Genomic DNA, 57,671 nt, shown 5'->3' on the forward strand with positions numbered 1-57,671 from the left:
TGTGAAGGTGAGTTGAGAAGCTTGCTGGAGGTATCAGAAGTGCGAATGCTGACATGAGTAACGACAATGCGAGTGAAAAACTCGCACGCCGAAAGACCAAGGTTTCCTGCGCAACGTTAATCGACGCAGGGTTAGTCGGTCCCTAAGGCGAGGCTGAAAAGCGTAGTCGATGGAAAACAGGTTAATATTCCTGTACTTCCAGTTATTGCGATGGAGGGACGGAGAAGGCTAGGCCAGCTTGGCGTTGGTTGTCCAAGTTTAAGGTGGTAGGCTGAGATCTTAGGCAAATCCGGGATTTCAAGGCCGAGAGCTGATGACGAGTGCTCTTTAGAGCGCGAAGTGGTTGATGCCATGCTTCCAAGAAAAGCTCCTAAGCTTCAGATAACTGGGAACCGTACCCCAAACCGACACAGGTGGTTAGGTAGAGAATACCAAGGCGCTTGAGAGAACTCGGGTGAAGGAACTAGGCAAAATGGCACCGTAACTTCGGGAGAAGGTGCGCCGGTGAGGGTGAAGCACTTGCTGCGTAAGCCCACGCCGGTCGAAGATACCAGGCCGCTGCGACTGTTTATTAAAAACACAGCACTCTGCAAACACGAAAGTGGACGTATAGGGTGTGACGCCTGCCCGGTGCCGGAAGGTTAATTGATGGGGTTAGCGCAAGCGAAGCTCTTGATCGAAGCCCCGGTAAACGGCGGCCGTAACTATAACGGTCCTAAGGTAGCGAAATTCCTTGTCGGGTAAGTTCCGACCTGCACGAATGGCGTAACGATGGCGGCGCTGTCTCCACCCGAGACTCAGTGAAATTGAAATCGCTGTGAAGATGCAGTGTATCCGCGGCTAGACGGAAAGACCCCGTGAACCTTTACTATAGCTTTGCACTGGACTTTGAGCTTGCTTGTGTAGGATAGGTGGGAGGCTTTGAAGTGGGGACGCCAGTTCTCATGGAGCCATCCTTGAAATACCACCCTGGCAACCTTGAGGTTCTAACTCAGGTCCGTTATCCGGATCGAGGACAGTGTATGGTGGGTAGTTTGACTGGGGCGGTCTCCTCCCAAAGAGTAACGGAGGAGTACGAAGGTGCGCTCAGACCGGTCGGAAATCGGTCGTAGAGTATAAAGGCAAAAGCGCGCTTGACTGCGAGACACACACGTCGAGCAGGTACGAAAGTAGGTCTTAGTGATCCGGTGGTTCTGTATGGAAGGGCCATCGCTCAACGGATAAAAGGTACTCCGGGGATAACAGGCTGATACCGCCCAAGAGTTCATATCGACGGCGGTGTTTGGCACCTCGATGTCGGCTCATCACATCCTGGGGCTGAAGCCGGTCCCAAGGGTATGGCTGTTCGCCATTTAAAGTGGTACGCGAGCTGGGTTTAGAACGTCGTGAGACAGTTCGGTCCCTATCTGCCGTGGACGTTTGAGATTTGAGAGGGGCTGCTCCTAGTACGAGAGGACCGGAGTGGACGAACCTCTGGTGTTCCGGTTGTCACGCCAGTGGCATTGCCGGGTAGCTATGTTCGGAAGAGATAACCGCTGAAAGCATCTAAGCGGGAAACTTGCCTCAAGATGAGATCTCACTGGAGCCTTGAGCTCCCTGAAGGGCCGTCGAAGACTACGACGTTGATAGGTTGGGTGTGTAAGCGCTGTGAGGCGTTGAGCTAACCAATACTAATTGCCCGTGAGGCTTGACCATATAACACCCAAGCAATTTGCGCTGCGGCCAGATTGTGGTGGTGAAGACGAAAGACCCGAAAGTTCGTAAGACCACAAATTCACATATCCGAATTAGCCAAGAGTGTTCCTAAGACATTCTGGCAACAGAATTTCTTGACGACCATAGAGCATTGGAACCACCTGATCCCATCCCGAACTCAGTAGTGAAACGATGCATCGCCGATGGTAGTGTGGGGCTTCCCCATGTGAGAGTAGGTCATCGTCAAGATTCATTTCGCAAAACCCCTATCTGCGCGAGCAGGTAGGGGTTTTGTCTTTTCCGCTTGCCCAAAAGCCAATGCCGTTCCGACAGGGGGAACGTGTCGGCTGCCTCCGTGATAAGGTTTCTCCTCTGCATCAACCGCTCCCCGAGACCAGCCAATGCCCCAGACCACCTCACTTCACCCAGGCTTCATGATCGTTCAGGGCAACCGCCTGGACGACCTGCGCAATCTGGTGGTGAGCGTGATGCGCCGTTACCCCCTGGCGCCGCTGGAAAACGAAATCGCCCTGGTGCAGAGCAACGGTATCGCCCAATGGCTGAAACTGGCCTTGGCCGAGGACCCACAGGACGACGATCAGGGCGGTTGCGGGATCGCAGCCGCCATCGATGTGCAGCTTCCGGGTAGCTTCATGTGGCAGCTGTACCGTCGCGTGCTGGGGCGCGACGAAATCCCCGAGGTGTCACTGCTGGACAAGGCGCCCCTGACCTGGCGCCTGATGCGCCTGCTCCCGGAAGTGATCGAACGCCCGCACTTCGAGCCCCTGCGCCGCTTCCTTACCGATGACAGCGACCTGCGCAAGCGCTATCAGTTGGCCGAGCGCCTTGCCGACCTGTTCGACCAGTACCAGGTCTACCGTGCCGACTGGCTGAAGGACTGGGCAAGTGGTGCCCATGTGCTCAACACCGCACGGGGTGAGCGCAAGCCGCTGGCCGCCGGCAATCGCTGGCAGGCCGAGCTGTGGCGGATTCTGCTGGAAGACGTGGGCGAGGCGGGCATGGCCCAGAGCCGGGCCGGGGTGCATCAACGTTTCATCGAGCGGATCAACGGCCTGGAACAGGCCCCCGCCGGGCTGCCGGCGCGGCTGATCGTGTTCGGCATTTCGTCGCTGCCTGCCCAGATCCTCGAGGCTTTGGCAGGTCTTGCCCGCTTCAGCCAGGTGTTGCTGTGCGTGCACAACCCCTGCCGCCACCACTGGGGCGATATCGTCGCCGACAAGGACCTGCTGCGACACCAGTACAAGCGTCAGCAACGTAAGCAGGGCATGCCCCTGCAATTGGACGACGATCTGCTGCACCAACATGCACACCCGTTGTTGGCCGCTTGGGGCAAGCAGGGGCGCGACTACATCAACCTGCTCGACAGCTACGACGATCCCGGCAGTTACCAGGGCGTGTTCAGCGACGGACGCATCGACCTGTTCAGTGAAGGTGAACCGAAGACCCTGCTCAACCAGCTGCAGGACGATATCCTCGAGTTGCGCCCCCTGGCCGAGACCCGCGAGCAGTGGCCGGCGGTCGACCCGGCCAAGGACCGCTCCGTACGTTTCCACCTGGCCCACAGTCCGCAGCGCGAAGTGGAAATCCTGCACGATCAGTTGCTGGCCCGCTTCAGTGCCGACCCCACGCTGCGGCCTCGCGACGTCATTGTCATGCTGCCGGCTATCGACACCTACGCACCGCATATCCGTGCCGTATTCGGCCAGCTCGACCGCAACGATCCGCGTTACATCCCGTTCACCCTGACCGACCAGGGCCAGCGTGGCCGCGACCCACTGCTGATCGCCCTGGAGCATCTGCTCAAGCTGCCCGACAGCCGTTTCGCCGTCAGCGAAGTGCTCGACCTGCTGGACGTGCCGGCAGTGCGCGCCCGCTTCGCCATTCAGGAAAGCGACCTTCCAACCCTGCACCGCTGGATCGAAGGCGCCGGTATCCGTTGGGGGTTGAGCGCAGAGCAACGCGCCAGCCTTGGCCTGCCCGAGGGTCTTGAGCAGAACAGTTGGCGCTTCGGCCTGCGGCGCATGCTGTTGGGGTACGCAGTCGGCGTGGGCGAAGGCTGTGACGGTATCGAGCCGTACGATGAGATCGGCGGCCTCGACGCCGCGCTGATCGGCCCGTTGGTGGCGTTGCTCGATGCTCTGGACATTGCCTGCCAGGCGCTCTCACAGCCGGCCACGGCGACGGATTGGGGGGCACGACTGCATGCGTTGCTGCAGATCTTCTTCCTGGCCGAAAACGAGCATGACGAACTGCTCCTGGTACAGCTGCAGGACCTGCGCGACACCTGGCTGGAAACCTGCGACGCGGTCGGCCTGCACGATTTGCTGCCACTGACCGTGGTGCGCGAAGCCTGGCTGTCCGGGCTGGACCAGGGCAAGTTGTCCCAGCGCTTCCTGGCCGGCTCGGTGAACTTCTGCACGCTGATGCCCATGCGCGCCATCCCGTTCAGGGTGGTCTGCCTGCTGGGCATGAACGACGGTGACTACCCACGTGCCCAGCCGCCCCTCGACTTCGACCTGATGGCCAGCGACTACCGACCAGGGGACCGTTCGCGTCGGGAGGATGACCGTTATCTGTTGCTCGAGGCCTTGCTCTCTGCACGTGACCAGCTTTATGTCAGCTGGGTCGGGCACAGCATCCGCGACAACAGCGAGCGACCGTCCTCGGTGCTGATCGGGCAGTTGCGCGATCACCTGGCCGCCGGCTGGCAGCTCGCCGGCGCCAAGACCGGCCAACGCGACGACCCTGGGCAGCAGCTGTTGCATGCCCTGACCCAGGAGCACCCATTGCAGCCGTTCAGCCAGCGCTACTTCCAGAAGGGCAGCCCGTTGTTCAGCTTCGCCCATGAATGGTTGGCGTTGCACCAGGCCGAGGACGAAGCGCAAGTGCCTGTCGCACTGTCGCCCTACACCAGCGATGAGCCGCTCAACCTGGTGCAGCTTCAGGACTTCCTGCGCCATCCGGTCCGGCATTTCTTCAGCCAGCGCCTGAAAGTGTTCTTCGAGGCCCTGGAGGCACCGACCCCGGACGAAGAACCCTTCGTGCTGGACGCTCTGCAACGCTATGGCCTGAGCGAAAGCCTGCTTGGCGCCGCGCTGGCCGATCCGGACAACGCCGAGCGGGCGTTGCAGGCCCAGGCCCGACGTCTCCAGGCCTGCGGGATGTTGCCGCTGGCAGGCTTCGGCGAAGCCTTGCAGGCCGAGTTGATTCAGCCGCTGCCGGACTTGCTGCAACGCCATCGGCAACTGCTGCAGCGCTGGCCAACCCGGGTCGAGGGCGCCATGCCGATCCATTTCGAACAGGGGCCGCTGCGCTTGGAGGGCTGGCTTGGCCAGGTGTACCAGGCCGAGGACCAGAGCCTGTTGAGCATCGCCACCGTGCCTAATACCCTCAGTGCTGGACGCAACAGCCTGAAGTGGCACCGGCTGGTGCCGACCTGGGTGATGCACCTTGCTGCCTGTGCTTCTGGCTACCCGTTGCACAGCGCGCTGGTGGCCAGTGACCTGACCCTGTTGTTGGCCCCGTTGCCTCAGGGCGAGGCGGCAGAGCGCCTGGGCGAACTGCTGGTGGCACGCCAGGCGGGTATGAACGCGCCCTTGCCGGTGGCGGCCAAGACCGCCTTCGCCTGGCTGGCCCAGGAGGACCCGGACAAGGCGACGGCCGCCGCGATCCGCGCCTATGAGGGTGACGGCCAGAACAACTTCGGCGAGCGCAGCGAAAGCCTGGCCCTGGCCCGCCAGTATCGTGACTTCGCCGCGCTGGCCCTCGACGAAACCTTCGAAGGCTGGTGCGAAGCCTTGTATCGCCCCTTGTTCGCAGCGCCCTGGCAGACCCTGGGTAACCCGGAGAACGCCCAATGACCCAAGCCCGCCCCCTGGCGCTGAGTTTCCCCCTGCACGGCAGCCAACTGATCGAAGCCAGCGCCGGCACCGGCAAGACGTTCACCATATCGGCCTTGTACCTGCGTCTGATACTCGGCCATGGCGGCGAGCAGGGTTTCAGCCGCGAGCTGCTGCCACCGCAGATCCTCGTGGTGACCTTCACCGACGCGGCCACCAAGGAGCTGCGCGAGCGCATTCGCGCGCGCCTGGCCGAGGCGGCGCGTTTCTTCCGCGGCGAGCTGGACGGTGCCGACCCGCTGCTGCATCTGCTGCGCGACGATTACCCACAGGAGCAATGGCCACGCTGCGCCAGCCGCCTTGAGATCGCCGTGCAGTGGATGGACGAGGCCGCTGTCTCGACCATCCACGGCTGGTGCCAGCGCATGCTGCGCGAGCACGCCTTCGACAGTGGCAGCCTGTTCACCCAGAGCCTGGAGACCGATCACAGCGAACTGCTGGGCCAGGTCATGCGCGACTACTGGCGGCGCTTCTGCTACGGCATGCGCGGCGAGTCACTGGCCTGGGTGCGTGGCAACTGGGGCAGCCCCGATGCCTTGTTGCCGAGGATCAGACCGCTGTTTGGCCGTGTCCGTGGCCAGGAGGACGAGCAAGACCCGCAGTCGTTGATCGAGGCGACCCTGCGCCAGCGCACCGAGCAATTGGCCCAACTCAAGGCGCCTTGGGGCGCCTGGGCCGACGAGCTGCAGCAGATCTGCCGCGATGCCGTGGCGGCCAAGCAGGCCGACGGGCGCAAGTTGCAGGCACGCTATTTCGAGCCCTGGTTCGACAAGCTGCGGGCCTGGGCCGGTGATGAGCAGGCCATGGAACTGGACCTAGGCACCGGCTTCACCCGTCTGACACCCGCTGGCCTGGCCGAGGCCTGGAAGTCCGGCGAGCCGCCGCAACACCCGGCGCTGCGGGTCATGGAGTCCTTGCGCGAGCAGTTGCAGGGGCTGGCCAGCCCTGACGCACGGTTGCTGGAGCATGCCGCCGCCTGGGTATCGGCGCGCTTCGAGGTGGAGAAACGTCGCCGCGCCGAAATGGGCTTCGACGACATGTTGCTGCGCCTGGAACATGCCCTGGGCAGCGACTCCGGTCAGCGCCTGGCCGCGTTGATCCGTGAGCAGTTCCCGGTCGCGTTGATCGACGAGTTCCAGGACACCGACCCCGTCCAGTACGGGATCTTCGAGCGCATCTACCGCATCACCGAGAACAACCCGGACACCGGCTTGTTCATGATCGGCGACCCCAAGCAGGCGATCTATGCCTTCCGTGGCGCCGACATCTTCACCTACCTGGCCGCGCGCCGTGCCACCGCCGGGCGCCTGCACAGCCTGGACACCAACTACCGCTCCAGCCAGGCCATGGTCGCGGCGGTCAACCGGGTGTTCCTGCAGGCCGAGGAACGCGCCGAGGGCCGTGGCGCCTTCCTGTTCCGTGCCCAGGGCGACAACCCGCTGCCCTTCGTCGAAGTGCGCGCCAAGGGTCGTGGCGAGCAACTGCTGATCGCCGGGCAGCCCAGCGCGGCCCTGCATTGCTGGCAGCTGGAGAGCGACGAGCCGGTGTCCAGCACAACGTATCGCCAGCAACTGGCGGCCAGTTGCGCCAGCCATATCGTCGAGCTGCTCGAAGGTGGTCAGCAAGGCGTCAGCGGTTTCGCCGATGCCGCCGGCAAGCTGCGACCCTGCTTGCCTTCCGATATCGCCATCCTGGTGCGCGACGGTCGCGAGGCCCAGCTGGTCCGCGCCGAGCTGGCGGCTCGCGATGTGCGCAGCGTATACCTGTCGGACAAGGATTCGGTGTTCGCCGCCCAGGAGGCCCATGACCTGCTGGCCTGGCTCAAGGCCTGCGCCGAGCCGGACTCGGAGCGCATGCTCAAGGCCGCTCTGGCCAGCCTGACCCTCGACCTGCCGCTTATCGAACTGGAGCGCCTGAACCAGGATGAGCGGGTCTGGGAAAACTGGGTTATGCGTTTTCGCCGCTACCGCGACATCTGGCAACGCCAGGGCGTGCTGCCGATGCTGCGGCGCCTGCTGCACGACTTCCAGCTGCCGCGGGCGCTGATGGGCCGCAGCGACGGCGAGCGGGTGCTGACCAACCTACTGCACCTGGCTGAACTGCTGCAGCAGGCCGCGGGTGAGCTGGATGGCGAGCAGGCGCTGATCCGTCATCTCACCGAGCACCTGGCCAACGCAGGGCAAGCCGGAGAAGAGCAGATCCTGCGCCTGGAAAGCGACGAGCAACTGGTCAAGGTGGTGACCATCCACAAGTCCAAGGGCCTGGAATACCCCTTGGTGTACCTGCCGTTCATCTGCACCAGCAAGCCGGTGGATGGCCAGCGCCTGCCCCTGGGCTGGCACGACGACCAGGGCGTGGCGCACCTGACCTTGACACCGGACGCCGCGCAGATCGAGCGCGCCGACGATGAACGCCTGGCCGAGGACCTGCGTCTGCTCTACGTCGCCCTGACCCGTGCCCAGCATGCCTGCTGGCTGGGCGTTGCCGACCTCAAGCGCGGCACCCAGCGCAGTTCGCAGTTGCATCGTTCGGCCTTGGGCTACCTGCTGGGTGGCGGCCTGTCGTTGGCGGCTTCCAGCCAGCTGGGCGAATGGCTCGCTACCCTGGCGGCCGGTAATCCGGCCATCACCCATGGTCCGCTGCCTGAGGTTCAGGCCCTGTGCTACCGCACGCCGGACAGCCAGCGCGAGCTGCTGCCGCCGCGCAAGCCTCGTCGGGCCGCTGCGGAACACTGGTGGATCGCCTCGTACAGTGCCTTGCGGGTGGGCGACCAGACCCTGGTCGCCGACAGCTCCCAGGCCCAGCAATTGCTGGACGACGAGGTGCTGGACAGCCAGTCGCTGCGTGAGGTGCCGGCCGAGGCGGGCGATATCCACCGCTTCCCCCGTGGGCCGAATCCGGGCACTTTCCTCCACGGCCTGCTCGAATGGGCGGGGCGCGAAGGGTTCGCCGAGGTCGCCGCCCAAGGGCCGGTGATCGAACGCACCGTGGGCCAGCGCTGCAACCGACGCGACTGGACAGGCTGGATTCCCACGCTGACCCAATGGCTGCAGCAACTGCTGGTCCAGCCCATGCCGTTGCAAGGGGCCACCTTGACCCTCGCAGGCCTCGAGCGCTACCAGGTCGAAATGGAGTTCTGGTTCGCCAGCCATCAGGTCGACGCGGTGCGCCTCGACCATCTGGTGGCGCGCCACACCCACGTTGGAATGACGCGGGCGGCCGCCCAGCCGACCGTGCTCAACGGCATGTTCAAGGGCTTCATCGACCTGGCCTTCGAACTCGACGGGCGCTACTACGTGGCCGACTACAAGTCCAACTGGCTCGGCCCCGACGCCGAGGCCTACGGCGCCCTGGCCATGGAGCAGGCAATCCTCGAGCATCGCTACGACCTGCAGTACGTGCTCTACCTGCTGGCCCTGCATCGCCAGCTGCGCGCGCGCCTGCCCGACTACGACTACGACCTGCATGTCGGCGGTGCCGTGTTCATCTTCCTGCGTGGGGTCACCTCGGCCGGCCATGGGCTGTATCATGCGCGGCCTCCCCGGGCGCTGATCGAACAGCTCGACGCGATGTTCCGGGGTGAGCAAGAACCCGCCCAACAGGACCTGTTTGCCGGAGCCACGCCATGAGCCGCAACCTCGACGACCTGCTGCCCACGCCCTTGCAGGCCGAGCACCTGAGCGCCCTGGCGCCGCTGCGCCACAGCCGGGACCTGCTGGCGCTGCTCTATCGCTGGGTCGAGCGTGGCTGGCTGCGCGCCCTGGACCGGGCCTTCGTGAGTTTCCTCGAGGAGCGGGCGCCGGGCAGCGATCCGCTGGTGCTGCTGGCCGCCGCCCTGGCCAGCCACCAGCTGGGCCATGGCCATGTCTGCCTCGATCTGCAACAGACCCTTGCCGAGCCGGACTTCGCCCTGTCGCTGCCACCGGAAGGCGATGCGCTGGCCGGGCCGTTGCTGCTGCCTTCGCAGCTGCTGGCCAGCCTCGAGCTGGGCACTTGGTTGCAGCGGCTCGCCGAGAGTCCCCTGGTTGCCGCAGGCGATACCGTCGAGCAGCGTGCCAGGCCACTGGTGGTCAGCGGCGAGCGCCTGTACCTGCGCCGCTATTGGACTTACGAGCGGCGCATCGACAATGCCCTGCATGAGCGCCTGGCGCGCCTTCAGCCTCAGCCGGCCGACCTGGCACTACGTCTGTCGCAACTGTTCGAAGGTGGCTCGACCGCAAGCGAGGTGGATTGGCAGAAACTGGCCTGCGCTCTGGCCACCCGTGCCGGCTTCAGTGTCATCACCGGCGGCCCCGGGACCGGCAAGACCACCACCGTGGTACGCCTGCTGGCGCTGTTGCAGGGGCCTGCGGTCGAGCAAGGCCGGCCGCTGCGCATCCGCCTGGCGGCGCCGACCGGCAAGGCCGCGGCGCGCCTCACCGAGTCCATCGGCCAGCAGGTGGAGCGCTTGCAGGTGGATGGCGCGGTGCGGGCGCAGATCCCCACCGAGGTCAGCACCGTGCACCGCTTGCTGGGCAGCCGCCCGGGTTCGCGGCACTTCCGCCATCATGCCGGCAACCCGTTGCCCCTGGATGTGCTGGTGGTCGACGAAGCCTCGATGATCGACCTGGAGATGATGGCCAACCTGCTCGACGCCCTGCCGGCCAATGCGCGGCTGGTGCTGCTGGGCGACAAGGACCAGCTCGCTTCGGTGGAGGCCGGAGCGGTGCTGGGCGACCTGTGCCGAGACGCCGAGGATGGCGGCTACTGGCCGCAGACCCTGGCCTGGCTGGAGCAGGTGGGCGGACAGTCGCTGGCCGACATCGGCCTGAGGTCGGGCGACGGCCAGCGCAACCCGCTGGCCCAGCAGATCGTGATGCTGCGCCACTCGCGGCGTTTTGGCGAAGGCAGCGGCATCGGCCAGTTGGCGCGCCTGGTCAATCGCCAGCAAGCCCTGGAGGCGCGTGCGCTGCTGGCGACCCGACCGGCGGATGTCCATTGCCTGACCCTGGGCGGCGAGCACGACAAACGCTTCGAGCGCCTGCTGCTCGATGGCCTCAACCAAGGCCCCGAGGGGCCACAAGGGTATCGCGGCTACCTGCGAACCATCGGTCGCCTGCGCCCGCCGCCAGGCACGCCAGGCGACGATCCGCGCTGGGAGCGCTGGGCGGCCGAGGTGCTGCAGAGCTTCGAGGCGTTCCAGTTGCTCTGTGCCGTGCGCAAGGGCGCCTGGGGCGTCGAAGGCCTCAACGAGCGGGTCGCCCGGGTGCTGCACAACGCCGGGCTGATCGACAACCAGCAACCCTGGTACGAGGGGCGTCCGGTACTGGTCACCCGCAACGACTATGGCCTCGGGCTGATGAACGGCGATATCGGCATCGCCTTGCGCCTGCCGGACGATCATGGAGAGGCGCTGCTGCGCGTGGCTTTTCCGCGCAACGATGGCAGCGGTGGGGTGCGTTTCGTACTGCCCAGCCGTCTCAGCGAGGTGGAAACGGTGTTCGCCATGACCGTGCACAAGTCCCAGGGCTCGGAGTTCAGCCATACCGCGCTGGTGCTGCCCGACGCGCTGAACCCGGTGCTGACCAAGGAACTGGTGTACACCGGCATCACCCGCGCCAAGCATTGCTTCAGCCTCATCGAGCCGCGGGCAGGGGTGTTCGAGGAGGCGGTGGGGCGCAAGGTCCGGCGGGTCTCGGGGTTGATGCTGGAGCAAGTCTGACTCTGGAGTTTGCCGCTGATATGCTATCGTTGCGGCATTATCCGCAAACATTTTGTGAGATTTCCCCCCATGACAGTGGCTGTCTCGGCCCTGGGACGCGTGAAGGGCTGTGCGCTCTCGTTGCTGATGGCCATGCTGTTGTCGAACGGCGCGCCCGCCTGGGCGGACAATGCCGTATCGCAGGCGCAGGTGAAGCTACGGGCCAAGGCCGTGACCCAGGTCGTGCTGGGCATCCTCAGCTACGCCCGCTGGCCTGCCGACCCCAATCCCTTGCGCCTGTGCCTGGTCGGCCCGACCGAATACGCCGACGACCTGATCAAGGGCAACCTGCAGCAGTCCGGGCAACCCCTGCAGGTGCGCCGCCTGCTCGCCGACGATCCGAGCGTGGCCAGTGCCTGCGACGCCATCTACCTCGGCAAGCTCGACAAACAGCAACGTGAGCGATTGTTCCAGCGGATCAACGGCCACCCGGTGCTGAGCATCAGCGAGGCCGACGATCCGTGCACGGTGGGTAGCCTGTTCTGCCTGCGGGTCGGCGATCAGCAGGTGGCGTTCGACGTCAACCTCGACTCAGTGGCACGCAGTGGCGTGCGCATTCACCCTAGCGTGCTGCAATTGTCGCGACGGCGGGCGGGGCAGCCATGAAACGTTCAGCCAGGCGCTTCAGCCGGCCGACCCTGCGCGCCGTGCTCGGGCGGGGACACCTGAGCGTGGCCTTGCTGGCCGCGGGCCTGGCCGGGGTGCTGGTGACCCTGCTCGGGGTGGCGGCGCTGCGCGTCTATGCCAACCACAACCTGCACCTGATCGCCCGCTCCATCAACTACACCGTCGAGGCCGCCGTGGTCTTCGACGACAGTGCCGCGGCCAACGAGGCCCTGGCGCTGATCGCGTCCACCGAAGAAGTGGCCGACGCCAAGGTGTACGACAACGATGGCGACCTGCTCGCCCACTGGCAACGCGACGAGCAGGGGGTAATGGCGCAGTTGCAGTCCCAGGTGGCGCGCAGCCTGCTGGAGGAACCGATCAACATGCCGGTGCAGCACATGGGCCAGCGGGTCGGCCATATCGAGCTGACCGGGCAGGGTGGCAGCCTGGTGCGCTTCCTGCTCAGCGGGCTGGTGGGCATTCTGGTGTGCACGGTGCTCAGCGCGGTGCTGGCGCTGTACCTGTCGCGACGCCTGTTCGGCGATATCATCCGCCCCTTGCGTAACCTGGCCAGCGTTGCCCACGCCGCGCGGCGCGAGCGCAGTTTCGACCGGCGGGTGCCGCAGACCCAAATCGCCGAGCTCAACGAGCTGGGCAATGACTTCAATGCCCTGCTCGATGAGCTGGAGGTCTGGCAGAGCCATTTGCAGAGCGAGAACGAAAGCCTCGCCCACCAGGCCAGCCATGACAGCCTCACTGGCCTGCCCAACCGCGCGTTCTTCGAAGGGCGGCTGAGCCGCAGCCTGCGCAATGCCGCACGTACCGAAGACCATCTGGCGCTGTTGTTCCTCGACAGCGACCACTTCAAGCAGATCAACGACAGCCTCGGCCATGCGGTGGGGGACGAAGTGCTGATCAGCGTGGCCAGCCGCGTGCGTGCGCAACTGCGCGAGCATGACCTGGTGGCGCGCCTGGGCGGCGACGAGTTTGCCGTGCTGCTGACCCCGCTGCACTCGCGCGAGGATGCCCAGCGCATCGCCGAGAAGATTGTCGCCAGCATGAAGCTGCCGGTGCAGCTTGAGGATGGCACCAGCCTGACCACCTCGCTGAGCGTCGGTATCGCCTATTACCCGGACGATGGCCGTGACCCGGCCAGTCTGCTCAATGCCGCCGATGCGGCGATGTACCAGGCCAAGCGCAATCGCCGTGGCCATTGGCAAGTGGCGCAGACGGAACGCTGCGCCACTGATGCAAAGAACAGGAGCTGAACCGTGACCAAGCGTTTTTCCGTGCTGCGTTTCCCGTTAATCACCCTGCTGCTGGCGCTACTGGCTCTGGCCGGCTGCCAGAGCGTACCGCCCAAGGGACTGACCCCCGAGCAGGTCGCCGTGCTCAAGCGCGAGGGCTTCGCCCCGACCGACGAGGGTTGGGCGTTCGACCTGTCCGGCAAGGTGCTGTTCGGCAGTGACCTGGACAGCCTCAACAGCGCCAGCGAGTCGATCGTCGAGCGTATCGGCAAGGCGCTGCTGTCGGTGGATATCCAGCGTGTGCGCATCGATGGCCATGCCGACGCCTCGGGCAAGGCCGCCTACAACCAGCAGCTCTCCGAGCGCCGTGCCCAGAGCGTGGCCAAGGCCTTGATCGGCATCGGCATGCAGCCGCAGAACATCCAGACCCGCGGCATGGGCAGCAGCCAGCCGGTGGCGGACAACCGCACCGCGGCAGGGCGCATGGAGAATCGGCGGGTGTCGATCGTGGTGGCGTCGGACTGAGTGCTGCATGCCATCCATTGCGGGGCAAGCCCTCAAGTTCAACCCTGGGCGAATTTCATCTCGCGGGTTTCGCCCATCAGCAACGGCGCATTGGCCTCGGTCACCTCGCGAATGTAATCCCATAGCAGGGTGATCCGCTTGAGCTTGCGCAGATCCTCCCGGCAGTACATCCAGAACTGCCGCGTCACCTCGATCTCCTCCGGTAGCAGCGTCACCAGTCGCGGATCCTGCGCCGCCAGGAAGCACGGCAGGATCGCCAGCCCGCGTCCCTGCAAGGCCGCCGTGTACTGGGCGATCACGCTGGTGCTGCGCAGGTGCGCGTTGGCGTTGGGGATCAGGTTGGCCAGGTACAGCAGCTCCGAGCTGAACGCCAGGTCGTCCACGTAGCTGATGAACGGATGGCGGCCCAGGTCGGCGATCTCGCGGATCGGCTCGTGGTTGTCCAGATAGTCCTGGGTCGCATACAGGCGCAGGCGGTAGTCGCACAGCTTGCAGCACACATAAGGCCCATGTTCCGGACGTTCCAGGGCGATGACGATATCGGCCTCGCGTTTGGACAGGCTGATGAAGTGCGGCAGCGGCAGGATATCCACCGAGATCGCCGGCCAGGCATCGACGAAGTGGCTCAGTTGCGCAGTGACGAAGAAGCTGCCAAAGCCTTCGGTGCAGCCCATGCGCACATGCCCCGACAATGCCACGCCCGAACCCGAGACCTGCTCGCAGGCCATGTGCAGGGTGCTCTCGATCGACTCGGCATAGCCCAGCAGGCGCTGGCCCTCGGCGGTGAGCACGAAGCCGTTGGTCCGTGATTTTTCGAACAGCAAAGTGCCCAGCGCCCCTTCCAGTGAACCGATGCGCCGCGACACCGTGGTGTAGTCCACGGCCAGGCGCTTGGCCGCACTGCTGGCCTTGCGGGTGCGCGCCACCTCAAGAAAGAACTTGAGGTCGTCCCAGTTCAGCGCGCTCAGGGAGGTGAGGTCTTTTTGCATGATGATCCGGTTTTTTTGTGCATTCTTGTTGGATGTTTGCACATCTATACTCGAACTCAGCCCCTGAGCGCCACCCCGTTCGCTGCGGCGTAGGCGTCCTCGTTCCGACAATAATTCCAAGGAGAGCGCAGATGAACGCACCCCAGACGCCCGACCAGACCAAGGTCGAGCAGGTCAAGCTGCTGATCGACGGCCAATGGGTCGAGTCCAAGACCACCGAATGGCGCGACATCGTCAATCCGGCGACCCAGCAAGTGCTGGCGCGGGTGCCGTTCGCCACCGTCGAAGAAGTCAACGCCGCCGTGGCCGCCGCCGAGCGCGCCTTCAAGACCTGGCGCGACACCCCGATCGGCGCGCGCATGCGCATCATGCTCAAGCTGCAGGCGCTGATCCGCGAACACAGCAAGCGCATCGCCGTGACCCTCAGCGCCGAACAGGGCAAGACCCTCGCCGACGCCGAGGGCGATATCTTCCGTGGCCTGGAGGTGGTCGAGCACGCCGCCTCCATCGGCACCCTGCAGATGGGCGAGTTCGCCGAGAACGTCGCCGGCGGTGTCGACACCTACACCCTGCGCCAGCCGATCGGCGTGTGCGCCGGCATCACCCCGTTCAACTTCCCGGCGATGATCCCGCTGTGGATGTTCCCGATGGCCATCGTCTGCGGCAACACCTTCGTGCTCAAGCCGTCCGAGCAGGACCCGCTGTCGACCATGATGCTGGTCGAGCTGGCGCTGGAAGCTGGCATCCCGGCCGGCGTGCTCAACGTGGTGCACGGCGGCAAGCAGGTGGTCGACACGATCTGCACCCACCAGGACATCAAGGCGATCTCGTTCGTTGGCTCGACCGAAGTCGGCACCCACGTCTACAACCTGGGCAGCCAGCACGGCAAGCGCGTGCAGTCGATGATGGGCGCCAAGAACCATGCCGTGGTGCTGCCCGACGCCAACCGCACCCAGACCATCAACGCCCTGGTCGGCGCCGCCTTCGGCGCGGCCGGCCAGCGCTGCATGGCCACCTCCGTGGCGGTGCTGGTGGGCAAGGCCCGCGAATGGCTGCCGGATATCAAGGAAGCGGCGAGCAAGCTCAAGGTCAACGCCGGCAACGAGCCGGGCACCGATGTCGGCCCGGTGGTTTCCAAGCGTGCCAAGGAGCGTGTGCTGGGCCTGATCGAAAGCGGCATCAAGGAAGGCGCCAAGCTCGAACTGGACGGCCGCGATGTGAAGGTGCCGGGCTACGAGCAGGGCAACTTCGTCGGCCCGACCCTGTTCTCCGGGGTGAAGACCGACATGCAGGTCTACACCCAGGAAATCTTCGGCCCGGTGCTGGTGACCCTGGAGGTCGACACCCTCGACGAGGCCATCGCCCTGGTCAACGCCAACCCGTTCGGCAACGGCACCGGCCTGTTCACCCAGAGCGGCGCGGCGGCGCGCAAGTTCCAGAGCGAGATCGATATCGGCCAGGTCGGCATCAACATCCCGATCCCGGTGCCGGTGCCGTTCTTCAGCTTCACCGGTTCCCGTGGCTCCAAGCTCGGCGACCTCGGCCCGTACGGCAAGCAGGTGGTGCAGTTCTACACTCAGACCAAGACCGTCACCGCCCGCTGGTTCGACGACGACAGCGTCAATGACGGTGTGAACACCACCATCAGCCTGCGCTAAGGAGAACGCCATGCGTATCGCTTTCATCGGCCTGGGCAACATGGGCGCGCCCATGGCCCGCAACCTGATCAAGGCCGGGCACCAACTGAACTTGTTCGACCTGAACAAGACCGTGCTGGCCGAACTCGCGGAGCTGGGTGGCCAGGTCAGCACGTCACCCAAGGACGCAGCCGCCAACAGCGAGCTGGTGATCACCATGCTGCCGGCCGCCGCCCATGTGCGCGGCGTGTACCTGGATGAAGAAACCGGCGTGCTGGCTGGCATCCGCCCCGGCACTCCGACCGTGGACTGCAGCACCATCGACCCGCAGACCGCCCGTGAGGTCTCCAAGGCTGCAGCGGCCAAGGGTATCGACATGGGCGATGCGCCGGTTTCCGGTGGTACCGGCGGCGCGGCGGCCGGCACCCTGACCTTCATGGTCGGCGCCAGCGCAGAGCTGTTCGCCACGCTCAAGCCGGTGCTGGAGCAGATGGGCCGCAATATCGTGCACTGCGGCGAGGTCGGTACCGGCCAGATCGCCAAAATCTGCAACAACCTGCTGCTGGGCATCTCGATGATCGGTGTGTCCGAGGCCATGGCCCTGGGCAATGCGCTGGGCATCGACACCAAGGTGTTGGCCGGCATCATCAACAGCTCCACCGGGCGTTGCTGGAGTTCGGATACCTACAACCCATGGCCGGGCATCATCGAGACCGCCCCGGCTTCGCGCGGCTACACCGGCGGCTTCGGTGCCGAGCTGATGCTCAAGGACCTGGGGCTGGCCACCGAGGCCGCGCGCCAGGCGCACCAGCCGGTGATCCTCGGCGCCGTGGCCCAGCAGCTGTACCAGGCCATGAGCCTGCGCGGCGAAGGCGGCAAGGATTTCTCGGCGATCGTCGAGGGGTACCGCAAGAAGGATTGACGAGCGAGTGGACTTGATCGCGGGCCGGGTGGCCCTTCCCCTTGTAACTGCGCACCTTGGGGAAGGGACATCGGGTTCGCGATTTTTTTTGCAAGCTGTGTGAGCGTGGGAGCGGGTCAGGCGAAGACGAAGTACTTGCGCACCGTCTCGACCACTTCCCAGGTCCCCTTCATCCCCGGTTCGATCACGAACACATCACCTGCTTTGAGGTGTTTCGGCTCCTCGCCTTCCGGGGTGACGATGCAATAGCCATCGAGGAAATGGCAGTACTCCCACTTTTCATAGTTGACCTCGAACTTGCCCGGCGTGCAGATCCAGGTGCCCATGATCTTGCTGCCGTCGGCTGACAGGTAGGCATTGAGGTTGACGGTGTGCGGGTCGCCGCCGATGCGCTTCCACTTGGTTGCGTCGACCACCGGGGTCGGGCAGGTTTCGCGCAGGACGGTGATGAAATCGGACATGGCGTGGCTCCAGGCATGTGGGGGAGATGACGCACCACCTTAGGGCCATCACCACGCCTGCAGTTGCCTGGGGTCGACACCCAACTGTCTGTGCGCGCTATGCGGGGTATGGATCTTGCGCAGCAGTGGGCTGAAGCCGACTACGCAGGGCAGCGATCACCTCGGGTACACCCCGCCCGGGTACTGCTGGTGGTGTCGGGCTTTCCCCGAACTCCCGCCAGATGAACAAGGTCAGCTCCGCGCCGTCGGTCTTGGACAGCGGCTGTTCCATTGAGCCGAATTGCTGCAGCGAGCGGTAGCGCTCATCGCGCCAGAACAGCGCTTCGACCCAGTCGTATACCGGGATGAAGTGAAAGTGCAGGGGATGCCCTGGTACATGCCCGAAGCGCCCGATGTACAGCCATTTGGGCGCCAGCTCCTGCTCCATGGCACCTTGCATCCTGCCCATCAGCAGGCCCATGTCTGCCAGGGCTTCGCCTGGCAGCTCCGCGAGGCTGGCGACGCCAGCCCGCGAACCGAGCATCAGGTAGCCGGGCAGGTGCGAGGCCAGGTGATGATTGACGACCCAGTGCGCGCTTTCATGGACGATGTATTCGACCGGAATCTCCATCGCCTCACGCCCACCAGTAACGCACGAAGTGGAAGAACACCGGCGCGGCGAAACACACCGAGTCCATGCGATCGAGCATACCGCCGTGGCCTTCGATCATATGGCCCCAGTCCTTCACGCCGCGGTCGCGCTTGATCGCCGACATCACCAGCCCGCCGAAGAAGCCCATGGCATTGACAGTCAAGGCCATCAGCGCCGCCTGCCAGAAGGTGAACGGGGTGATCCAGCACAGCAGGGCGCCGACCAGGGTGGCCAGCGCCACACCGCCGGCCAGGCCTTCGACGGTCTTCGACGGCGACAGGTTCGGCGCCACCTTGCGCTTGCCGAACAGCTTGCCGCACACGTACTGCAGCACGTCGCTGATCTGCACCACCAGGATCAGCCAGGCGATCAGCAGCAGGTTGCGACCCTCGTAGCCGGGAATGTCCAGGGTCATCAACGCCGGCACCGACGACACGCAGTACACCGCGATCATCAGGCCCCACTGTACCTTGGAGGCGCGCTCGAGGAAGCGCGTGGTGTCGCCGCCGAAGCTGGCCAGGATCGGCAGCAACAGGAACAGGTACACCGGGATGAAGATACTGAACAGCCCGTACCAGTCCATGGCGATCAGCAGGTACTGCACCGGCAGCGCCACATAGAAAGCCGCCACCAGCGCCGGGTAGTCGCTGCGTCGGGTCGGGGTGAGGGTCATGAACTCGCGCAGGGCATAGAACGACACGCCGTAGAACAGCACGATCACGCCGTACTTGCCGAACAGGAAGGCGATGCCGATCACCAGCACCATCACCCACCAGGCGTTGATGCGCGCGTTGAGGTTGTCGATCACTGCGTGCGGCGCGGGGCCGGCGCGCCATTTGAGCAGGCGGCCAACCAGGCTGGCGAGCAGCAGCAGGGCGCCGATGCCGGCGAACAGCGACAGGGTGTTGTGATCCATCTCAGGCTTCCTTCGGGGCCAGGTTCAGCAGGGCTTGTCGGGCCCGCTCGAGAAAGGCGTGCTTGCCCTCGTCCGGCTGCAGGTGCAGCGGCTCGCCGAAGCTCAGGGTGCACAGCAGTGGCAGCGGCAGGGCGCGACCCTTGGGCATGACCCGGTTGAGGTTGGCGATCCACACCGGCACCAGCTCGACCTGCGGGTTGGCCGAGGCCAGGTGGAACAGGCCGCTCTTGAATGCCAGCAACGGGTCGTCGGTCAGGTTGCGTGTGCCCTCCGGGAAGAAAATCAGCGAATCGCCCTGGGCGAAAGCATCGAGTACCGGTTGCAGTGGGTTGCCCTCGCTTGCGCCGTGCTGGCGGTCGATCAGCACGCCGTTGAACACCTGGCGGATCAGGAAGTCGCGGATGCCCGGCTTGCACCAGTAGTCGGCGCCCGCCACGGGGCGGGTGCGGCGGCGCAGCGGCTCGGGCAGCGCGGCCCACAGCAGCACGAAGTCGCCATGGCTGCTGTGGTTGGCGAAGTACAGGCGCTGTACCGGCTGCGGCGTGCAGCCCAGCCACAAGGCGCGGGCGCCGGTGATCAGGCGGGCGGCGGAGGTGATGACGAAGGCGGTCAGGCTGGCGAGCATGGCATTGGTCTTATCCGGTGAAGGGGAGGATTAGCATTAATGCGACCTGCAGGGTCAGGCACAGGGCCTGGCGGCGCAGCAGGGCCAGGGCGGCCCGGCTGCGGGTCGGCCAGTCGCGCGGGTCGCTGGCTGCAGGCTTGAGGCGCAGGTCGAACAGGGCGTGGTCCAGGGCCTGGGTGTCGCCGGGCAGGTCGCTGCTGGCGCCGATGCGGGCGAACAGGTCGGCGTCCAGGGCGACGCGCAGGGCCCAATACTTGTGGGCCAGGCCGAGCAGCAGCAAGAGGCCGCAGAGCAGGTGCGGCAACGGCGCCAATGGTAGGCCCAGCAAAGGAGCCAGGGTGCAGGCCAGGGCCAGCAGGGTCAGGCCATCCGACAGGCGCTCCAGCTGGCGGCCACGGGCGAGCAGGCTGGCGACGAGGAGCAGCCTCATGGCTGGGCCTCCAAGTTATGCAATACCAGGCGATGGGCCGGGTGCAGGACCACACCGGGGCGCGCCTGGCGAATCAGCGCTTCGGCCTGGGAGGCACTGGTACAATGGCCGCTGAGCAGCAGCCAGGCGGCGACGGCGCTGGCGCTGCGCGAGTAGCCCAAGGCGCAGCAGACCAGCACCGGGCCTTGTTGATGATGGTGTTCGATGGCCTTGGCGGCCTTTTGCAGGATTTCCCGGTCTGGGGCAATCAGGTCCAGGGTCGGCAGGCTCTGGTAGTCCTGCGGCGTTTCCAGCGTCGTCATCGCGGGGCAGGGCAGTTCCGCGCTCAGGTCGACAATCGCCGCGAACGCAGATGCTTCAGTGCGCCCCGGCACTCTGCCGAGATACACGCCATCGGCCACCTCATCCGCCTGCGGATGGCGCCAGGTCCAAAGCCGCGAATTGACCCAGGCGCACAGCAGATAGGGCGCCAGCAGCCAGGTGGCGGCCACGGACAGCCGCCCATCGGCGCCTTTCTGGAAACCTGCGGCGCCGAACAGGGCATAGTTCAGCGCCACCAGCAGCAATGACAGCGCCGGCCACAGTAACCACAACCCGCCACCACCCAGTTTCATCGCCAACAGCGTCAGCACGGCCGTCCCCAGGCCATAGCGCAGCGCCAGGCGCCAACGTTTCGGGTCCTGCGCCAGACGTGCCTGTCGCCAGGGCAACGGGCCGCTATGCGGCCACAGCCACAGGCACACAAACCCCGCCAGCGCACCGGTCGGCACATCGATGAAATGATGCTGCCAGGTGGTCAGCACCGACAGGCCGATCAGCCCCATCCAGCCATGCACCACCCAGCGCCAGGCAGGATGCTGCGTATGTCGGGCAAACATCGTCCAGATGATCACCAGCAACGCTATGTGCAACGACGGTGCCTGGTTGTAGGGCTTGTCGAAACCCATCAGCACATCGAACAGCCAGCCGAACAGCCCCGACAGCTCGGGGCGCTCGAAGGTGAAACGCAGCGGCCAGAACAGGAAACTGGCCACGCAGATCAGTTGCGCCGTCAGCAGCGCCAGGGCATGGCGGTCCATCTCCGAACGCGAGCGCGGCAGCAGGAACGACAAACCGTACAGCAGGTCGATCGACCAGTACGGGATGATCGTCCAGGGCCACAGCGGCATCTGCCGTTCCCAGGCGAACACCAGGCTGCCAATGTCCTCGCGGCCAGCGGTGTAGGTATTGGCCATGCCATAGCTGAGAAAGAAGAACGGTCCGAGCAGCAACAGCCACAGGATGCCACGGCGGATCAGCCCGGTTTCACGGGCCATCAGCGCACCCGCTGTGCCAGGCTGACGCTGAAAATGCCCCACTCGTCGATGCGCTGGGTAATCTTGCGAAACCCTGCCGCCTCCACCAACTGGTCCATCTCCGCCTGGCTGCGCCGCCGCATCACCCAGGCCTGGCCGCCACGGTGGCTGGTCAGGGCACGGGCGATCATCTCCAGCTGCGGGTGCCAGGGCTGACCGGTGTAGACCAGGTAGCCACCGTCCTCGACCGCATCGGCGAGTCCCGCCAGCGAGTTGCCGACCAGCTGGTTACTGGGGAACAGTTCGTAGAGGCCTGAGACCACCGCCAGTGTCGGCTGCGGGGTGAGAGCGGCCAGGCTCGGGCGGTCGAAGGCATCGCCCTGGACGAAGCGGGCGATCTCGCCCAGGCCCTTCTCGGTTATCAAGGCATTGCCCTGTTCCACGTTCAGTTCGCTGTAGTCGCGCAGCAGGATCGAGTCGGGCAGTTGTTGCAGGCCTTGCAGCGCCTCGAGGATGTAGCGGCCATGTCCGGCGGCGATATCGACGATATGCACCGGGCGCTGCTGTTCGCGCAGGCGGGCGATGGCCAGGCGCAGCAGTTCCTCGACATTCAGCTTGCGCTGGCGGATGCCACGCCAGCCGATGGCATCCAGGTAGTTGCGGTCGATCAGCTCGCCCAGCCTGCCCTTGCCGGTCGGGGTGTTGCGGTAGACATAGTCGAGGGTCGAGCCCGAGTCGAAACCGGTGTCGAAGCCCAGCTTCACCCCCTCGGAAAGGCCTTTGCCCAAGCGCAGGCCGGCGCGGGTGGCACGCCAGTAGAGGTCGCGTGGTGAATGGCGCGGCAACGGCGCGGCCAGGCTCTCGGCCTCGGCGCAGCTGGCGCCGCTCTTGTCGGCATCGAGCAGCGAGGGCTGCGCTTGAGGTGCGTCGAAACAGTGCGTGACGAAGCGCTCGATCCGCGCCAGGGCATGGGCGCGGTCGCGTTCGCCGAGGGTGTCGTGGAAGAAGCCGGGGAGGATGTGTTTTTCCTTGCGCGTACTGCCCAGGCGGTCGAAGAACTGCTCTTGCGGCTTGCGCTTGACCACCAGGTCGGCGCCGGAGATCAGCAGCTGCGTCGGCACCTGGATCGCCTGGGCATCGGCGACCACGCGGTCGGCGGCGTCGTACAGGCCCAGCAGCATGGTGACGGAGATGGGCCGGCTGATCAGCGGGTCGGCGACATAGGACATGACCCGTTCCGGGTCGTGGGTCAGCAGGCGCGGCTTGACGTAGCTGTTGACGAAGAAGTTGCCGCGCAGGGCCTTCATCAGCTTCAGCCCGGGGCGGGCGAAGGGTACGTAGAGCTTGACCTTGAAGGCCGGCGAGGCAAGCACCAGGCAACGTACCTTTGGCGCATAATCGTGGGCCCAGGTGGCGACCAGTACCGCGCCAACGCTCTGTGCCAGCACCACCATGTCGGCCTCGGCGATGCCGTGCTGTGCCTGGATGTGCTCGATGAAGGTCTGCACGTCGCGCACGCTGGTGGCAAAGCCCGGGCTGTCGCCGCGAGCCCCTGGCGACTGGCCATGGCCACGGGCGTCCCAGGCGAAGAAGTCGTAGCCGGGCATGTCCAGCTCATCGGCCAGGTGGGCCATGCGCCCGCCGTGTTCGTGGCCGCGATGGAACATCACCACGGCCCGGCGCGGTTGGTGTTCGTTGCGCGTGGCGGGCCAGTGGCGATAGTGCAGCTCGACGCCGTCATGGGTGCAGAAGTGCAGTGATTGCGCTTGGCGCATGGCGAATATCCTTGTCCGGCAGCGAGGGGCTCAGCGGGTTTCGGCCAGGCCGTGGCGAACCCGGTTGTAGAGGGTATAGAGCGAGAGCAGCAGGATGACCAGCAGCAGGCCGTTGATCCAGGCCGCGCCCAGCAGACCGAACGCCACGCCGGTACCCAGCACGCCGAAGGCGAAGGCCCGGTCGCTCTTGCCCATCGGCCCGTCGTAGCGGCGCGACGCGCCGGCCAGCGGGCCCATCACGCCGGCGTATTCGCTGATCACCGCGAACACCACCACCAGCACCACCAGTGTCGGCGAAACGCCTGGCAGCAGAGCGAAGGGCAGGTAGAGAGCAGTGTCGGCGATCACATCGCACAGTTCGTTGAGGTAGGCGCCGAGTTTGGACTGCTGGCCAAACTCCCGGGCAAGCATGCCGTCGACTGCGTTCAGTGCCATGCGCAGCAGCATCCACACCGGGATCAGGAGGAACAGCCAGGTGACCTGGGGCAGCCAGGCCAGCAACAGGCCCAGCAGGACGGAAACGACGGCAGCGGTGACCGTCACCTGGTTGGCAGTGACGCCGCGGTCGAACAGGCGCTGGACGGCAGGGCGTAGGAACGCCTGGAAGCGGGGTTTGAGCTGATAGATCGATGGCACGTTGAATTCCCTGTCGTGGCGCGGCATGGACGCGATTGTGGGGAATCAGGCGGGGGGGCGGCAAGGGGCGCGTAGTGGAGTTGTGAGGAGGGCGAGGTAATTGCGGTGGCTTTGCCGGCATTGATCGCGGGGCAAGCCCGCTCCCACACTGTTTCCCGCGAAGGCAGGGTTGTGCAATAGGCAGGACAATCTCTCATGGTACTAGCCTTGACTCATTGATTTAGCTGGTCCCTGTGGGAGCGGCCTTGCGTCGCGAAAGGGCCGCAAAGCGGCCCCAGGTTTTGAGCCGCCTTTGAAATTGCCGGGGCTGCTGCGCAGCCCGAAAGGCTGGGCGATCTCCTACAGATTTGGCGCAACCGTTGTAGGAGCGGGCTTGCCCTGCGAGGGGCCGCCCAGCGCGTTTCGGTACTCGGCTGTAGTTCATTTCCGAAACTTGTTTCACTGCCGCCTGGCACATTGCGAGGGGGCGGCTGAACGTTCTAGTTTCGCAGTCCACCGACCGGAAACGCTGCCCGGCAGATGCCCAACCAGGGCAGCTCGACAAAGCGAGAGAGCCGATGAACCTGCTTGTTGTCCTGCACAAGTCCCGTGAGACCTATTACGGCGTCACCATTCCCGATGTACCTGGCTGTTTTTCCGCAGGCGCCACGGTCCCCCAGGCACTGGAGAACATTCAGGAGGCGCTGGCGCTGCATTATGAAGGGCTGGTGGCCGATGGCGCGCCCCTGCCGCAGGTGCAGGAAATGGATGTGCATGTGGACAACCCAGAGTATGCAGGCGGCCTCTGGGCGTTGGTGGACTTCGACGCAACGCCATACCTGGGGACGGCGGTACGTTTCAGTGCGACGTTGCCCAGGAACCTGTTGCAACGAATCGACGACAGGGTGAAGCAGGACAATCGCTACGCTTCACGCTCCGCATTCCTGGCTTCGGCGGCGCTGCGCGAACTGGCTGAGGTGTACTGAGCCTGCGCGCCCCGATCATATTCAGACACATCCTCATGGTCCTGACTGGCGTTGAAACCTGCCTCATCATGGGTGTCCAGCGGATGTACCAGGGGCATTACCAACACCAGCGGATCAGCGCAGCGCTGTTCAAACGCTGCTTCTTCATCGGCCTGGCGCTACTGGGCACGCACCTGTTGATCAGCGGTTAGCGGAAGAGGCGCTGAGCATATCGATCATCTGGATATCAAAGTCGCGCTCCAGGTAATCCATGCGCTTTTCGAAGAATGCGGCCATGTGCGGCAGTGCCGAATGCACGTCCAGAGCCGCCTTGCTGGCCCAGACCTCGAAGAACACGAACAGGCTCGGGTCTGCCTTGTCGCGCAGCATATGGTATTCGATGCAGCCCGGCTCCTGGCGGCTGGGTTCGACGTAGGGACGGAACAGTTGCTCGAAGGCTTCGGCCTGTTCCGGGCGGGTCTTGGCTTTGAGGATGAAGGCGTACTGCTCGCTCATGGGAGATCTCGGTAAGTGAAGTGAGTGATCAGATTTTAAACCAACAATATGTTTGTCATTCGTGATTTTAAGACAAATGTATTTTGCCCTGGGACAGCTGTTTCCATGCCCGGTGAGTGCCTAACCTGCCGGCAACTTCACTTACAGGGCTGACCCTCCCATGAAAAAGATCCTCCTGCTCAACGGTGGCAAACGCTTCGCCCACTCCGAAGGCCGCCTCAACCAGACCCTGCACGACGCCGCGCTGGCCCACCTGGACCGTGCCGGCTTCGATGTGCGGGAAACCTTCATCGACGGCGGCTACGACGTCCAGGCCGAGGTGGAAAAATTCCTCTGGGCCGACGTGGTGATCTACCAGATGCCCGGTTGGTGGATGGGCGCGCCGTGGACGGTGAAAAAATACATCGACGAGGTGTTCACCGCCGGCCATGGCAGCCTGTACGCCAACGATGGTCGCACCCGCTCCGATGCCTCGCAGAAGTACGGCAGCGGTGGCCTGGTCCAGGGCAAGCAGTACATGCTGTCGTTGACCTGGAACGCGCCGCAGCAGGCGTTCGATGACCCGAGCGACTTCTTCGAAGGCAAGGGCGTGGATGCGGTGTACTTCCCGTTCCATAAGGCCAACCAGTTCCTCGGCATGAGCGGACTGCCGACCTTCCTCGCCGTCGATGTGATGAAGCGGCCGGATGTGCCTGCGGCGCTGGCGGCGTACGAGCAGCACCTGGATGAAGTGTTCGGCAAGGGCCATTGAGTCCGCCCCATCGTGGGGCCGGCTTGCACAGGCTTCGCCCAGCGGTTATCAATCACGGCATACCCCTGCCAAGGTCATTCGTGTGAAAACTCGCTCCGAAGAACTCCAGGTCTTCGTCGCCGTCATCGACAGCGGCTCGATCTCCGCCGCCGCCGAGCAGATCGGCCAGACGCCGTCGGCCGTCAGCCGCACCCTGTCGCGGTTGGAGGGCAAGCTCGGCACGACGTTGGTCAACCGCACCACCCGGCGCATGGACCTGACCGAGGAAGGGCGCTTCTTCCTAGAGCGCGCGCGGCTGATCCTCGAGCAGATGGACGACATGGAAGAGCGCCTGTCGATGAACCGCCAGACCCCGTCCGGGCGCCTGCGCATCAATGCCGCCGCGCCGTTCATGCTGCACGCGATCCTGCCGTGGATCGGCGAGTTCCGCCGGCAATACCCTGGTATCGAGTTGGAGTTGAATACCGACGACCTGATTATCGACCTGCTGGAGCAGAGCACCGACGTGGCCATCCGCATCGGCGAGCTGTCCGATTCCAGCCTGCATGCCCGCTCGCTGGGCTGCAGCCCGGTGCAGGTCCTCGCCAGCCCCGATTACCTGGCGCAGCACGGCATGCCGCACAAGGTCGAGGATCTCGACCAACATTGCCTGCTCGGCTTCAGCACCCTGGAATCGCTCAACCGCTGGCCGTTGCGCCACGCCCAGGGCGACCATTGGGCAATCCGCCCGCAACTGCTTGCCTCCAGTGGCGAAACCCTGCGCCAGCTGGCCATCGCCGGTGAAGGCATTGTCAGCCTGTCGCATTTCATGACCCACGAGGACATCCGCGCCGGCCGCCTGCAGGTGCTGCTCGCAGAGCACAATAACGGCTATCGCCAGCCGATCCACGCGGTCTACTACCGCAACACCCAGTTGGCGTTGCGGATCCAGTGTTTCCTCGATTTCATCCAGAAGAAGCTGGCCGCCTACGCCTGCTGAGTTGCCTGAACGCGACAGTGTCTGCCCATTGGCGGCGCAATCCTGCCATGGTGTTTGCTTAGTCGGGTGGCTTCGGCCTTAATGACTGATCAACAAAAACAACACCAAGGAAGTGCGCATGCGTATCGTCATGTTCCAGCCACTGGCCCTCGGGGCCGCGATCCTGAGCTGCTCCTCCGCCTTTGCCGTGACGCTGGAAGGCGGCGCGGTGGCCGCCCCTGATCAATATGGCGCACAGGTGGCCGCCGATATCCTCAAGAAAGGCGGCAACGCGGTGGATGCTGCCGTCGCCACCGCCTTCACCCTGGCCGTGACCTACCCCGAGGCCGGCAATATCGGCGGCGGTGGTTTCATGACCTTGTTCGTCGACGGCAAGCCCTACTTCCTCGACTACCGCGAGGTGGCGCCCAAGGCCGCGACCAAGACCATGTACCTGGACGACAAGGGCGAGGTGATCGAGAACCTCAGCCTGGTCGGCGTACGCGCCGCCGGTGTGCCGGGCACAGTGATGGGGCTGTGGGAGGCGCACCAGAAGTTCGGCAAGCTCAAGTGGAGCGAGCTGCTGACGCCGGCCATCGGCTACGCGCAGAACGGCTTCAAGATCGCCCAGAAGCAGTACCAGTACCGCGACGACGCCCAGGGCCTGTTCAAGACCGCCACCAACTTCAACGACTACTTCGGCCACATGAAGGTCGGCGAGCTGTTCAAGCAGCCGGAGCTGGCGCACACCCTGGAGCGCATCGCCGACCAGGGCGTGAGCGAGTTCTACCAGGGCAAGACCGCCGACCTGCTGGTGGCGCAGATGCAGGCCGACAAGGGCCTGATCACCAAGGACGACCTCAAGGACTACAAGGCCGTGTGGCGTGACCCGATCGCCATCAACTGGCGCGGCAATGTGGTCTACACCGCGCCGCCGCCAAGCTCCGGTGGTGTCGCCCTGGCCCAGCTGCTGGGCATCAAGGAAGACCGCGCGGCCGACTTCAAGGGCGTCGAGCACAACTCGGCCAAGTACATCCACCTGCTGGCCGAGATCGAGAAACGCGTGTTCGCCGACCGCGCCGACTATCTCGGTGATCCGGCCTTCACCAAGGTCCCGGTCGACCAACTGGTGGCCAAGGACTACCTGGCCAAGCGCGCCGCCCAGGTCAACCCGAACGCGATCTCCGAGACCGACAAGGTCAAGCCGGGGCTGGAACCGCACCAGACCACGCACTTCTCCATCGTCGACAAGCAGGGCAACGCGGTGAGCAACACCTACACCCTCAACCTCGACTATGGCAGTGGCGTGGTGGTCAAGGGCGCGGGCTTCCTGCTCAACGACGAGATGGACGATTTCAGTGCCAAGCCGGGGGCGGCCAATGCCTTTGGCGTGGTCGGCGGCGACGCCAACGCCATCGCGCCGGGCAAGCGCATGCTCTCGTCGATGAGTCCTAGCCTGGTGACCCGCGATGGCAAGGTGGCCCTGGTACTGGGCACGCCGGGCGGTTCGCGGATCTTCACCTCGATCTTCCAGGTGATGAACAACCTGTATGACTACGGCATGCCGCTGGAGAAGGCGGTGGCGGCGCAGCGCGTGCATCACCAGTTGCTGCCCAAGGATACGATCTACTTCGACAGCTACGCGCCGCTCAAGGGGGCAGTGGCCGACGACTTGAAGAAGATGGGCTACGTGCTGGAGGACCAGGGCTGGGAGATGGGCGATATCCAGGCGATCCGGGTCACCGGGGAGAAGCTGGAGACCGCTTCCGATCCGCGTGGGCGTGGGGTGGGGATGATCGTCAAATAAGGCTGGGGTGAAATGATCGCGGGGCAAGCCCGCTCCCACCGGTCGTGGGAGCGGGCTTGCCCCGCGATGCGTTACAGGGTCAGACGCGGAACTGGCTGACCAGTGTCTGCAGGTGACCACCCAGGCGCGCCAGCTCGACGCTGGAGGCGGCGGTCTCGTCGCTGGCCGCGGCGGTCTGCTCCGACACGTCGCGCACGTTGAGGATGCTGCGGCTGATCTCTTCGGCCACGGCGCTCTGCTGCTCGGCGGCGGCGGCGATCTGCTGGTTCATCGACTGGATGTTCGACACCGTGCGGGTGATGCTCTCCAGCGAACCACCGGCCTTGCGCGCCAGCTCGACGCTGCTGTCGGTCAGGCTGCGGCTGCCGTTCATCACTTCGGCGACCTGTTGGGTGCCGTGCTGCAGGCTGGCGATCAGGCCTTCGATCTCTTCGGTGGACTGCTGGGTGCGCTGGGCCAGGCCACGGACCTCGTCGGCCACCACGGCAAAGCCACGACCGGCCTCGCCGGCACGGGCCGCCTCGATGGCGGCGTTGAGCGCCAGCAGGTTGGTCTGCTCGGCCACCGACTTGATCACGTCCATGACGCTGCCAATCTTCTGGCTTTCCTGCTGCAAAAGGGTCATCGCCTCGGTGGAGCGGTGCACTTCGTGGGCCAGGCGTTCGATCTGGCTGATGGCCTCACCGACCACCTTGTCGCCGACCCGGGCTTCGTCATCGGCGTTGGTCGCCGCGTGCGAGGCCTGCTCGGCGTTGCGCGCGACTTCCTGGACAGTGGCGGCCATCTCGTGCATGGCGGTGGCCACCTGGTCGGTCTCGACCTTCTGGCTGTTGGCGCCGGCGCTGGTCTGCTCGGTCACCGCCGACAGTTCCTCGGCGGCGCTGGCGATCTGGGTAACGCCGTCGCGGATGCCGGTGATCAGGTCGCGCAGGGTGGTGCCCATGCGAGCGATGCCCTGCTGCAGGGCGCCCAGCTCGTCACGACGGGTGACACGCAGTTCCTGGGTGAGGTCGCCGCTGGCGATGCGGTTGACCACGTCCATGGTCTCGCGCAGCGGGCGGGTGATCTGACGGGTGATGAGGAATGCGGCGAGTACGCCGACCAGCAGCGCCAGGAGGGTGGCAGTAGTCTGCAGGGTGCGGGCCTGGACGCTTTCGGCGTCACGGCGCTCGATCTGGATCTTGTACAGTTCGTCGCTGCGTTTGACGATGTCGGCGCCCTGCACGGTCATTTCGGCACGGGCCACACCGATGGCTGCGGTGGCGTCGCGGAACTGGCGCACGGCGTCGCGGTAGGCCAGCACGGCGTTTTCGAATTGCTGGATGCGTGAGGCTTCGCCCGGCAGCTGGCGCTTGAGGCTGTCGATTTCATTCAGCGCGTTTTCCAGCTGGCGCAGGGCGGCCTGCTCGGCTTCGCTGGTCAGGTCGGCGATGTAGCTGCGTACGTCAAGGCGCACCTGCACCAGCTGTTGCTTGGCCTTGCTGATCAGCAGGTATTGGGCCAGGCGGCTGGCATCGCTCTCGGCGCTGGACAGCACGGCGGCGCTGATCGCCTCGATGGCGTCATTGGCGCGGGACGCGGTCTGGTTCATCGATTCGCGGGCGGCGAGGGTGGTCTTGTAGCCCTGGCGCATCTTCTCCAGCGAGACCCGGTATTCGCTGATGCTCTGGCCCTGCTCGCGCAGCAGTTTGAGGTTCTCGGGGCTCTTGAAGGTGTTGACCAGGTGCTGCTGCTGGCTGCCGAAGGCATCGAGCTTGGCTTGGACGTTGGCCGCCGAGGCATCGTCGCCGTTGGTCAGCATCCACTGCAGGCGGGCCACGCGCAGGTTGGTCAGGTCACTGTTGAGCTGGGTGATGTCGCTCATCCAGTTGCTGCGGTCGATAAGGCTGCCCAGGCTGTTCCAGCCGGTCAGGGCCAGCAGGCCGGTCAGGACCAGGACCAGGCCGAAGCCCAGGCCGAGTTTGAGGTTGACGCTGATATTAGCGAACCAACTGTTCATGCACGCTCTCCCAGAAAATGATTTCGCTCACTTGATCTCAAAAGCTGGGCGTTGTTGTTGTCAGTTAGCCCGCAGATTTGTGTAGGACTTATCGGCAAAGCGTCGAGAAGCTGAAACGCTTTTTCAGCAAATTTATAACTTGTTGAATACGTTTGTTTTTTGATGTGGTCAATTGCGGGTGCAGACCCAGTGCACACCGACGGGCGTGCACTGTTCTGATGGGGCTATCAAAGGCTACGTGCGCTGAAGGTATCGCACTGATTTACGTCGCCACTGGAAAAACCGGCCTTGAACCATCGCACGCGCTGTTGCGAGGTACCATGGGTGAAGGAGTCGGGCACCACCCGTCCCTGCCCCTGCTGCTGCAGGCGATCGTCACCGATGGCATTGGCGGCGTTCAGTGCCTCTTCCACATCCCCCGGCTCCAGCCAGTTCAGGCGTTTCTGTGCCTGGTAGGCCCAGACCCCGGCCAGGCAGTCGGCTTGCAGTTCCTGGCGCACCAGCAGGCCGTTGTCGCCTTCCATGCGCTGGCCGTTGCGGCGTGCGGCGTCGACCTTGGCCGAGACCCCGAGCAGGGTCTGCACGTGATGGCCGATTTCGTGGGCGATCACGTAGGCCTGGGCGAAATCCCCGGCTGCCTTGAAGCGGGTTTCCATTTCGCGGAAGAAGGTCATGTCCAGGTACACGCGCTGGTCGGCCGGGCAGTAGAACGGCCCGACCGCCGATGAGGCGAAACCGCAGGCGGAATTGACCTGGCCACTGAACAGCACCAGCTTGGGATCGCGGTACTGCTTGCCGGCCTGGGCGAACAGCGCCTTCCAGGTGTCCTCGGTGTCGCCGAGGATCGAGGCGACGAACTCGGCCTGCTCGTCGTTGGCCGGCGGTGCCTTGCTGCCAACGTTGGCCGGGGCGGTCTGCTGCTGCTCCATCTGTCCGGCCAGCTGGCCGAGGATCTGCAACGGGTCCTGCCCGGTGAGCCAGCCGATGCCGACGATCAACAGGATGGCGCCGAGCCCCAGGCCCTTGCCGCCGCCGAAGCGCATGCCGCCGCCCCCTTCGCCGCGGGCATCGACCACGTTGTCGCTGCGTCGGCCTTTTCGCCATTCCATGTAGTGCTCTCCGGTTCGTGAAACAAGAAATCAAAGATTAGTTCAGCGCTGCCCTCGGCGTCGCCTTGGTCGCTTGTGCATAACCAAATGGTTATGGCTAAGACTGCTGAATTCAATATTCATCCCGATTGGCCTGCTGGAAACTGCAACTCCGCCTGCCACGCCCAGGCGTTCGACAATTCCAAGAGAGGAAACCGGCATGCCCGCCCAGGACACCAGCCGCTTCGTGATCCGTGATCGCAACTGGCACCCCAAGGCCTTCACCCCCGACTACAAGACCTCGGTGGCGCGCTCGCCGCGCCAGGCGCTGGTCAGCATCCCACAGTCGATCAGCGAAAGTACCGGCCCGGACTTTTCCCATCTGCGTTTCGGCGAACACGACCATGACTTGCTGCTCAACTTCAACCACGGCGGCTTGCCGATCGGCGAGCGCATCATCGTCGCCGGCCGCGTTGTCGACCAGTACGGCAAGCCGGTGGCCAACACCTTGGTGGAGATGTGGCAGGCCAACGCCGGCGGTCGCTACCGGCACAAGAACGACCGCTACCTGGCGCCGCTGGACCCGAACTTCGGCGGTGTCGGCCGTTGCCTGACCGACCGCGACGGCTACTACAGCTTTCGTACCATCAAGCCCGGTCCATACCCATGGCGCAACGGCCCCAACGACTGGCGCCCGGCACATATCCACTTCTCCATCAGCGGACCGTCGATCGCGACCAAGCTGATCACCCAGTTGTACTTCGAGGGCGATCCGCTGATTCCGCTGTGCCCGATCGTCAAGTCGATCGCCAACCCCGACGCGGTCCAGCGGCTGATCGCCAGGCTCGACATGAGCCACGCCAACCCCATGGATTGCCTGGCCTACCGCTTCGACATTGTCCTGCGCGGCCAGCGCCAGACCCACTTCGAAAACCGCTGAGGAGGCCCGTGATGCCTATCGAACTGCTGCCGGAAACCCCTTCGCAGACCGCCGGCCCCTATGTGCACATCGGCCTGGCCCTGGAAGCCGCAGGCAACCCGACCCGCGACCAGGAAATCTGGAACCGCCTGGCCACCCCCGAGGCGCCGGGCGAACAAATCCTGTTGCTCGGCCAGGTATACGACGGCAACGGCCACCTGGTGCGCGACTCTTTCCTGGAGGTCTGGCAGGCTGATGCCGATGGCCGCTACCAGGATGAGTTCAACCACGAGAACGCCTTCAACAGCTTCGGCCGCACCGCGACCACCTTCGATGCCGGCGAATGGACCCTGCATACGGTCAAGCCGGGTGTGGTGAACAATGCCGCGGGCGTGCCGATGGCGCCGCACATCAACATCAGCCTGTTTGCCCGGGGGATCAACATCCACCTGCATACACGGTTGTACTTCGATGACGAGGGTGAGGCGAACGCCCGGTGCCCGGTGCTCAACCTGATCGAGCAGCCGCAGCGGCGCGAGACGCTGATCGCCAGGCGTTGCGAGGTAGAGGGGAAGACGGCGTATCGTTTCGATATCCGTATCCAGGGGGAAGGGGAGACGGTGTTCTTCGATTTCTGACTGAAGCTTCAGGGGCCGCTTTGCGGCCCATCCGACCGGTCCGACGCCTCGGCAAGGCCGCTCCAGGGAATCGCGTACTCCTGAGCGGCCTTGCCGAGGCGTCGGACCGGTCGGATGGGCTGCAAACCAGCCCCGGCGATCTGAAGGTCAGCGCCTAACCAGCAGGACGCCGCTTTCCATGTGATGGGTATACGGGAACTGGTCGAACAGCGCGCAGCGCTCGATACGGTGGGTATCGTGCAGCTGGGCGATGTTCTGCGCCAGGGTTTCCGGGTTGCACGAGATGTACAGGATGCGCTCGAAGCGACGGGTCAGCTCGCAGGTGTCCGGGTCCATGCCGGCGCGCGGCGGGTCGACGAACACGGTGCCGAAGTCGTAGCTTTTCAGGTCGATGCCTTCCAGGCGGCGGAACGGGCGGACCTCGTTCAGCGCCTGGGTCAGCTCCTCGGCCGACAGGCGCACCAGGCGCACGTTATCCACGCCGTTCTCGTCGAGGTTATGCAGGGCGGCGTTGACCGAGGTCTTGCTGATCTCGGTGGCCAGTACCTGGCGCGCGCGGGTCGCCAGCGGCAGGGTGAAGTTGCCGTTGCCGCAGTACAGCTCCAGCAGGTCGTCCTGGCGCTCGCCCATGGCCTCGAAGGCCCAGCCGAGCATCTTTTGGTTCACCGCGCCGTTGGGCTGGGTGAAGGCGCCTTCGGGCTGACGATAACTGAAGGTGCGTCCGGCGATGTCGAGTTTTTCCACGGCGTAGTCGCGGCCGATCACCACGCGCTTGCCCTTGGAGCGGCCGATCACGCTGACGTTCAGGTCACTGGCCAGTTGCTGCGCGGCAGCCTCCCAGGCTTCGTCCAGAGGGCGGTGATAGCACAGGGTGACCATCGCGTCACCGGCCAGGGTGGTGAGGAACTCGACCTGGAACAGGCGATTGTCGAGTGCCTCGTTGCCCTGCCAGGCGGCCTTCAGACGTGGCATCAGTTCATTGATGCGCTCGCTGGCGATGGGAAAATCGTTGATCAGGATTGCCTTGTGTTTCTCGCCCGGGGCGAACATCGCGTAGTGACGTTGACCGCCCTCGCGCCACAGGCGGAATTCGGCGCGCAGGCGATAGTGCTCGCGCGGTGAGTCGAACAGCGCCGGCTCCGGCGCGCCGAACGGGGCCAGCAGCTCGCGCAGGCGGGCGGCCTTGGCCGCCAGTTGCGCGTCGTATTGTGAAGGATCCAGGACAGCACTCATGCGGGGAACCAGCCCAGCTTGATGACGAACAGGATCGACAGGATTACCAACGCCGGGTTCAAGTCGCGGTGACGGCCGGAGATCAGCTTGATGGCGGTCCAGGCGATGAAGCCGAAGGCGATGCCGTTGGCGATCGAGTAGGTCAGTGGCATGGCCAGGGCGGTCACCACCACCGGCGCGGCTTCGGTGACGTCGTCCCAGTTGATCTCGGCCAGGCCCGAGGCCATCAGTACGGCGACGAACAGCAGGGCCGGCGCGGTGGCGAAGGCCGGCACGCTGCCGGCCAGCGGGGCGAAGAACAGCGCCAGCAGGAACAGCACGGCGACCACGATGGCGGTCAGGCCGGTGCGCCCGCCCGCGCTCACGCCCGCCGCCGACTCGATGTAGCTGGTGGTGGTCGAGGTACCCAGCAGGGACCCGGCCATGGCGGCGGTACTGTCGGCGATCAGGGCGCGGCCCATCTTCGGCATGTGGCCGTCCTTGCCCATCAGGCCGGCGCGCTTGGCCACACCGATCAGGGTGCCGGAGTTGTCGAACAGGTCGACGAACAGGAAGGCGAAGATCACGCTGATCAGGCCAACGTCGAGGGCGCCGGCGATGTCCAGCTGCAGGAAGGTCGGGGCCAGCGACGGCGGCATCGAGACCACGCCGCCGAACGGGGTGACCCCCATCACGATCGAGGCTACGGTCACGGCCAGGATGCCGATCAGCACCGCGCCGCGTACCTTCAGCGACTCGAGGGCGACAATCAGGAAGAAGCCCAGGGTGGCGAGGATCGGTGCCGGTTTGCTGAGATCGCCCAGGCCCACCAGGGTTGCTGGGTTATCGACGACGATACCTGCGTTATGCAGGGCGATCAGCGCCAGGAAAAGGCCGATGCCCGCGGCGATGGCCGAGCGCAGCGGCAGCGGGATGCTGTTCACGATCCACTCGCGGATGCGGAAGATCGACAGCAGGAAGAACAGCACTGCCGAGAGGAATACAGCCCCCAACGCCACCTGCCAGGTGTGGCCCATGTGCAGGACCACGGTGTAGGTGAAGAAGGCGTTCAGGCCCATGCCCGGCGCCAGGGCGATCGGGTAGTTGGCGATGATGCCCATGGTCACCGAGCCGATGGCCGCGGCAAGGCACGTGGCGACGAACACCGCGCCCTTGTCCATGCCGGTCTCGCCGAGGATGCTCGGGTTGACGAACAGAATGTAGGCCATGGCCAGGAAGGTGGTGACGCCCGCGAGAATCTCGGTGCGCACATTGGTGTCGTGTGCTTTTAGTTGAAACAGCCTTTCCAGCATGCCTGCTCCCCGGGCGCCCTCGCGCCGTGAATGTATCGACCCCAACAGCAAAGCACAGACCGTACCGGATACCGTGGTTTTGTGTGGGGCGGAAAAAAGCCGCGCATCATACCAGCAAGGATGGCGGGGGCCTATGGCCATTGGGGAGAGGGCTTTCTGTAGCTTGTGTCGGCCCTTTCGCGGGCAAGCCCGCGAATAGACCGGCACAGGCAACCGATCAGCCGTTATGCATCCGGTCGCGGTGAGTCAACGTCGGGAACAGCTTCATCCACACCCCGGTCACCACCAGCGTGCCCACGCCACCGAGCACCACCGCCGGCACTGTGCCGAACCAGTGCGCGGTAACGCCCGACTCGAACTCGCCGAGCTGGTTCGAGGCACCGATGAACAATCCGTTCACCGCGCTCACCCGGCCACGCATCTCGTCCGGCGTCTCCAACTGCACGAATGCGCTGCGGATGACCATGCTGATCATGTCTGCCGCGCCCAGCACCACTAGCACCGCCAATGAGAACCAGAACGAGGTCGAGAGGCCGAAGGCGATGGTCGCCACGCCAAATATGCCCACTGCGGTGAACATGGTCAGACCCACCTTGCGTTCCACCGGGAAGCGCGCCAGCCACAGCGACATCAGCAATGCCCCGACGGCGGGCGCTGAGCGCAACAGGCCCAGGCCCCAGGCGCCGGTGAGCAGGATGTCCTTGGCGAACACCGGCAGCAGCGCGGTGGCGCCGCCGAGCAGCACGGCGAACAGGTCCAGCGAGATCGCGCCGAGGATATCCGGACGACTGCGGATGAAGCGGATCCCGGCCAGCAGCGAGTCGAGGTTGGCCCTGCCTGGCTGCGGCTGCTGCCGACGGGCATCGAGGCTCAGCGTCAAAAGGCAGGCAATGAGATAGAGGGCTACGGTCGGACCGTACACCCAGGTACTGCCGAGGGCGTAGAGCAGGCCGCCCACCGCCGGGGCGACGATGGTCGCCGCCTGGGTCGCCGAGGCCGAGGCCGCCACCGCGCGGGGGAACAGTCCGGGCGGCACCACGTTGGGCAATAGCGCCTGGGTCGCCGGCATCTCGAACGAGCGGGCGGCACCCAGCAGGAAGGCCAGGACGAAGATCAGTTCACGGCTGACGTTGTCGGTAAAGCTGCCCACGGCCAGCGCCAGGGCGATCAGCGCCTGCAGGGTCTGGCACAGGGCGGCGACCTTGCGTCGGTCATAGCGATCGGCGACATGCCCGGTGTGCAGCATGAACAGTACCCGCGGGGCGAACTCGACCAGCCCGACCAGGCCCAGGTCGAGCACATTGCCGGTGAGCTGGTAGAGGTGCCAGCCGATGGCCACGGTGAGCATCTGGAAGCCGCTGGCGGTGAATACGCGGGCCAGCCAGAAGGCGAGGAAGGGGCGGTGATGGCGCAGCAGTTGCGGGGCGGAATCGGACATCGCTAGGCCTGCGACCTCGGAAATAGAGGGGGCTGCAGCGTAACATCTGTTTGTAACAAATGGTTGCTGAAAGCGGCGTGGATCAACGTTTCACCTACGAAGAAAGAGGGTGAGGCAACCGGTCACGCGGCAATCAACCACACATCCGGATGGGTCATTCGGGACTATGCTTCCATTCAGTCGTTGATCTGGATCAATCGTTCCAGATGCAACGATCTTGGCCCTTGGGCCGGAATCCCCGCGATCGAACAGAACAATTCCAACGCGCCGCACTCGATACCCGTGGGGGCAGTGGGCGACAGGCCATGAGCCCGGTCGCCGGATTACCTGAAGAGGAAGCACCATGTTCGGATTGGAAGCCTTAGAGCTCGCCCGAATCCAGTTTGCCTTTACCGTGTCCTTTCACATCCTGTTCCCGGCCATCACCATTGGCCTGGCGAGCTACCTGGCGGTCCTCGAAGGCCTTTGGCTTAAGACCGGCGACAACACCTACCGTGACCTCTACCACTTCTGGTCGAAGATCTTCGCCGTCAACTTCGGCATGGGCGTGGTCTCGGGATTGGTCATGGCCTATCAGTTCGGCACCAACTGGAGCCAGTTCTCCGACTTTGCCGGCTCCATCACCGGTCCCTTGCTCACCTACGAGGTCTTGACCGCCTTCTTCCTCGAGGCCGGTTTCCTGGGGGTCATGCTGTTCGGCTGGAACCGTGTCGGGCGTGGCCTGCACTTCTTCGCCACGTGCATGGTGGCGCTCGGCACGCTGGTGTCGACGTTCTGGATCCTCGCTTCCAACAGCTGGATGCAGACGCCCCAGGGCTACGAGATCGTCAACGGCCAGGTGATCCCGGTGGACTGGTTCGCGGTGATCTTCAATCCGTCGTTCCCCTACCGGCTGATGCACATGGCCACCGCGGCCTTCGTCGCCACCGCGTTCTTCGTCGGCGCCTCGGCGGCCTGGCACCTGCTGCGCGGGCGCGACAACCCGGCGGTGCGCAAGATGCTGTCGATGGCCATGTGGATGGCGCTGATCGTCGCGCCGGTGCAGGCGGTGATCGGTGACTTCCATGGCTTGAACACCCTCAAGCACCAGCCGGTGAAGATCGCCGCCATCGAAGGCCACTGGGAGAACAAGCCCGGCGAGCCGACCCCGCTGATCCTGTTCGGCATTCCCGACATGCAGGCCGAGACCACCCGCTTCAAGATCGAGATCCCGGCGCTTGGCAGCTTGATCCTCACCCACAGCCTGGACAAGCAGGTCCCGGCGATGAAGGATTTCCCGCCCGAGGACCGGCCCAACTCGACCATCGTGTTCTGGTCGTTCCGGGTCATGGTCGGTCTGGGCATGCTGATGATCTTCGTTGGCCTGTGGAGCCTCTGGCTGCGCAAGCGCGGCACGCTGTACAGCTCGCGTCCGTTCCTCTACCTGACCTTGTGGATGGGCCCGTCTGGCTTGATCGCCATCCTCGCCGGCTGGTTCACCACCGAGGTCGGTCGTCAGCCCTGGGTTGTCTACGGCCTGATGCGTACCGCCGACGGCGTGTCCAACCACAGTTATGCGCAACTCGGCTTCACCCTGGTGATGTTCGTTGTGGTCTATTTCGCCCTGTTCGGCACCGGGCTCGGCTACATGATGCGTCTGGTGCGCAAAGGTCCGCACACCGGCGAGGGCGACACGCAGCCCCCCGGAGGCCCTGGCCAGAAACGCACGCCAGCGCGGCCGCTGTCCGCCGCCGATGACGGCCATGAGGCCGACTCCGCCAGCCTGAGCAAGGGGAACTGAGATGGGTATCGATCTTCCGCTGATCTGGGCCGTGATCATCATCTTCGGCGTCATGATGTACGTGGTGATGGATGGTTTCGACCTGGGCATCGGCATGCTCTTCCCCTTCGTCAAGGACGAGCATGACCGCGATGTGATGATGAACACCGTCGCCCCGGTATGGGACGGCAACGAGACTTGGCTGGTGCTGGGCGGCGCGGCACTGTTCGGCGCTTTCCCGCTGGCCTACTCAGTAGTGCTCGAAGCACTGTACCTGCCGTTGATCCTGATGCTGGTGGGGCTGATCTTCCGGGGCGTGGCCTTTGAGTTCCGCTTCAAGGCCCGGGCCAACAAACGCCACATCTGGGACAAGGCGTTCATCTGGGGTTCGCTGGTGGCGACCTTCTTCCAGGGCGTGGCCCTGGGCGCGTTCATCGAGGGCTTCAAGGTGGTCGACCGCAAGTTCGTCGGCGGCACCCTGGACTGGCTGACGCCGTTCACGCTGTTCAGTGGACTGGGCCTGATCGTCGCCTACTCTCTGCTGGGCTGCACCTGGCTGATCATGAAGACCGAAGGGCCATTGCAGAAGCAGATGCATGACATCGCTCGGCCACTGGCGCTGGTGCTGCTGGCGGTCATCGGTGTGGTCAGCCTGTGGACGCCGATCGCTTACCCGCAGATCGCCGAGCGCTGGTTCAGCATGCCCAACCTGGTCTGGTTCATGCCCGTGCCGATCCTGGTGCTGGTGACGTTCTACGGCCTGCTGCGGGCGGTGGCACGCGATGCCCACTACACGCCGTTCCTGTTGACCCTGGTGCTGATCTTCCTGGGCTACAGCGGACTGGGCATCAGCCTGTGGCCGAACATCATCCCGCCGTCCATCAGCATTTGGGACGCTGCGGCGCCACCGCAGAGCCAGGGCTTCATGCTGGTGGGCACGCTGTTCATCCTGCCGTTCATTCTTGGTTACACCTACTGGAGCTACTACGTGTTCCGCGGCAAGGTGACCCATGAAGATGGCTATCACTAGGAGCGCATCGTGATGAACGTCGAAGAAAAAAAGCCGCTCTGGCAACGCCTGGGTTGGCTGGTGCTGATCTGGGGGCTGAGCGTGGCGGCGCTTGGGGTGGTGGCTTATGGCATGCGCATGTTCATGAGTGCTGCCGGCCTTAGTACCCACTAGGTTGCGAGGGCTGCGTTGCAGCCCGGTCGCGGGGCAAGCCCGCTCCTACAGGACCAGTAGGAGCGGGCTTTTCTCGTTTTCTACTGGATGTTTATTTCCGGGCCTTGAGCACCACGAACTTCGGTGTCGCCGCCACCTGCTCGACCCCTCGGAACAACCGCGCCAGCTTGCTGTGATAGCCCAGGTGGCGGTTGCCGACGATGTACAGCGCCCCACCGACTTCCAGCGCCTCCCGGGCCTGCTGGAACATGCGCCAGGCGAGAAAGTCGCCCACCACCTGCTGCTGGTGGAACGGCGGGTTGCACAGCACCACGTCCAGCGATTGTTTCTCCTGGCCGGCCAGGCCATCCGCGGCCCTGATCGTGACCTCGCGCTCGCCCAGCGCCGCCTGCCAGTTCTCCCGCGCCGACTGCACCGCCATGTACGACTCGTCGACCAGGGTGAATTGCGCATCCGGGTTGGCCAGGGCGCAGGCGATCGCCAGCACGCCATTGCCGCAGCCCAGGTCGGCGATCCGGGCACGGCCCAGGTCGCGTGGCAGGTGCGGCAGGAAGGCGCGGGTGCCGATGTCCAGGCCTTCGCGGCAGAACACATTGGCGTGGTTGACCAACTCAAGGGCCGGGCTGTCCAGGCGGTAGCGGCTGGGGTAGGGCGAGCGTGCGGTCGGACGTTCGCCGACGCTGGCAATCAGCAGACGCGCCTTCTTCTGCGCTAGCGAGGCCTGGACCGGGCCGATGTACTTTTCCATCAGGTCGCCGGCGGCGCGGGGCAGGTGCTTGATCATGGCCCCGGCGATCACCTGGGCGCCGGGCGCCAGTTGGCCCTGCAGGCGGATCAGCTGTTCCTCGAGCAGTGCCAGGGTCTTGGGCACGCGCACCAGCACGCGGTCGAACGGGCCAGGGAAGGTCTCGCTGGCGGGGATGAAAGGCACGCTGTCGAACGGCCTGCCGTTACCCGCCAGATTTTTCTCCAGGGCCAGGTACGCCAGGTGCGAGTCGCCGCTGCTGGTCACCTGCACATGCCCCGCGAGGCTCGCGGCAAGGGCGCCGAAGCTGTCGTTGAGCACCAGCACCCTGCAGCTCGCCTGTGGCACTTGGGCGGCCAGGTGTTCCAGCAGGTACTGGTCGGCGGCGTCGAAGGCCAGCAGCGGGTCATTGGCCTGGGCCGGCTGGCGGATCAGGTCGAGGTCGGCGAAGGGGCTGTTGAACAGGGGCATGACGTGGGGCTCTGCTGCGAATCCTGCCCGGCGCGCTGCGCGCCGGGCTTGCGGCGGGTGATTCTACAGGGCTTTGCGCCTGGGTGGGGGACGGGCTGTCAGAGCAGGCCGCGCAGGGCGGCGATGGCGATGGCGCCGGCCTTGTTGGAGGCGTTGGTCTTGGTGATCACGCTGCGGATATGGAAATTCACGGTACTGGTCGACAGCGAGAGGATCATCGCCACGTCGGCGGCGGTCTTGCCCGCTGCGGACCACTTGAGCACTTCGAGTTCGCGTTCGCTCAGTTGCGGCACCGGGCTGAACTTCTGCAGATGATGTGTGCTGAGCACGGCGTGCAAGGTGTTGCACAGCCACATTACCTGGGCACTCTTCGCGAAGAGTTCCTCGCGGGTGACTACCCCCAGGGGCCTGGAGACACTCAACTGACTCTCGTTGTGCTGCTGGTCATGTACCGACTGACTCCAGCCATGGGTCATGCCAAGCGCGGTGGCGGCTTCGCGCAGTTGTGGCACCTCACAGTAGAGATCGTCGTTCCAGACCAGTGGCAGTGTTGTATGGTGGCATTTTGATACTGTTGGGTCTATCTTGATTAAGTCTTCAGCTTGGTAACGCTCATTCCAGGCACCGGGATAGTTGTTGTAGAGGATCACCTGTGGGCCACGGGCTGCCACATGCAGGTGCAGTGCCAAACCAACGAACTCCATGTTGAGCGCTTGGGCCAGTTTCACCGCTTGACCGAACAGCTCCTTCGGTTCTTGTTCATCCAGCAGTTGCTGGAGCTGCTCGCTTTTCCAATGTGGCATCGATGAAGCTCCCGTCGCTTGGCGCTGGATCCAATATCGGCATTTCACGGAACGAAGTGTAGGAAATCTCCTAAGTCTGCGCTGGTTTTTTTTGCTATAGCTGTTACGCTTTTTTAGCTGATTGCGATCACTCATAAGCGATACCTTACAAACCGACGGTGTTTATCTGGGGCACTTTGCGCGAAACTGTGCGCATCTGATCCATGGAGCCCGTCATGACCGCCAGCGCCGACAAATTCACCCGCCAGACTCTGCTCGACGTCCAGCCCCTGACGCCCAACCTGTTTTCCCTGCGTGTCACTCGCGATGCCGGATTCCGTTTCCGCGCCGGCCAGTTCGCCCGCCTCGGGGTGAGCAAGCCCGATGGCAGCGTGGCCTGGCGTGCCTATTCCATGGTCAGTGCGCCCCATGACGAGTTCCTCGACTTCTTCTCCATCGTGGTGCCGGGCGGTGAATTCACCAGCGAACTGAGCCGCCTGGGTGAAGGCGATACCTTGCTGATCGACCGTCAGGCCTTCGGCTACCTGACCCTCGACCGTTTCGTTGGGGGGCGCGACCTGTGGTTGCTGGCCACCGGCACCGGCATTGCGCCGTTCATGTCGATCCTGCAGGACTTCGAGGCCTGGGAGCGCTTCGACAACATCAAGCTGGTGTACTCGGTGCGCGAGGCGAAGGAGCTGGCGTATGTGGACGAGATCGCCGCGCTGGAGCAGCGCGACTACCTGGCGGAGTTTGCGGGCAAGCTGCAGTTCATCCCGGTGGTGACCCGAGAGCAACACCCGGGCGCGTTGAATGCGCGGATCACCACGCTGATCGAGAACGGTGAGCTGGAAAAGGCGGCGGGGCTGGCGCTGTCGCCGGAGCATTCGCGGGTCATGCTGTGCGGCAACCCGGAAATGATCGACGAGACACGCAAGGTGCTCAAGGCGCGCGACCTGCAGCTGAGCCTGAGCAAGCGACCGGGGCAGGTGGCGGTGGAGAACTACTGGTAAGAATCAACGGCGCCTTAAGGATCGTCGTCACTGGGGCCGCCGCGAAGCGGCCCCAGTCGTTTTGTGCTTCAGGGCTGTCGGTTCTGCGCCTTGAGCAGGTCGCGAATCTCGGTCAGCAGGGTTTCCTCGGCGCTTGGCACCGGCGGTGCGGTCGGGGCCACGGCTTCTTCGCGCTTGAGGCGGTTGATCACCTTCACGCCCATGAAGATGGCGAAGGCGACGATGATGAAGTCGAGAATGGTCTGGATGAATTTGCCATAAGCCAGCACCACTGCGGGCACATCGCCTTCGGCGGCCTTGAGCGTGATGGCCAGGTCGCTGAAGTCCACCCCGCCGATCAGCAGGCCGATGGGGGGCATGATCACGTCGCCGACAAAGGAAGAGACGATCTTGCCGAACGCCGCGCCGATGATGATACCTACCGCCATGTCGACGACATTTCCCTTGACCGCGAAGGCCTTGAATTCACTGAGCATGCCCATGCTGTATTCCTTTGTTACGAATGGAGAGGTAACCGCAGTGTAAGCCACTAAAACGCTTCATGCGTGACGTTCGCAGCTACAGACTGTGTTTAGAGCGAATAGTTTTGTCGCCTGCCGCTGCCTCCGGGACACGTCCGTGTTCGGCTATCATGGCGGTTTTTCCCAGGAGACCCGCCCATGGCCAAGGCCAAGCGCTTGTATGGCTGCACAGAGTGCGGCGCGACCTTCCCCAAATGGGCCGGCCAGTGCGGTGACTGCGGTGCCTGGAACACCCTGGTCGAGACCATGATCGAAAGCGGCGGCGCCGCGGCGCCGAGCGGGCGGGCCGGCTGGACCGGGCAGCAGGCACAGATCAAGACCCTGGCCGAAGTCAGTGTCGAGGAGATTCCGCGCTTCACCACCAGCAGCACCGAACTCGACCGCGTGCTCGGCGGTGGCCTGGTGGACGGATCGGTGGTGTTGATCGGCGGTGATCCGGGGATCGGCAAGTCCACCATCCTCCTGCAGACCCTGTGCAACATCGCCACGCAGATGCCGGCGCTGTATGTCACCGGCGAGGAGTCGCAGCAGCAAGTGGCCATGCGCTCCCGGCGCCTGGGCCTGCCCCAGGACCAGCTCAAGGTCATGACCGAAACCTGCATCGAGACCATCATCGCCACCGCGCGCCAGGAAAAGCCGCGGGTGATGGTCATCGACTCGATCCAGACCATCTTCACCGAGCAGTTGCAGTCGGCCCCGGGCGGCGTCGCCCAGGTGCGCGAGAGTACGGCGTTGCTGGTGCGTTACGCGAAGCAGAGCGGCACGGCGATCTTCCTGGTCGGCCACGTCACCAAGGAAGGCTCGCTGGCCGGGCCCCGGGTGCTTGAGCACATGGTTGATACCGTGCTGTATTTCGAGGGGGAGTCCGATGGTCGCCTGCGCCTGCTGCGGGCAGTGAAGAACCGCTTCGGCGCGGTTAACGAACTGGGCGTGTTCGGCATGACCGACCGCGGCCTCAAGGAAGTCTCCAACCCCTCGGCGATCTTCCTCAACCGCACCCAGGAAGAAGTACCCGGCAGCGTGGTCATGGCCACCTGGGAGGGGACCCGGCCGATGCTGGTGGAGGTCCAGGCGCTGGTCGACGACAGTCACCTGGCCAACCCGCGCCGGGTGACCCTGGGTCTGGACCAGAACCGCCTGGCCATGCTGCTGGCGGTGCTGCACCGGCACGGCGGCATCCCCACCCATGACCAGGATGTATTCCTCAACGTCGTCGGTGGTGTGAAAGTGCTGGAAACCGCCTCCGACCTGGCGTTGCTGGCCGCGGTGATGTCGAGCTTGCGCAACCGTCCGCTGGCCCATGGCTTGCTGGTATTCGGCGAGATCGGCCTGTCGGGCGAGGTGCGGCCGGTGCCCAGTGGCCAGGAGCGCCTGAAGGAGGCGGCCAAGCATGGCTTCAAGCGCGCCATCGTGCCCAAGGGCAACGCGCCAAAGGAGGCACCCGCCGGTTTGCAGGTGATTGCCGTGACCCGTCTGGAACAGGCGCTGGATGCACTCTTCGAGTGATGCCGTTTCTTGCAAGTGATTCTCAATAACCAGTAGCATACCGCCACCTTGCGACCACCCCATGGAGAGCGTGTGGCGGAGTTCGACCTCAAGCGGCTGTTCACAAAGCACGCGAAAAACCTTCAGGGCCTGCTCTCGCGCAAGGTGCGCGACCCGCAGTTGGCGGCCGACCTGGTGCAGGACAGCTTCCTGCGCCTGGCCGAGCAGCAGCGTCACGAGCCCATCGAAAACGCCCAGGCCTACCTGTACCGCACGGCGCACAACCTGATGATCGATCACGTGCGCCAGCAGCAGCGACGCAAGACTGACACGGTGCCCCACGAGGCCTTCGAGGCGATCGTCGAGGACACCCCTGGGCTTGAGGAGCAGGCCGTGCGCGAACAGCACCTGCGCCGCCTGCAGGCGATCCTCGGTGAGCTGCCCGAGCGCACCCGGGAAATCTTTCGCCTGAACCGCCTGGAGGGCATGACCCACGCCGAGGTCGCCCGGCACCTGGGGATCTCCGACAGCTCGGTGCAAAAGCATCTGGCCAAGGCCCTGGCCTATGTGATGCAGTGCCTGCAGGAAACCGAATGACCAACGGTTTACTGACAAATGCCGCTTCAGACGTCAGCCCAGACATAACCAGATCGCGAGAGAACCGTGTGAGCAGCCAGAACGAGCAAGCCATCCGCGAGCAGGCCGCCGAGTGGGTGGTGCTGCAGCAGGCCGGTCCCCTGAGCCCGGCGCAGCAGCACGCCTTGGACCAGTGGTGCGCCAGCGATCCCCGGCACGCCCGTGCCTATGGGTTTGCCCAGGCCACCTGGGCTGACCTTGGGCAATTGGCACGCTTGCCCGCCGTCTCGAGCGCTCGCCCCACGACTCCCCTCCAGGGCAGCCCGATGCGGCGACGGCGACCTCGGTTGCGCCGGGCTGTTGCCAGCGCGGCGGCGTTGTTGCTGGCAGTACTGGCCGTGCAACAGGGGCCGCAGGCATGGCTGGGCTGGCGCGCGGACTACCTCACGGGGATCGGCGAAGTGCGCCGGGTGACCCTGCCCGATGGCAGTCAGGTGGAACTGGACAGCCGCAGCGCCCTCCAACTTGCCTTCGATGAGCGGGAACGGCGCGTGCGTCTGCTGGCCGGTGAAGCCATCTTCACTGCCGCACCGGTCACGGCCCAGGACGCACGCCCGTTCGTGGTCGAATACGCCGGGGCTACCAGCCGCGCCCTCGGCACTCGCTTCGTGGTTGGCGCTGCGGGCGAAGGGGGCTGGGTCGGCATGCTGGAGCACAGTGTTGCGGTCGAGCTGCAGGCGCCGCCGTTGCAAGGGCAGGCCGGCCAGGTGCTGGAGCAGGGCGACAGTCTGCGCTATGACCAGCGCAAGGGGGTGCGGCCCTGGCCGGGTCACGACCTGCGGCGGGCCACGGACTGGCAGCGCGGGGTGCTGGTGTTCGAACGCCAGCCGCTCGCCGAGGTGGTCGCCCGGCTCAATCGCTACCGCGCAGGTCAGCTAGTGGTCGCCAGTGACGCATTGGCTCGGCGTGAGGTCAGCGGCGTATTCCGCCTCGACCAGCTAGGCACCGCCCCGGTGGTGCTCGGTGAAGAGCTCAAGGCCCGGCTGATCGAGCTTCCAGGTGTGGCCGTGCTCTACTGAACCCGGCTTCGGCAAAAAAACTTTCAATTTTATTTACTGACTTCTTCTGCATCGCGCGTCTGACTGTTGAGATTGATTTTCATTACTAGAAAACATCAACCACGGACGAGCAATCGCAGTGAGCACGCCACGACTACAACCCCTGCGCCCTCTGGGCCGCCTCGCCCTGGCCGGCAGCCTGGTCCTGGGCAGCTGTGCATTGCCGATGGGGATCGGCCAGGCACACGCCGCCGATTCGCCAAGCACCGCCAGCCGCAACCTGGTTCGTTTCGATATTCCGGCCCAGTCGCTCGACAGCGCCGTACTGGCCTATGCCGAGCAGTCCGGTGTGCAGGTGTTCTTCGACAGCCGCAAGCTGGCCGGTCTGCGCAGCGAAGGGCTGCACGGCAGCTACCCGGCCGAAGAGGGCCTGCGCCAGCTGCTGCGCGGCACGCCGGTGCGTTACCACTTCAGCGCCGCCGGCCAGGTCGGCCTGGAGCGTCTCGTCCAGGACGGCGAGGCCCTTGAGCTGGGCGCGACCCATATCGATTCGCAGCGTGATGGCGATTGGGTGTACCAGGCCCCGCGATCGGTGAGTGTCATTACCCGTGAGCAGATTGAGCAGCGCGCCCCTCGTCATGCCGCCGACCTGCTCGAACAGACCGCGGGCGTGTACACCGCCGTCAACCAGCGTGACCCCGGACTGTCGGTGAACATCCGCGGCGTGCAGGACTATGGTCGGGTCAACATGAACATCGACGGCATGCGCCAGAACTTCAACGTCAACGGCCACCAGCAGCGCAACGGCGTGATGTTCATCGACCCGGAGTTCATCCAGGGTGTCGAGATCGACAAGGGCACCTCGGCCGGCATGGGCGGTGCCGGGGTGATCGGCGGCATCGCCAGCTTCAACACCGTCGATGCCCGCGACTTGCTCGGTCCGGGCAAGGAACTGGGGGGGCGCCTGCGCGCCGGCCACGGTATCGGCGAGCTGGGCAACGGCACCTACTTCAATGGCAGTGCGCTGTTCGCCGTCGGCAATGAAGCCGGCGATATCCTGCTTGGCCACAGCGAGCGGCATTTCGGCAACTACCGCAGCGGTACGCAGAACGCCGACAACCTGGGCACGCAGATCCGCGGCAAGCTGGAGAACCGCGAGGCTTGGAAGAGCTGGCTGCACGGCGAAGTGGGGGCGATGGACAGCGTGACCCGTTCGCAGCTGTTCAAGCTCGGCCTCAACCTCGCCGACGACCAGCGCCTGCAGTTCAGCTACATCGAGACCGACACCGACAGCAAGGACGCCTGGACCTACAACGACAGCAATGCCAACCGCTATTACTACCGGGTCACCGGCACCAACGACATCAATGCGAAGAATGCCGCACTGGACTACAGCTTCACCCCGGACAACGACCTGATCGACTTCAAGGTCAAGCTGTACTACGTGACCACCCGCCAGGACCGCTGGAACGCCGACAACCTGTCCAGCGCCGCCACCGGCAACCGCGTCGAGGCCTACACCGACCGCTTCCAGACCGACACCTGGGGCCTGCAGCTGCAGAACACCTCGCGCTGGCACCTGGGACAGGCTGACACCCTGAGTTTCAACTACGGCACCGAGCTGTTCCAGGACAGCTTCCGCCCCAGCACCGAGCGCATCGCCGCGGTAAACGAGGTGGAGTCGCTACCCTACGTGCAGGGTGCCAATCCCAAGGGCAAGCGGGTGATGGCCAGCCTGTTCGGCAAGCTCACCTATGAGCATGACGACTGGCTCACCCTGGATGCCGGGCTGCGCTACGACCGTTATCGTCTGAGCGGCAAGACCGGGGTCACCACCTGGATGTACCCCGAAGGCGTCACCGAGGTCGGCCTTACCCGCCAGCAGACCCACATGATCTTTGACGAGGACACCGAGGAGGGGCGCTTTTCGCCGACCTTCGGCATCGCGCTCAAGCCCGGACCGGACTGGCTGCAGGTCTACACCCGCTGGGGCCGTGGCTGGCGGCCGCCAGCGGTGACCGAAGTGTTCATGAGCGGCCGCCCGCATGCCGGCGGCAGTGCCGAGATGGTCTACCCCAACCCGTTCCTCAAGGCCGAGGAGTCGCACAACTGGGAGCTGGGGCTGAACGTCTTCAAGGAGTCGCTGCTGCGCGACGGGGATCGCTTCGGCGCCAAGGTCGCCTACTTCGACACACGCATCGACAACTTCTCGTTCCTCGACACCAACGTCTCGCTGCCCGGCAGCAGCGTGGCGGGTATCGCCCTGGGCCGTTCGGCCTACCAGAACAACCTGGAAACCACGCGCTTTCGTGGGGTGGAGTACAGCCTGGACTACGACGCCGGCGCCTACTACGGCCAGCTCAGCTACACCCACATGATCGGCAGCAACGAGTTCTGTTCCAACCAGTTCTACATGGGGGGCGCACAGCGCCTGGTCAGCGCTGGCACCGTCATGCGCCCGGTGCGGGTGGGCAGCCGCATCATCATGTTGCCGGTGCGGGTCTCACGCGCCGAGGGCGCCAGCGACACCAACAACATCGTCAGCTGCGGCGACATCATGGGCAACGCCTCGTACATGCCCGCCGACCGTGGCGCCCTGACCCTGGGCATGCGCCTGCTCGAGCGCACCCTGGATGTGGGCATGCGGGTGCGCTACAGCGAAGGCAACGGCGAGAACCTCAAAAGCCATACCTACAACCAGATCGACCAGGCCCAGTGGCCGCAGTACACGGTCTACGACCTCTACGCCAGCTACTGGATGACCCCCAGCCTGAACCTGGCCCTGTCGTTGGAGAACGCCACCGACGAGGCCTACTTCGTGGCCATGGGCGACGGCAACAACCTGTCGCTGGCCCGCGGCCGTACCTTGAGCGGCATGCTCGAGTACCGCTTCTGAACCAACCGGGTTTGCCCATTCCGGGCGACGCGAAGGCACGGAACGCGCCTTCGTCATCACTGTGCAACAACGAGGAACCGTCATGACCCTTTCCGTTAACTACGACGCCGCCTTCGCCAGCTCGACCGTCGACGACTACCTGGCCTTCTGGAGTGCCGGCTTCGTCACCGCCGGCCATGGCTACAGCAACACCGGTGGCTTCAGCAACGGCACCTTCGATGGCGACCAGTACGCCACCCACGGTCGCAACAACTCGGACTACGCCTTCATCGCCGACAGCGACAGCGCCAACGGTCTGCACTATGTGTTCGACCCGTCCAAGGCCCCGGGCGACAACCTCAACCACTACCTGTGGGGCTCGCTGGACAACGTCTCCCTGGGCGAAGTGCTCGGTGGCGGCAGCGGCAGCGACTTCAGCCTGGCCAACTACGTGGTCAGCTTCAACGGCCTGGACCTGGATGCCGCGCAGGGCGCCGGGCGTGCCGGCAACGAAGTACAGGGTGTGATCTACGGCCTGATGCAGGGCAACACCTCGGCCCTGGAAGGCGTGCTGGACAACCTGCTGGCCGGTTATGGCGTCTCCACCAACAACACGTTCGCCGAGATTGGTGCGGCCCTGGCCGCCGGCCCGGCTCACGCCGCTGCCGCCGAAGCGGTCGGCGTGCAGGCGCTGCCCGAGGACCTGGCCCTGGCGGCCTGAGCACAGGCATGAAAAAGCGAATGGAAGGTTACCCCGCCATTCGCTGATCTGATGCACTTACCCCGCAGCCCGTGTCTTTGCCGGGCCCAGGCTGCGGCGGTGCGAATTCTGTGGCGACGACAGGGCGAATGCAATCGCCGGTCGGCGCCTTCTACGAGGTTTCCAACCAATGCGAACCGCTCCCACCGCGGCCAACGAAGTGCTGCGGGCGCTCAGGGCCTGCCGTGCCGGGCTTGGCAACGTTGCGCTGTTCACCGCGGTGATCAACGTGCTGATGCTGGCCCCGGCGCTGTACATGCTGCAGGTCTACGACCGGGTCCTGTCGTCGCGCAACGAGATGACCTTGCTGATGCTCAGCCTCATGGTGCTTGGGGTGTTCGCCTTCATGGGTCTGCTGGAGTGGCTGCGCAGCCAGGTGGTGATCCGCCTGGGCACGCGCATGGACATGAACCTCAACCCACGCGTGTTCGAGGCCGCCTACGAGGCCAGCCTGGCCGGGCACCGGGGCGCGGCGGGGCAGATGCTTGCCGACCTGACCGCGCTGCGCCAGTTCGCCACCGGCCAGGCCCTGTTCGCATTTTTCGACGCGCCGTGGTTCCCGGTGTACCTGCTGGTGATGTTTCTGTTCAGCCCATGGCTCGGCCTGATGGCGCTGCTGGGGGCGGTGCTGCTGACGCTGCTGGCCTGGGTCAACGAACGTTTGACCCAGGCGCCGTTCGCCGAGGCCGGCCAGCTGTCGCAGCAGGCCGGCCTGGAGGCCAGCGCCAACCTGCGCAATGCCGAGGTGATCGAGGCCATGGGCATGCTGGCGGCGGTGCGCCAGCGCTGGGCGCGCCTGCACCACGGCTTCCTGGCCCGGCAGAACCTGGGCAGCGAGCGCACCGCGGCAGTCACCGCGCTGACCAAGACCGTGCGCCTGGCTCTGCAGTCGCTGGTACTCGGCTTGGGCGCCTGGCTGGCCATCGAGCAATTGATCACGCCAGGAATGATGATCGCCGGTTCCATTCTCATGGCCCGGGTGCTGGCACCGATCGACCAGTTGATCGGCGCCTGGCGCCAATGGAGTGGTGCGCGCCTGGCCTACCACCGCCTGAATGCGCTGCTGCAGGCCCAGCCGCCGCGCCCGGCGGGCATGCCGTTGCCGACGCCGCTCGGCAAGCTTGCGGTCGAGCAGGTGGGCGCGACGCTGCCGGGCAGCAGCCGTCTGTGCCTGAACAACCTGGGCTTCGAACTGCCGGCGGGCGAGTCACTGGGAATCATCGGCCCGTCCGGCTCGGGCAAGTCGACCCTGGCGCGGCTGCTGGTCGGCGCCGTTGTTCCGGCGAGCGGCAAGGTCCGCCTGGATGGCGCGGACCTGAGGGTCTGGGACCGTGGCGCGCTGGGGCAGCATATCGGCTACCTGCCCCAGGATGTGCAGCTGTTCGCCGGCAGCATCGCCGATAACATCGCCCGGCTCGGCGCGGTGGATGCCCAGCAAGTGGTGGCCGCGGCGCAGCTGGCGGGTGTGCACGACATGATCCTCAAGCTGCCGGGCGGCTATGACACGCTGTTGGGGGAGGGCGGGCTGGGCCTGTCCGGCGGTCAGCGCCAGCGCATCGGCCTGGCGCGGGCGCTGTATGGGCTGCCGGCGCTGATCGTGCTCGACGAGCCCAATTCCAATCTCGATGAGGCCGGGGAGCAGGCGTTGGTCGAGGCCATTGCCAGGCTGCGCGAGCACAAGCGCACGTTGATCCTGATCACCCACAAGTCCTCGCTGTTGGCCGGCCTGGACAACCTGCTGATGCTCAAGGGCGGCCAGTTGCAGGCCTTCGGCCCCACCGCCCGGGTGCTGCAGGACGCACAGCGGGCCGCTCGGCCGGCGCCCGCCCCCGTCGCGCCATCCTCCACACGCAACCCCATCGGCCTGAGCGTCACCTTCGGCCAGCCAAGAGCCTGACACCATGAGCGTACACGCCCTCTCCACGCAAAAGACCGAGGCGAGCCTGCTCAGCCTCGACGAACACCGCCCGGGCCGGGTGGGCCGCTGGCTGGTGCTGGCAGGTTTCGGCGGTTTCCTCCTGTGGGCCGCGCTGGCGCCGCTGGACAAAGGCGTGCCGGTCAGCGGCAGCGTGATGGTCGCCGGTAGCCGACAGGCCGTGCAGCACCCCACGGGCGGGGTGATCGAGCAGTTGCTGGTGCGTGACGGCGACACGGTGAGCGCCGGCCAGGTCGTGCTGCGCATGGATCCGACCCAGGCCCAGGCCCAGGTCGGTTCGCTACGGGTACAGTACGTCAACGCCCGCGCAGCCGAGGCGCGCCTGCTGGCCGAGCGCGATGGCAGGGCTTCGATCGACTTCCCCCAAGGCCTGCGTGACCAGGCCGCCAGTGCCTGGGTGGCCACGGTGCTGGAGAGCCAGCGGCAACTGCGCAGCAGCCGCGCCCAGGCGCTGGAGATGGAGCTTGGCGGCCTGCGCGAGAGCATCGCTGGCGCCGAAGCCTCGCTGCAGGGCCTGCAAGGCTCGCTGGCCAGCAAACAGGCCCAGCGTGACGCGCTGGACGAACAGTTGCGCGGCCTGCGCGAACTGGCTCGGGATGGCTACATCGCCCGTAATCGCCTGCTCGACAGTGAGCGCCTGCTGGCCCAGGTCAACGGCTCGATTGCCGAGGACTTCGGCAGCATCGGCCGCACCCGGCGTCAGGTCCTGGAGCTCAAGCTGCGCATCGGCCAGCGCCAGCAGGAGTACCAGAACGAAGTGCGCCAGCAGCTCACCGAGCTGCAGGCCAGCGCAGAGGACCTGGACAACCGCCTGCGCAGCGCCGAGTTCGAGCTGGCCCATACCCAGGTGCGGGCCCCCGTGGCCGGCACCGTGGTGGGCCTGAGCGTGTTCACCGACGGTGGCGTCATCGCCCGCGGCCAGCAACTGATGGAGATCGTGCCGCGCGATGCGCCGCTGCTGGTCGAAGCCCGTGCCTCGGTGGACATGATCGACCGCCTGCGCCCCGGGTTGCCGGTGGAGCTGATGTTCGTCGCCTTCAACCAGAGCACCACGCCACGAGTGGATGGCGAGGTGACATTGGTCTCGGCCGATCGCCTGATCGACGAAAAGACCCAGCAGCCCTACTACCAGGTGCGCATCAAGGTCAGCGACCAGGGCCTCGGCCAACTGGCCGGCCTGGATATCCGCCCGGGCATGCCGGTGGAGGCCTTCGTGCGGACTGGCGAGCGCTCGCTGCTCAACTACCTGTTCAAGCCACTGGCCGACCGGGTGCATGTCGCGCTGACCGAGGAATAAGGGGATGTCCGTGCTACTGCGTGCCGCCTGCCCGCTGCTGTTGTTCACGAGCCTGTCGGCGCAGGCCCTGGACCTGGGTGACGCCTATGCCCTGGCGCTGCGCAACGATCCCACCTGGCAGGGCTCCATCGCCGAGCGCGAGGCCGGGCTCGAAAACCTGGCGATCGGTCGCGCTGGCCTGCTGCCCAGGTTGTCGTATCGCTACAACCGCGCCCGCAACGATTCCGAGGTGACCCAGCGTAGCCAGTTCGGCGACGTGACCACCCAGCGCGATTACCGCAGCTACAGCTCGACCCTGACCCTCGAGCAGCCGTTGTTCGACTACGCTGCCTGGAGCGACTACCGCCGTGGTGTGGCCCAGGCCGCCCTGGCCGACGAGCGCTATCGAGGTCGTGGCCAGGAGCTGATGGTGCGTCTGTTCGGCGCCTACAGCGAAGCGTTGTTCGCCAACGAACAGATCGCCCTGGCCCAGGCCCAGCGGCGTACCTATGCCGAGCAGATGACCCTCAACGAGCGCCTGCTCAAGGGCGGCGAGGGCACCCGCACCGATGTGCTGGAAACCCGCGCCCGCTACGAGTTGGCGCAGGCCCAGGAAATCGAGGCTGGCGACAATCTCGATGCGGCGCTGCACGCCTTGCAGGCGATCATCGGCGAGCCGGTGGCGGTCGAGGACCTGGCGCCGATGACCGCCGATTTTCGCGTCCAACCCCTGACCCCCACACGTTTCGAGCGCTGGCGCGACCTGGCCGTGGCCCACAACGCCGAGCTGGCCAGCCAGCGCCATGGGTTGGAGGTCGCCGAGCAGAACATCGAGCGGCAACGGGCCGGGCACCTGCCTTCGTTGAGTGCCTATGCCAGCAAGGGCATTTCCAGTTCGAGCTCCGAGAGCAGCTACAACCAACGCTACGATACCGACAGCATCGGCGTGCAGTTGAGCGTGCCGCTGTATGCCGGGGGCGGGGTGCAGGCGTCAGTACGTCAGGCTCGTGCCCAGCGCGATGCCGCGGGGTTCGAACTGGATGCACAGCTGAACGACACGCTCACCCAACTGCGTCGGCAGTTCAACCTGTGTGCCAGCGGCACGGCGAAGATCCGCGCCTACGACCTGGCGGTGAAGGCGGCCTCGGCCCTGGTGCAGGCCACACGCAAGAGCGTGCGGGGAGGGGAAAGGGTCAACCTCGATGTGCTGGATGCCGAGCAACAGCTGTTCAGTGCCAGGCGTGACCTGGCGCAGGCACGCCATGAGTACCTGCGGGCGTGGTTGCAGCTGCGCTATCTGGCGGGCGTACTGGAGGCGGGGGATCTGAATGCGCTGAGCAGGTATTTCCTGTCGCACGGATAGTGCGTCGGCGCTCCGACACCTGCACCAGATAAAAAAGGGAGCCGACGATGCGCGTCGGCTCCCCCTCGATGACCGTCCTGGTCAGCGATCAGTGTTCGGCAACCGCCTTGCGCCTGGGCGCCTCGTTGCCGTGCTCGTCAAGCTCCAGCACCGGAACCTCATTGCCGTCGGCGTCGAACAGCTTGCCGTCCTTGAAGTAGTCGCCATCGCGCAGGGCCGAGATGTCCGAGTACTGGATGGTGCGCTCGTAGGCCGCGGCGAATACCGACTGGTTTTCCGAGTTGCCGGTGGTGAAGTGGTTGAAGATCAGGTTCAGCAGGATGGCCATGATCGCCGCCGAGCTGATGCCGGAGTGGAAGATGGTTTCGAACCAGCTCGGGAAGTTGTGGTAGAAGGTCGGCGCCGCGATCGGGATCATGCCGAAGCCCAGCGAGGCAGCGACGATGATCAGGTTGACGTTGTTCTTGTAGTTGACCTTGGACAGGGTGCGGATGCCGCTGGCCGCCACGGTGCCGAACAGCACGATACCCGCGCCGCCGAGGACCGGGGTCGGTACCGCGGCGATGACCCGGCCCATGATCGGCAGCAGGCCCAGCACCACCAGGATTACCCCGCCGGTGGCCACCACGTAGCGGCTCTTCACCCCGGTCACGGCCACCAGGCCGACGTTCTGGGCAAAGGCGCTCTGGGTGAACGAGCCGAAGATCGGCGCCAGGATGCTCGACGCCATGTCGGCGCGCAGGCCATTGCCCAGGCGCTTGGAGTCGACCTTGGTGTCGATGATCTCACCCACGGCGAGGATGTCCGCCGAGGTTTCCACCAGGGTCACCATGATCACGATGCACATCGACAGGATCGCGGCGATATGGAAGGTCGGCATGCCGAAGTGGAACGGCGTGGGGAAGGCGAAGATCGGGCCTTCGGTGACCTTGCTGAAGTCGGTCATGCCCAGCGCCCAGGCAATCAGGGTGCCGGCGACCATGGCCAGGAGGATCGACAGGCGCGAGATGCTCGCGCTGCCCAGCTTGCTCAGCAGCAGGACGATGGCGAAGGTCAGGGCCGCCAGGCCGATGTTGGCCACGCTGCCGAACTCCGGCGAGGCGCTGTTGCCGCCCATCACCCAGCGTGCGGCCACGGGCATCAGGGTCAGGCCGATGGTGGTGATGACGATGCCGGTGACCAGCGGCGGGAAGAACTTGGTGATGCGCGAGAACACCGGGGTGATCAGGAAACCGATGAGCGAGGCCGCCATCACCGCGCCCAGCACCGAAGGCAAGCCGCCACCGCTCTGGCTGCCGAGGATCGCGCCCATGGTCGCCACGCCGGCGAACGACACGCCCTGCACCAGCGGCAGCTGGCAGCCGAAGAACGGCAGGCCAAGGGTCTGCAGCAACGTCGCCAGGCCCCCGGCGAACAGCGAGGCGGCGATCAACAGGCCGATTTCCGCCGGGGCCAGGCCGGCGGCCTGGCCGAGGATCAGGGGTACGGCGACAATCCCTCCATACATGGTCAGGACATGCTGCAGCCCGTAGGCCAGGTTGGCGCCAAGGCCGAGGTTCTCGTCCTCGGGGCGCGGGGCGGGAGACGTGCTGGGGGACGTGGTCATTGGAGCAGGCTCTCTGTTTATTGTTGTGCCGCTACTGTAGACAACAAGCACAAAAAATTGCCACAAAAATTGTATACAAAGTTTTGATCGTAGCGACGGAACTGGTGCGTCCAGGGTGCGTGAAACCTGGATGCAGGTTGCGTTCCAACTTGCAGGAGGCTGTATCAGAGGGGTGTGTACAAAGCACTTGGCAGGCGTATGAAAGCTGTCTGGCTGGACAGGAAAGCCGTCACAGCCAGATAGATAGCAAGCTAAGAGATATCAATCTTCGATGAGTTCGCGCAGCTCGCGCATCATTTCGGTGCTGTCACCCACGTTCAGTTCCACCAGACGGTGCAGATGGGTCATCGAATCGATGTCGATGTGCAGGCAGATGAAACCCAGGCGGCTCGGCTCCTCGTGGCGCAGTTCGACCTGCATCAGCACCTGGGTCTTCTTGTCGTTGAGGTGGATGATCGCTTCGAAATCCTGGGTGAGGTCGGCATTCCAGGGATCGGGGCGCTCGATCAGCAAGCCCTTGAGCGACAGGTCGAGCAGTTTCACCGGCCAGCGCCGCTCGCCCTGGCGCAGTTCAGTGGGGGCATCGAAGGCGATGCGTTGAAAGCGGCGGCGTTCGTCGTGGTCGCTCA

46 protein-coding genes, 2 rRNA genes and 2 pseudogenes (2 of these 50 cut by a window edge) are annotated in these 57,671 nt (G+C 65.0%); 29 read left to right on the forward strand and 21 right to left on the reverse strand.

What is annotated here, in order from left to right; all coding sequences use genetic code 11:
- From K5H97_RS03740 to K5H97_RS03775, 8 genes are all read left to right on the forward strand, one after another.
- Window positions 1-1,695: ribosomal RNA gene (locus tag K5H97_RS03740) — 23S ribosomal RNA — on the forward strand; it begins 1,198 nt to the left of the window's first position.
- Between the two features lie 133 nt (window positions 1,696-1,828).
- Window positions 1,829-1,944 (forward strand): 5S ribosomal RNA (gene rrf / locus K5H97_RS03745).
- 152 nt (window positions 1,945-2,096) lie between these two features.
- On the forward strand, window positions 2,097-5,576 hold the full coding sequence (gene recC, locus K5H97_RS03750) for an exodeoxyribonuclease V subunit gamma (RefSeq protein WP_028691305.1): 3,480 nt from the start codon (window positions 2,097-2,099) through the stop codon (window positions 5,574-5,576).
- Entirely contained in the window at window positions 5,573-9,244 is a 3,672-nt protein-coding gene (gene recB / locus K5H97_RS03755; protein ID WP_028691306.1) for an exodeoxyribonuclease V subunit beta, read from the forward strand. The genes recC and recB overlap by 4 nt, the downstream gene beginning before the upstream one ends.
- Entirely contained in the window at window positions 9,241-11,316 is a 2,076-nt protein-coding gene (gene recD / locus K5H97_RS03760) for an exodeoxyribonuclease V subunit alpha (protein WP_028691307.1), read from the forward strand. Before recB ends, recD begins: the two co-directional genes overlap by 4 nt.
- A gap of 69 nt (window positions 11,317-11,385) precedes the next feature.
- Complete coding sequence (locus K5H97_RS03765) at window positions 11,386-11,961, forward strand: YfiR family protein (protein ID WP_028691308.1); 576 nt, start codon at window positions 11,386-11,388, stop codon at window positions 11,959-11,961.
- Window positions 11,958-13,229 (forward strand): diguanylate cyclase domain-containing protein, encoded by a 1,272-nt coding sequence (locus K5H97_RS03770; RefSeq protein ID WP_028691309.1) that lies wholly within the window; start codon window positions 11,958-11,960, stop codon window positions 13,227-13,229. The genes K5H97_RS03765 and K5H97_RS03770 overlap by 4 nt, the downstream gene beginning before the upstream one ends.
- Window positions 13,230-13,232: 3 nt before the next feature.
- A complete protein-coding gene (locus tag K5H97_RS03775) occupies window positions 13,233-13,733 on the forward strand; it encodes an OmpA family protein (protein ID WP_028691310.1) in 501 nt (166 codons plus the stop codon).
- A gap of 38 nt (window positions 13,734-13,771) precedes the next feature.
- Here K5H97_RS03775 and K5H97_RS03780 read toward each other — a convergent pair whose 3' ends face one another.
- Window positions 13,772-14,722 (reverse strand): LysR family transcriptional regulator, encoded by a 951-nt coding sequence (locus K5H97_RS03780; RefSeq protein ID WP_028691311.1) that lies wholly within the window; start codon window positions 14,720-14,722, stop codon window positions 13,772-13,774.
- Between the two features lie 131 nt (window positions 14,723-14,853).
- Here K5H97_RS03780 and K5H97_RS03785 point away from each other — a divergent pair, with 131 nt between their 5' ends.
- Together K5H97_RS03785 and mmsB are read left to right on the forward strand one after the other, a co-directional pair.
- Window positions 14,854-16,380 (forward strand): CoA-acylating methylmalonate-semialdehyde dehydrogenase, encoded by a 1,527-nt coding sequence (locus tag K5H97_RS03785; RefSeq protein ID WP_028691312.1) that lies wholly within the window; start codon window positions 14,854-14,856, stop codon window positions 16,378-16,380.
- A gap of 10 nt (window positions 16,381-16,390) precedes the next feature.
- On the forward strand, window positions 16,391-17,281 hold the full coding sequence (mmsB, locus tag K5H97_RS03790) for a 3-hydroxyisobutyrate dehydrogenase (protein WP_028691313.1): 891 nt from the start codon (window positions 16,391-16,393) through the stop codon (window positions 17,279-17,281).
- A 116-nt stretch (window positions 17,282-17,397) separates the two neighbouring features.
- Here mmsB and K5H97_RS03795 read toward each other — a convergent pair whose 3' ends face one another.
- From K5H97_RS03795 to K5H97_RS03830, 8 genes are all read right to left on the reverse strand, one after another.
- A complete protein-coding gene (locus tag K5H97_RS03795; RefSeq protein ID WP_023631693.1) occupies window positions 17,398-17,742 on the reverse strand; it encodes a cupin domain-containing protein in 345 nt (114 codons plus the stop codon).
- A gap of 97 nt (window positions 17,743-17,839) precedes the next feature.
- Window positions 17,840-18,352 carry an HIT family protein gene (locus K5H97_RS03800; protein ID WP_028691314.1) on the reverse strand — a complete coding sequence of 171 codons (513 nt, stop codon included), beginning with the start codon at window positions 18,350-18,352 and terminating at the stop codon, window positions 17,840-17,842.
- 4 nt (window positions 18,353-18,356) lie between these two features.
- Window positions 18,357-19,289 (reverse strand): phosphatidate cytidylyltransferase, encoded by a 933-nt coding sequence (locus K5H97_RS03805; RefSeq protein ID WP_023631694.1) that lies wholly within the window; start codon window positions 19,287-19,289, stop codon window positions 18,357-18,359.
- 1 nt (window position 19,290) lies between these two features.
- Entirely contained in the window at window positions 19,291-19,914 is a 624-nt protein-coding gene (locus tag K5H97_RS03810) for a lysophospholipid acyltransferase family protein (protein WP_028691315.1), read from the reverse strand.
- Window positions 19,915-19,924: 10 nt separating this feature from the next.
- A complete protein-coding gene (locus K5H97_RS03815) occupies window positions 19,925-20,344 on the reverse strand; it encodes a hypothetical protein (RefSeq protein WP_028691316.1) in 420 nt (139 codons plus the stop codon).
- Entirely contained in the window at window positions 20,341-21,660 is a 1,320-nt protein-coding gene (locus tag K5H97_RS03820; protein ID WP_028691317.1) for a phosphatase PAP2/dual specificity phosphatase family protein, read from the reverse strand. The genes K5H97_RS03815 and K5H97_RS03820 overlap by 4 nt, the downstream gene beginning before the upstream one ends.
- The gene (locus K5H97_RS03825) at window positions 21,660-23,414 is read right to left on the reverse strand and encodes a bifunctional alpha/beta hydrolase/class I SAM-dependent methyltransferase (RefSeq protein ID WP_028691318.1); all 1,755 of its coding nucleotides are present in this window, start codon (window positions 23,412-23,414) and stop codon (window positions 21,660-21,662) included. Before K5H97_RS03825 ends, K5H97_RS03820 begins: the two co-directional genes overlap by 1 nt.
- Before the next feature lie 30 nt (window positions 23,415-23,444).
- Window positions 23,445-24,050 (reverse strand): CDP-alcohol phosphatidyltransferase family protein, encoded by a 606-nt coding sequence (locus K5H97_RS03830; RefSeq protein WP_028691319.1) that lies wholly within the window; start codon window positions 24,048-24,050, stop codon window positions 23,445-23,447.
- Between the two features lie 557 nt (window positions 24,051-24,607).
- Here K5H97_RS03830 and K5H97_RS03835 point away from each other — a divergent pair.
- Together K5H97_RS03835 and K5H97_RS03840 are read left to right on the forward strand one after the other, a co-directional pair.
- The gene (locus K5H97_RS03835) at window positions 24,608-25,015 is read left to right on the forward strand and encodes a type II toxin-antitoxin system HicB family antitoxin (protein WP_028691320.1); all 408 of its coding nucleotides are present in this window, start codon (window positions 24,608-24,610) and stop codon (window positions 25,013-25,015) included.
- 101 nt (window positions 25,016-25,116) lie between these two features.
- Window positions 25,117-25,206: pseudogene (locus K5H97_RS03840) on the forward strand (sulfite exporter TauE/SafE family protein); the annotation flags it as partial.
- On the opposite strand, the gene K5H97_RS03845 reads toward K5H97_RS03840, so the two are convergent.
- The gene (locus K5H97_RS03845; protein WP_028691321.1) at window positions 25,196-25,510 is read right to left on the reverse strand and encodes a putative quinol monooxygenase; all 315 of its coding nucleotides are present in this window, start codon (window positions 25,508-25,510) and stop codon (window positions 25,196-25,198) included. The pseudogene K5H97_RS03840 and the gene K5H97_RS03845 sit on opposite strands and share 11 nt — an antisense overlap.
- A gap of 160 nt (window positions 25,511-25,670) precedes the next feature.
- Between K5H97_RS03845 and K5H97_RS03850 the strand changes: the two genes are divergently transcribed.
- The 3 genes from K5H97_RS03850 to ggt all read left to right on the forward strand — a co-directional run bounded on the left by K5H97_RS03850 (window position 25,671) and on the right by ggt (window position 29,026).
- Window positions 25,671-26,261 carry an NAD(P)H-dependent oxidoreductase gene (locus K5H97_RS03850; protein ID WP_028691322.1) on the forward strand — a complete coding sequence of 197 codons (591 nt, stop codon included), beginning with the start codon at window positions 25,671-25,673 and terminating at the stop codon, window positions 26,259-26,261.
- An 82-nt stretch (window positions 26,262-26,343) separates the two neighbouring features.
- Window positions 26,344-27,240 (forward strand): LysR family transcriptional regulator, encoded by an 897-nt coding sequence (locus K5H97_RS03855; protein ID WP_028691323.1) that lies wholly within the window; start codon window positions 26,344-26,346, stop codon window positions 27,238-27,240.
- Between the two features lie 118 nt (window positions 27,241-27,358).
- On the forward strand, window positions 27,359-29,026 hold the full coding sequence (ggt, locus tag K5H97_RS03860; protein ID WP_028691324.1) for a gamma-glutamyltransferase: 1,668 nt from the start codon (window positions 27,359-27,361) through the stop codon (window positions 29,024-29,026).
- Between the two features lie 79 nt (window positions 29,027-29,105).
- Here the strand turns inward: ggt and K5H97_RS29945 are convergent, their stop codons facing one another.
- From K5H97_RS29945 to ypfJ, 3 genes and pseudogenes are all read right to left on the reverse strand, one after another.
- Complete coding sequence (locus K5H97_RS29945; RefSeq protein ID WP_371877790.1) at window positions 29,106-29,969, reverse strand: methyl-accepting chemotaxis protein; 864 nt, start codon at window positions 29,967-29,969, stop codon at window positions 29,106-29,108.
- Between the two features lie 39 nt (window positions 29,970-30,008).
- Window positions 30,009-30,890, reverse strand: a pseudogene (locus K5H97_RS29950) (methyl-accepting chemotaxis protein); the annotation flags it as partial.
- Between the two features lie 362 nt (window positions 30,891-31,252).
- A complete protein-coding gene (gene ypfJ, locus K5H97_RS03870) occupies window positions 31,253-32,134 on the reverse strand; it encodes a KPN_02809 family neutral zinc metallopeptidase (RefSeq protein ID WP_028691326.1) in 882 nt (293 codons plus the stop codon).
- A gap of 199 nt (window positions 32,135-32,333) precedes the next feature.
- Here ypfJ and pcaH point away from each other — a divergent pair, with 199 nt between their 5' ends.
- Window positions 32,334-33,053 carry a protocatechuate 3,4-dioxygenase subunit beta gene (gene pcaH / locus K5H97_RS03875; RefSeq protein ID WP_028691327.1) on the forward strand — a complete coding sequence of 240 codons (720 nt, stop codon included), beginning with the start codon at window positions 32,334-32,336 and terminating at the stop codon, window positions 33,051-33,053.
- 11 nt (window positions 33,054-33,064) lie between these two features.
- Window positions 33,065-33,670, forward strand: a complete 606-nt coding sequence (gene pcaG, locus K5H97_RS03880) for a protocatechuate 3,4-dioxygenase subunit alpha (protein WP_028691328.1) — start codon at window positions 33,065-33,067, stop codon at window positions 33,668-33,670.
- A gap of 147 nt (window positions 33,671-33,817) precedes the next feature.
- Here pcaG and trmA read toward each other — a convergent pair whose 3' ends face one another.
- The 3 genes from trmA to K5H97_RS03895 form a co-directional block, all read right to left on the reverse strand.
- A complete protein-coding gene (trmA, locus tag K5H97_RS03885; RefSeq protein ID WP_028691329.1) occupies window positions 33,818-34,903 on the reverse strand; it encodes a tRNA (uridine(54)-C5)-methyltransferase TrmA in 1,086 nt (361 codons plus the stop codon).
- On the reverse strand, window positions 34,900-36,195 hold the full coding sequence (locus K5H97_RS03890; protein ID WP_028691330.1) for an NCS2 family permease: 1,296 nt from the start codon (window positions 36,193-36,195) through the stop codon (window positions 34,900-34,902). Before K5H97_RS03890 ends, trmA begins: the two co-directional genes overlap by 4 nt.
- 217 nt (window positions 36,196-36,412) lie before the next feature.
- Complete coding sequence (locus tag K5H97_RS03895) at window positions 36,413-37,633, reverse strand: MFS transporter (RefSeq protein WP_028691331.1); 1,221 nt, start codon at window positions 37,631-37,633, stop codon at window positions 36,413-36,415.
- 343 nt (window positions 37,634-37,976) lie between these two features.
- Here K5H97_RS03895 and K5H97_RS03900 point away from each other — a divergent pair, with 343 nt between their 5' ends.
- Genes K5H97_RS03900 through K5H97_RS03910 form a run of 3 tightly spaced genes read left to right on the forward strand, consistent with a single transcriptional unit; the run spans window position 37,977 to window position 40,575 of the window.
- Window positions 37,977-39,413 (forward strand): cytochrome ubiquinol oxidase subunit I, encoded by a 1,437-nt coding sequence (locus tag K5H97_RS03900; RefSeq protein WP_028691332.1) that lies wholly within the window; start codon window positions 37,977-37,979, stop codon window positions 39,411-39,413.
- Between the two features lies 1 nt (window position 39,414).
- Complete coding sequence (gene cydB / locus K5H97_RS03905) at window positions 39,415-40,422, forward strand: cytochrome d ubiquinol oxidase subunit II (protein ID WP_028691333.1); 1,008 nt, start codon at window positions 39,415-39,417, stop codon at window positions 40,420-40,422.
- Between the two features lie 12 nt (window positions 40,423-40,434).
- Window positions 40,435-40,575, forward strand: coding sequence for a DUF2474 domain-containing protein (locus K5H97_RS03910; protein WP_036986195.1), 141 nt, complete (start codon window positions 40,435-40,437; stop codon window positions 40,573-40,575).
- A gap of 91 nt (window positions 40,576-40,666) precedes the next feature.
- On the opposite strand, the gene K5H97_RS03915 is transcribed toward K5H97_RS03910, so the two are convergent.
- Window positions 40,667-41,791: a methyltransferase gene (locus K5H97_RS03915; protein ID WP_028691334.1), complete on the reverse strand. Its 1,125-nt coding sequence runs from the start codon at window positions 41,789-41,791 to the stop codon at window positions 40,667-40,669.
- Window positions 41,792-41,889: 98 nt separating this feature from the next.
- Window positions 41,890-42,594 carry an autoinducer binding domain-containing protein gene (locus tag K5H97_RS03920; RefSeq protein ID WP_028691335.1) on the reverse strand — a complete coding sequence of 235 codons (705 nt, stop codon included), beginning with the start codon at window positions 42,592-42,594 and terminating at the stop codon, window positions 41,890-41,892.
- 215 nt (window positions 42,595-42,809) lie between these two features.
- Here K5H97_RS03920 and K5H97_RS03925 point away from each other — a divergent pair, with 215 nt between their 5' ends.
- Window positions 42,810-43,586: a ferredoxin--NADP reductase gene (locus K5H97_RS03925; protein ID WP_028691336.1), complete on the forward strand. Its 777-nt coding sequence runs from the start codon at window positions 42,810-42,812 to the stop codon at window positions 43,584-43,586.
- 68 nt (window positions 43,587-43,654) lie between these two features.
- On the opposite strand, the gene mscL is transcribed toward K5H97_RS03925, so the two are convergent.
- Window positions 43,655-44,068 (reverse strand): large-conductance mechanosensitive channel protein MscL, encoded by a 414-nt coding sequence (gene mscL, locus K5H97_RS03930; RefSeq protein ID WP_011535791.1) that lies wholly within the window; start codon window positions 44,066-44,068, stop codon window positions 43,655-43,657.
- 177 nt (window positions 44,069-44,245) lie between these two features.
- Between mscL and radA the strand changes: the two genes are divergently transcribed.
- The 8 genes from radA (at window position 44,246) to K5H97_RS03970 (ending at window position 55,436) form a co-directional block, all read left to right on the forward strand.
- Window positions 44,246-45,613: a DNA repair protein RadA gene (gene radA / locus K5H97_RS03935; RefSeq protein ID WP_028691337.1), complete on the forward strand. Its 1,368-nt coding sequence runs from the start codon at window positions 44,246-44,248 to the stop codon at window positions 45,611-45,613.
- Window positions 45,614-45,685: 72 nt separating this feature from the next.
- Window positions 45,686-46,189: an RNA polymerase sigma factor gene (locus K5H97_RS03940; protein ID WP_028691338.1), complete on the forward strand. Its 504-nt coding sequence runs from the start codon at window positions 45,686-45,688 to the stop codon at window positions 46,187-46,189.
- Window positions 46,190-46,257: 68 nt separating this feature from the next.
- Window positions 46,258-47,247: a FecR family protein gene (locus K5H97_RS03945; protein ID WP_028691339.1), complete on the forward strand. Its 990-nt coding sequence runs from the start codon at window positions 46,258-46,260 to the stop codon at window positions 47,245-47,247.
- Window positions 47,248-47,452: 205 nt separating this feature from the next.
- Complete coding sequence (locus K5H97_RS03950) at window positions 47,453-50,122, forward strand: TonB-dependent receptor (RefSeq protein WP_241776341.1); 2,670 nt, start codon at window positions 47,453-47,455, stop codon at window positions 50,120-50,122.
- Window positions 50,123-50,204: 82 nt separating this feature from the next.
- On the forward strand, window positions 50,205-50,822 hold the full coding sequence (locus K5H97_RS03955) for a heme acquisition protein HasA (RefSeq protein WP_028691341.1): 618 nt from the start codon (window positions 50,205-50,207) through the stop codon (window positions 50,820-50,822).
- Window positions 50,823-50,991: 169 nt separating this feature from the next.
- Window positions 50,992-52,758, forward strand: a complete 1,767-nt coding sequence (locus tag K5H97_RS03960; protein WP_028691342.1) for a type I secretion system permease/ATPase — start codon at window positions 50,992-50,994, stop codon at window positions 52,756-52,758.
- Between the two features lie 4 nt (window positions 52,759-52,762).
- Window positions 52,763-54,094: an HlyD family type I secretion periplasmic adaptor subunit gene (locus K5H97_RS03965; protein WP_028691343.1), complete on the forward strand. Its 1,332-nt coding sequence runs from the start codon at window positions 52,763-52,765 to the stop codon at window positions 54,092-54,094.
- A gap of 4 nt (window positions 54,095-54,098) precedes the next feature.
- Complete coding sequence (locus K5H97_RS03970) at window positions 54,099-55,436, forward strand: TolC family outer membrane protein (RefSeq protein ID WP_036986196.1); 1,338 nt, start codon at window positions 54,099-54,101, stop codon at window positions 55,434-55,436.
- Between the two features lie 88 nt (window positions 55,437-55,524).
- Here the strand turns inward: K5H97_RS03970 and K5H97_RS03975 are convergent, their stop codons facing one another.
- Entirely contained in the window at window positions 55,525-57,042 is a 1,518-nt protein-coding gene (locus tag K5H97_RS03975) for a nucleobase:cation symporter-2 family protein (RefSeq protein ID WP_028691345.1), read from the reverse strand.
- A 261-nt stretch (window positions 57,043-57,303) separates the two neighbouring features.
- A protein-coding gene (locus K5H97_RS03980) for a PilZ domain-containing protein (protein ID WP_028691346.1) crosses the window boundary here: on the reverse strand, window positions 57,304-57,671 show its 3' portion. 1 nt of this gene lie beyond the right edge of the window; 368 of the gene's 369 nt are visible here — the last part of the coding sequence; only part of the start codon is in view: it crosses the right edge, with 2 bases visible at window positions 57,670-57,671; it ends in the stop codon at window positions 57,304-57,306.

Origin of the sequence: Pseudomonas mosselii (assembly GCF_019823065.1) — a bacterium.
Taxonomy (GTDB): Bacteria; Pseudomonadota; Gammaproteobacteria; order Pseudomonadales; family Pseudomonadaceae; genus Aquipseudomonas; species Aquipseudomonas mosselii.

Bases quoted from the DNA above. Each gene is read 5' to 3' on its own strand.
- K5H97_RS03815 (WP_028691316.1), bottom strand. From the start codon at position 20,344: ATGAGGCTGCTCCTCGTCGCCAGCCTGCTCGCCCGTGGCCGCCAGCTG.
- K5H97_RS03900 (WP_028691332.1), top strand. From the start codon at position 37,977: ATGTTCGGATTGGAAGCCTTAGAGCTCGCCCGAATCCAGTTTGCCTTT.
- ggt (WP_028691324.1), top strand. From the start codon at position 27,359: ATGCGTATCGTCATGTTCCAGCCACTGGCCCTCGGGGCCGCGATCCTG.
- K5H97_RS03780 (WP_028691311.1), bottom strand. From the start codon at position 14,722: ATGCAAAAAGACCTCACCTCCCTGAGCGCGCTGAACTGGGACGACCTC.
- K5H97_RS03795 (WP_023631693.1), bottom strand. From the start codon at position 17,742: ATGTCCGATTTCATCACCGTCCTGCGCGAAACCTGCCCGACCCCGGTG.
- mscL (WP_011535791.1), bottom strand. From the start codon at position 44,068: ATGGGCATGCTCAGTGAATTCAAGGCCTTCGCGGTCAAGGGAAATGTC.
- K5H97_RS03965 (WP_028691343.1), top strand. From the start codon at position 52,763: ATGAGCGTACACGCCCTCTCCACGCAAAAGACCGAGGCGAGCCTGCTC.
- K5H97_RS29945 (WP_371877790.1), bottom strand. From the start codon at position 29,969: ATGGGCACCACCCTGCGCGACCTGATCACCGGCATCCGCGACGGCGTT.
- pcaH (WP_028691327.1), top strand. From the start codon at position 32,334: ATGCCCGCCCAGGACACCAGCCGCTTCGTGATCCGTGATCGCAACTGG.
- cydB (WP_028691333.1), top strand. From the start codon at position 39,415: ATGGGTATCGATCTTCCGCTGATCTGGGCCGTGATCATCATCTTCGGC.
- recC (WP_028691305.1), top strand. From the start codon at position 2,097: ATGCCCCAGACCACCTCACTTCACCCAGGCTTCATGATCGTTCAGGGC.
- K5H97_RS03850 (WP_028691322.1), top strand. From the start codon at position 25,671: ATGAAAAAGATCCTCCTGCTCAACGGTGGCAAACGCTTCGCCCACTCC.
- K5H97_RS03890 (WP_028691330.1), bottom strand. From the start codon at position 36,195: ATGCTGGAAAGGCTGTTTCAACTAAAAGCACACGACACCAATGTGCGC.
- K5H97_RS03770 (WP_028691309.1), top strand. From the start codon at position 11,958: ATGAAACGTTCAGCCAGGCGCTTCAGCCGGCCGACCCTGCGCGCCGTG.
- K5H97_RS03820 (WP_028691317.1), bottom strand. From the start codon at position 21,660: ATGGCCCGTGAAACCGGGCTGATCCGCCGTGGCATCCTGTGGCTGTTG.
- K5H97_RS03825 (WP_028691318.1), bottom strand. From the start codon at position 23,414: ATGCGCCAAGCGCAATCACTGCACTTCTGCACCCATGACGGCGTCGAG.
- K5H97_RS03915 (WP_028691334.1), bottom strand. From the start codon at position 41,791: ATGCCCCTGTTCAACAGCCCCTTCGCCGACCTCGACCTGATCCGCCAG.
- K5H97_RS03975 (WP_028691345.1), bottom strand. From the start codon at position 57,042: ATGACCACGTCCCCCAGCACGTCTCCCGCCCCGCGCCCCGAGGACGAG.
- K5H97_RS03805 (WP_023631694.1), bottom strand. From the start codon at position 19,289: ATGGATCACAACACCCTGTCGCTGTTCGCCGGCATCGGCGCCCTGCTG.
- K5H97_RS03845 (WP_028691321.1), bottom strand. From the start codon at position 25,510: ATGAGCGAGCAGTACGCCTTCATCCTCAAAGCCAAGACCCGCCCGGAA.
- mmsB (WP_028691313.1), top strand. From the start codon at position 16,391: ATGCGTATCGCTTTCATCGGCCTGGGCAACATGGGCGCGCCCATGGCC.
- recD (WP_028691307.1), top strand. From the start codon at position 9,241: ATGAGCCGCAACCTCGACGACCTGCTGCCCACGCCCTTGCAGGCCGAG.
- K5H97_RS03785 (WP_028691312.1), top strand. From the start codon at position 14,854: ATGAACGCACCCCAGACGCCCGACCAGACCAAGGTCGAGCAGGTCAAG.
- K5H97_RS03895 (WP_028691331.1), bottom strand. From the start codon at position 37,633: ATGTCCGATTCCGCCCCGCAACTGCTGCGCCATCACCGCCCCTTCCTC.
- K5H97_RS03925 (WP_028691336.1), top strand. From the start codon at position 42,810: ATGACCGCCAGCGCCGACAAATTCACCCGCCAGACTCTGCTCGACGTC.
- K5H97_RS03955 (WP_028691341.1), top strand. From the start codon at position 50,205: ATGACCCTTTCCGTTAACTACGACGCCGCCTTCGCCAGCTCGACCGTC.
- recB (WP_028691306.1), top strand. From the start codon at position 5,573: ATGACCCAAGCCCGCCCCCTGGCGCTGAGTTTCCCCCTGCACGGCAGC.
- trmA (WP_028691329.1), bottom strand. From the start codon at position 34,903: ATGAGTGCTGTCCTGGATCCTTCACAATACGACGCGCAACTGGCGGCC.
- K5H97_RS03810 (WP_028691315.1), bottom strand. From the start codon at position 19,914: ATGCTCGCCAGCCTGACCGCCTTCGTCATCACCTCCGCCGCCCGCCTG.
- K5H97_RS03800 (WP_028691314.1), bottom strand. From the start codon at position 18,352: ATGGAGATTCCGGTCGAATACATCGTCCATGAAAGCGCGCACTGGGTC.
- pcaG (WP_028691328.1), top strand. From the start codon at position 33,065: ATGCCTATCGAACTGCTGCCGGAAACCCCTTCGCAGACCGCCGGCCCC.
- K5H97_RS03920 (WP_028691335.1), bottom strand. From the start codon at position 42,594: ATGCCACATTGGAAAAGCGAGCAGCTCCAGCAACTGCTGGATGAACAA.
- K5H97_RS03835 (WP_028691320.1), top strand. From the start codon at position 24,608: ATGAACCTGCTTGTTGTCCTGCACAAGTCCCGTGAGACCTATTACGGC.
- K5H97_RS03950 (WP_241776341.1), top strand. From the start codon at position 47,453: ATGGGGATCGGCCAGGCACACGCCGCCGATTCGCCAAGCACCGCCAGC.
- K5H97_RS03960 (WP_028691342.1), top strand. From the start codon at position 50,992: ATGCGAACCGCTCCCACCGCGGCCAACGAAGTGCTGCGGGCGCTCAGG.
- K5H97_RS03765 (WP_028691308.1), top strand. From the start codon at position 11,386: ATGACAGTGGCTGTCTCGGCCCTGGGACGCGTGAAGGGCTGTGCGCTC.
- radA (WP_028691337.1), top strand. From the start codon at position 44,246: ATGGCCAAGGCCAAGCGCTTGTATGGCTGCACAGAGTGCGGCGCGACC.
- ypfJ (WP_028691326.1), bottom strand. From the start codon at position 32,134: ATGGAATGGCGAAAAGGCCGACGCAGCGACAACGTGGTCGATGCCCGC.
- K5H97_RS03910 (WP_036986195.1), top strand. From the start codon at position 40,435: ATGAACGTCGAAGAAAAAAAGCCGCTCTGGCAACGCCTGGGTTGGCTG.
- K5H97_RS03970 (WP_036986196.1), top strand. From the start codon at position 54,099: ATGTCCGTGCTACTGCGTGCCGCCTGCCCGCTGCTGTTGTTCACGAGC.